The sequence below is a fragment of the Corynebacterium sp. MSK204 genome (assembly GCF_030229885.1).
Lineage (GTDB): Bacteria > Actinomycetota > Actinomycetes > Mycobacteriales > Mycobacteriaceae > Corynebacterium.
Window position 1 is genome coordinate 1 of sequence record NZ_JASPGQ010000010.1, and the last position, 57671, is coordinate 57671.

At 59.4% G+C, this 57671-nt stretch carries 51 protein-coding genes, 4 tRNA genes and 2 pseudogenes (1 of these 57 running past the window's edge); 33 read left to right on the forward strand and 24 right to left on the reverse strand.

Going from position 1 to position 57671, the window contains the following annotated elements; genetic code table 11:
* Positions 1–142: 142 nt before the first annotated feature.
* Positions 143–1624 carry a multicopper oxidase family protein gene (locus QP908_RS07400; RefSeq protein WP_023028062.1) on the reverse strand — a complete coding sequence of 494 codons (1482 nt, stop codon included), beginning with the start codon at positions 1622–1624 and terminating at the stop codon, positions 143–145.
* A 71-nt stretch (positions 1625–1695) separates the two neighbouring features.
* The gene (locus QP908_RS07405; RefSeq protein ID WP_023016447.1) at positions 1696–2271 is read right to left on the reverse strand and encodes a CueP family metal-binding protein; all 576 of its coding nucleotides are present in this window, start codon (positions 2269–2271) and stop codon (positions 1696–1698) included.
* Between the two features lie 404 nt (positions 2272–2675).
* Here QP908_RS07405 and copR point away from each other — a divergent pair, with 404 nt between their 5' ends.
* The 7 genes and pseudogenes from copR (at position 2676) to QP908_RS07440 (ending at position 9063) form a co-directional block, all read left to right on the forward strand.
* Positions 2676–3398, forward strand: coding sequence for a two-component system response regulator CopR (copR, locus tag QP908_RS07410; protein ID WP_239269691.1), 723 nt, complete (start codon positions 2676–2678; stop codon positions 3396–3398).
* Complete coding sequence (copS, locus tag QP908_RS07415; RefSeq protein WP_239269692.1) at positions 3395–4522, forward strand: two-component system sensor histidine kinase CopS; 1128 nt, start codon at positions 3395–3397, stop codon at positions 4520–4522. The genes copR and copS overlap by 4 nt, the downstream gene beginning before the upstream one ends.
* Positions 4523–4636: 114 nt before the next feature.
* Complete coding sequence (locus QP908_RS07420) at positions 4637–4963, forward strand: heavy-metal-associated domain-containing protein (protein ID WP_239269693.1); 327 nt, start codon at positions 4637–4639, stop codon at positions 4961–4963.
* Positions 4964–5014: 51 nt separating this feature from the next.
* Positions 5015–7235: pseudogene (locus QP908_RS07425) on the forward strand (copper-translocating P-type ATPase).
* Positions 7236–7282: 47 nt separating this feature from the next.
* Complete coding sequence (locus tag QP908_RS07430) at positions 7283–7897, forward strand: YdhK family protein (protein WP_239269695.1); 615 nt, start codon at positions 7283–7285, stop codon at positions 7895–7897.
* 267 nt (positions 7898–8164) lie between these two features.
* Positions 8165–8875: pseudogene (locus QP908_RS07435) on the forward strand (IS6 family transposase).
* A 65-nt stretch (positions 8876–8940) separates the two neighbouring features.
* Positions 8941–9063 carry a VOC family protein gene (locus tag QP908_RS07440; RefSeq protein WP_005276107.1) on the forward strand — a complete coding sequence of 41 codons (123 nt, stop codon included), beginning with the start codon at positions 8941–8943 and terminating at the stop codon, positions 9061–9063.
* Between the two features lie 304 nt (positions 9064–9367).
* Here the strand turns inward: QP908_RS07440 and QP908_RS07445 are convergent.
* Positions 9368–9452: transfer RNA gene (locus tag QP908_RS07445), tRNA-Leu, on the reverse strand.
* 208 nt (positions 9453–9660) lie between these two features.
* Between QP908_RS07445 and QP908_RS07450 the strand changes: the two genes are divergently transcribed.
* The 8 genes from QP908_RS07450 to crgA all read left to right on the forward strand — a co-directional run bounded on the left by QP908_RS07450 (position 9661) and on the right by crgA (position 18914).
* The gene (locus tag QP908_RS07450) at positions 9661–10494 is read left to right on the forward strand and encodes an FHA domain-containing protein (RefSeq protein ID WP_005276103.1); all 834 of its coding nucleotides are present in this window, start codon (positions 9661–9663) and stop codon (positions 10492–10494) included.
* Between the two features lie 25 nt (positions 10495–10519).
* Positions 10520–10972 (forward strand): FHA domain-containing protein FhaB/FipA, encoded by a 453-nt coding sequence (locus QP908_RS07455; RefSeq protein ID WP_239269696.1) that lies wholly within the window; start codon positions 10520–10522, stop codon positions 10970–10972.
* Positions 10969–12333: a PP2C family protein-serine/threonine phosphatase gene (locus tag QP908_RS07460; protein ID WP_237801249.1), complete on the forward strand. Its 1365-nt coding sequence runs from the start codon at positions 10969–10971 to the stop codon at positions 12331–12333. The genes QP908_RS07455 and QP908_RS07460 overlap by 4 nt, the downstream gene beginning before the upstream one ends.
* A 3-nt stretch (positions 12334–12336) precedes the next feature.
* Positions 12337–13689: an FtsW/RodA/SpoVE family cell cycle protein gene (locus QP908_RS07465; protein WP_239269698.1), complete on the forward strand. Its 1353-nt coding sequence runs from the start codon at positions 12337–12339 to the stop codon at positions 13687–13689.
* Entirely contained in the window at positions 13686–15116 is a 1431-nt protein-coding gene (locus tag QP908_RS07470) for a peptidoglycan D,D-transpeptidase FtsI family protein (RefSeq protein WP_284772000.1), read from the forward strand. Before QP908_RS07465 ends, QP908_RS07470 begins: the two co-directional genes overlap by 4 nt.
* A complete protein-coding gene (locus tag QP908_RS07475) occupies positions 15116–16615 on the forward strand; it encodes a serine/threonine-protein kinase (RefSeq protein WP_284772001.1) in 1500 nt (499 codons plus the stop codon). Before QP908_RS07470 ends, QP908_RS07475 begins: the two co-directional genes overlap by 1 nt.
* Before the next feature lie 3 nt (positions 16616–16618).
* Complete coding sequence (gene pknB, locus QP908_RS07480) at positions 16619–18577, forward strand: Stk1 family PASTA domain-containing Ser/Thr kinase (RefSeq protein WP_284772002.1); 1959 nt, start codon at positions 16619–16621, stop codon at positions 18575–18577.
* Positions 18578–18641: 64 nt separating this feature from the next.
* Positions 18642–18914, forward strand: coding sequence for a cell division protein CrgA (gene crgA, locus QP908_RS07485; protein ID WP_023024716.1), 273 nt, complete (start codon positions 18642–18644; stop codon positions 18912–18914).
* Between the two features lie 68 nt (positions 18915–18982).
* Here the strand turns inward: crgA and nagE are convergent, their stop codons facing one another.
* The 3 genes from nagE to QP908_RS07500 are packed head-to-tail and all read right to left on the reverse strand — an operon-like array spanning position 18983 to position 23077.
* On the reverse strand, positions 18983–21070 hold the full coding sequence (nagE, locus tag QP908_RS07490; protein ID WP_284772025.1) for an N-acetylglucosamine-specific PTS transporter subunit IIBC: 2088 nt from the start codon (positions 21068–21070) through the stop codon (positions 18983–18985).
* Between the two features lie 56 nt (positions 21071–21126).
* Positions 21127–21891: a glucosamine-6-phosphate deaminase gene (gene nagB, locus QP908_RS07495; protein ID WP_284772003.1), complete on the reverse strand. Its 765-nt coding sequence runs from the start codon at positions 21889–21891 to the stop codon at positions 21127–21129.
* Positions 21892–21901: 10 nt separating this feature from the next.
* Complete coding sequence (locus QP908_RS07500; protein WP_284772004.1) at positions 21902–23077, reverse strand: N-acetylglucosamine-6-phosphate deacetylase; 1176 nt, start codon at positions 23075–23077, stop codon at positions 21902–21904.
* 312 nt (positions 23078–23389) lie between these two features.
* Here QP908_RS07500 and QP908_RS07505 point away from each other — a divergent pair, with 312 nt between their 5' ends.
* Both QP908_RS07505 and QP908_RS07510 read left to right on the forward strand, forming a co-directional pair.
* Positions 23390–23698, forward strand: a complete 309-nt coding sequence (locus QP908_RS07505) for a hypothetical protein (RefSeq protein WP_239270128.1) — start codon at positions 23390–23392, stop codon at positions 23696–23698.
* A 352-nt stretch (positions 23699–24050) separates the two neighbouring features.
* Positions 24051–24653: a hypothetical protein gene (locus tag QP908_RS07510; protein ID WP_284772005.1), complete on the forward strand. Its 603-nt coding sequence runs from the start codon at positions 24051–24053 to the stop codon at positions 24651–24653.
* Here the strand turns inward: QP908_RS07510 and QP908_RS07515 are convergent.
* From QP908_RS07515 to QP908_RS07540, 6 genes are all read right to left on the reverse strand, one after another.
* Positions 24643–26058, reverse strand: coding sequence for a phytoene desaturase family protein (locus tag QP908_RS07515; protein WP_284772006.1), 1416 nt, complete (start codon positions 26056–26058; stop codon positions 24643–24645). The genes QP908_RS07510 and QP908_RS07515 overlap by 11 nt on opposite strands.
* A 306-nt stretch (positions 26059–26364) precedes the next feature.
* Positions 26365–27012 (reverse strand): rhomboid family intramembrane serine protease, encoded by a 648-nt coding sequence (locus QP908_RS07520; RefSeq protein WP_284772007.1) that lies wholly within the window; start codon positions 27010–27012, stop codon positions 26365–26367.
* A 97-nt stretch (positions 27013–27109) separates the two neighbouring features.
* The gene (locus QP908_RS07525; protein WP_005280498.1) at positions 27110–27640 is read right to left on the reverse strand and encodes a peptidylprolyl isomerase; all 531 of its coding nucleotides are present in this window, start codon (positions 27638–27640) and stop codon (positions 27110–27112) included.
* Between the two features lie 69 nt (positions 27641–27709).
* Positions 27710–29347, reverse strand: a complete 1638-nt coding sequence (locus QP908_RS07530) for a dihydroxyacetone kinase family protein (RefSeq protein WP_284772008.1) — start codon at positions 29345–29347, stop codon at positions 27710–27712.
* Positions 29348–29467: 120 nt separating this feature from the next.
* Complete coding sequence (metE, locus tag QP908_RS07535; RefSeq protein ID WP_284772009.1) at positions 29468–31738, reverse strand: 5-methyltetrahydropteroyltriglutamate--homocysteine S-methyltransferase; 2271 nt, start codon at positions 31736–31738, stop codon at positions 29468–29470.
* Positions 31725–32657, reverse strand: coding sequence for a methylenetetrahydrofolate reductase (locus QP908_RS07540; protein ID WP_284772010.1), 933 nt, complete (start codon positions 32655–32657; stop codon positions 31725–31727). The genes metE and QP908_RS07540 overlap by 14 nt, the downstream gene beginning before the upstream one ends.
* A 284-nt stretch (positions 32658–32941) precedes the next feature.
* Between QP908_RS07540 and QP908_RS07545 the strand changes: the two genes are divergently transcribed.
* The 3 genes from QP908_RS07545 to QP908_RS07555 all read left to right on the forward strand — a co-directional run bounded on the left by QP908_RS07545 (position 32942) and on the right by QP908_RS07555 (position 34514).
* Entirely contained in the window at positions 32942–33682 is a 741-nt protein-coding gene (locus QP908_RS07545; RefSeq protein ID WP_284772011.1) for a hypothetical protein, read from the forward strand.
* 119 nt (positions 33683–33801) lie between these two features.
* The gene (locus tag QP908_RS07550; protein WP_005276046.1) at positions 33802–34005 is read left to right on the forward strand and encodes a hypothetical protein; all 204 of its coding nucleotides are present in this window, start codon (positions 33802–33804) and stop codon (positions 34003–34005) included.
* 35 nt (positions 34006–34040) lie between these two features.
* Entirely contained in the window at positions 34041–34514 is a 474-nt protein-coding gene (locus QP908_RS07555) for a GNAT family N-acetyltransferase (RefSeq protein ID WP_284772012.1), read from the forward strand.
* Positions 34515–34567: 53 nt separating this feature from the next.
* Here QP908_RS07555 and QP908_RS07560 read toward each other — a convergent pair.
* A tRNA-Ala gene (locus tag QP908_RS07560) sits at positions 34568–34640 on the reverse strand.
* Positions 34641–34808: 168 nt separating this feature from the next.
* Between QP908_RS07560 and QP908_RS07565 the strand changes: the two genes are divergently transcribed.
* Together QP908_RS07565 and QP908_RS07570 are read left to right on the forward strand one after the other, a co-directional pair.
* Positions 34809–35711, forward strand: coding sequence for a polysaccharide deacetylase family protein (locus QP908_RS07565; RefSeq protein WP_239269551.1), 903 nt, complete (start codon positions 34809–34811; stop codon positions 35709–35711).
* Complete coding sequence (locus QP908_RS07570; protein WP_239269552.1) at positions 35711–36262, forward strand: DNA-3-methyladenine glycosylase; 552 nt, start codon at positions 35711–35713, stop codon at positions 36260–36262. The genes QP908_RS07565 and QP908_RS07570 overlap by 1 nt, the downstream gene beginning before the upstream one ends.
* Here QP908_RS07570 and QP908_RS07575 read toward each other — a convergent pair.
* Both QP908_RS07575 and QP908_RS07580 read right to left on the reverse strand, forming a co-directional pair.
* A complete protein-coding gene (locus QP908_RS07575; RefSeq protein WP_005276035.1) occupies positions 36259–36744 on the reverse strand; it encodes a MarR family winged helix-turn-helix transcriptional regulator in 486 nt (161 codons plus the stop codon). The genes QP908_RS07570 and QP908_RS07575 overlap by 4 nt on opposite strands.
* A gap of 89 nt (positions 36745–36833) precedes the next feature.
* Positions 36834–38813 (reverse strand): copper-translocating P-type ATPase, encoded by a 1980-nt coding sequence (locus QP908_RS07580; protein ID WP_349883441.1) that lies wholly within the window; start codon positions 38811–38813, stop codon positions 36834–36836.
* 6 nt (positions 38814–38819) lie between these two features.
* On the opposite strand from QP908_RS07580, the gene QP908_RS11825 reads away from it, so the two are divergent.
* Together QP908_RS11825 and QP908_RS07585 are read left to right on the forward strand one after the other, a co-directional pair.
* Entirely contained in the window at positions 38820–39035 is a 216-nt protein-coding gene (locus QP908_RS11825) for a hypothetical protein (protein ID WP_349819933.1), read from the forward strand.
* A 984-nt stretch (positions 39036–40019) separates the two neighbouring features.
* Positions 40020–41228, forward strand: a complete 1209-nt coding sequence (locus tag QP908_RS07585; protein WP_239269554.1) for an IS1249 family transposase — start codon at positions 40020–40022, stop codon at positions 41226–41228.
* 255 nt (positions 41229–41483) lie between these two features.
* Here QP908_RS07585 and QP908_RS07590 read toward each other — a convergent pair.
* From QP908_RS07590 to gyrA, 4 genes are all read right to left on the reverse strand, one after another.
* Positions 41484–41556 (reverse strand) — tRNA-Ala (locus QP908_RS07590).
* 9 nt (positions 41557–41565) lie between these two features.
* Positions 41566–41642, reverse strand: a tRNA-Ile gene (locus QP908_RS07595).
* Between the two features lie 174 nt (positions 41643–41816).
* The gene (locus tag QP908_RS07600; protein ID WP_005280482.1) at positions 41817–42155 is read right to left on the reverse strand and encodes a DUF3566 domain-containing protein; all 339 of its coding nucleotides are present in this window, start codon (positions 42153–42155) and stop codon (positions 41817–41819) included.
* Between the two features lie 3 nt (positions 42156–42158).
* Positions 42159–44714, reverse strand: coding sequence for a DNA gyrase subunit A (gene gyrA / locus QP908_RS07605; protein WP_239269555.1), 2556 nt, complete (start codon positions 44712–44714; stop codon positions 42159–42161).
* A 78-nt stretch (positions 44715–44792) separates the two neighbouring features.
* On the opposite strand from gyrA, the gene QP908_RS07610 reads away from it, so the two are divergent.
* Genes QP908_RS07610 through QP908_RS07625 form a run of 4 tightly spaced genes read left to right on the forward strand, consistent with a single transcriptional unit; the run spans position 44793 to position 47277 of the window.
* A complete protein-coding gene (locus QP908_RS07610) occupies positions 44793–45014 on the forward strand; it encodes a hypothetical protein (protein ID WP_005280480.1) in 222 nt (73 codons plus the stop codon).
* Positions 45011–45268 carry a cell filamentation protein Fic gene (locus tag QP908_RS07615; RefSeq protein ID WP_239269556.1) on the forward strand — a complete coding sequence of 86 codons (258 nt, stop codon included), beginning with the start codon at positions 45011–45013 and terminating at the stop codon, positions 45266–45268. The genes QP908_RS07610 and QP908_RS07615 overlap by 4 nt, the downstream gene beginning before the upstream one ends.
* Before the next feature lie 11 nt (positions 45269–45279).
* A complete protein-coding gene (locus QP908_RS07620; protein WP_239269557.1) occupies positions 45280–45717 on the forward strand; it encodes a DUF6918 family protein in 438 nt (145 codons plus the stop codon).
* Positions 45718–45777: 60 nt separating this feature from the next.
* Positions 45778–47277: an MFS transporter gene (locus tag QP908_RS07625; protein WP_284772013.1), complete on the forward strand. Its 1500-nt coding sequence runs from the start codon at positions 45778–45780 to the stop codon at positions 47275–47277.
* A gap of 96 nt (positions 47278–47373) precedes the next feature.
* Here QP908_RS07625 and gyrB read toward each other — a convergent pair whose 3' ends face one another.
* The 5 genes from gyrB to dnaA form a co-directional block, all read right to left on the reverse strand.
* The gene (gene gyrB, locus QP908_RS07630; RefSeq protein WP_239269559.1) at positions 47374–49443 is read right to left on the reverse strand and encodes a DNA topoisomerase (ATP-hydrolyzing) subunit B; all 2070 of its coding nucleotides are present in this window, start codon (positions 49441–49443) and stop codon (positions 47374–47376) included.
* A 168-nt stretch (positions 49444–49611) separates the two neighbouring features.
* Positions 49612–50181: a DciA family protein gene (locus QP908_RS07635; protein ID WP_239269560.1), complete on the reverse strand. Its 570-nt coding sequence runs from the start codon at positions 50179–50181 to the stop codon at positions 49612–49614.
* On the reverse strand, positions 50178–51368 hold the full coding sequence (recF, locus tag QP908_RS07640) for a DNA replication/repair protein RecF (RefSeq protein WP_239269561.1): 1191 nt from the start codon (positions 51366–51368) through the stop codon (positions 50178–50180). The genes QP908_RS07635 and recF overlap by 4 nt, the downstream gene beginning before the upstream one ends.
* A complete protein-coding gene (gene dnaN / locus QP908_RS07645; RefSeq protein WP_239275422.1) occupies positions 51368–52549 on the reverse strand; it encodes a DNA polymerase III subunit beta in 1182 nt (393 codons plus the stop codon). The genes recF and dnaN overlap by 1 nt, the downstream gene beginning before the upstream one ends.
* A 619-nt stretch (positions 52550–53168) precedes the next feature.
* Positions 53169–54866, reverse strand: coding sequence for a chromosomal replication initiator protein DnaA (dnaA, locus tag QP908_RS07650; RefSeq protein WP_284772014.1), 1698 nt, complete (start codon positions 54864–54866; stop codon positions 53169–53171).
* A gap of 672 nt (positions 54867–55538) precedes the next feature.
* Here dnaA and rpmH point away from each other — a divergent pair.
* The 5 genes in view from rpmH to rsmG are tightly spaced (at most 33 nt apart) and all read left to right on the forward strand, a layout consistent with a single transcriptional unit that may run on beyond the window.
* Positions 55539–55682 carry a 50S ribosomal protein L34 gene (rpmH, locus tag QP908_RS07655; protein WP_005275994.1) on the forward strand — a complete coding sequence of 48 codons (144 nt, stop codon included), beginning with the start codon at positions 55539–55541 and terminating at the stop codon, positions 55680–55682.
* A 3-nt stretch (positions 55683–55685) separates the two neighbouring features.
* Complete coding sequence (gene rnpA, locus QP908_RS07660) at positions 55686–56066, forward strand: ribonuclease P protein component (protein ID WP_284772015.1); 381 nt, start codon at positions 55686–55688, stop codon at positions 56064–56066.
* Positions 56054–56335, forward strand: coding sequence for a membrane protein insertion efficiency factor YidD (gene yidD, locus QP908_RS07665; RefSeq protein ID WP_284772016.1), 282 nt, complete (start codon positions 56054–56056; stop codon positions 56333–56335). Before rnpA ends, yidD begins: the two co-directional genes overlap by 13 nt.
* A 13-nt stretch (positions 56336–56348) precedes the next feature.
* Positions 56349–57332: a membrane protein insertase YidC gene (yidC, locus tag QP908_RS07670; protein WP_284772017.1), complete on the forward strand. Its 984-nt coding sequence runs from the start codon at positions 56349–56351 to the stop codon at positions 57330–57332.
* 33 nt (positions 57333–57365) lie between these two features.
* Positions 57366–57671, forward strand: the 5' portion of a protein-coding gene (gene rsmG, locus QP908_RS07675; protein ID WP_239269625.1) for a 16S rRNA (guanine(527)-N(7))-methyltransferase RsmG. The gene runs 294 nt beyond the window's last position; 306 of the gene's 600 nt are visible here — the first part of the coding sequence; its start codon is at positions 57366–57368; its stop codon lies beyond the right edge, outside the window.

Sequence of the window (57671 nt, forward strand, 5' to 3'; positions counted from 1 at the left end):
ATCCTGGTCAAATTTTCTCGGCACGTTCCAGATTTTCCCATCTACTCAAACGGAACAAAACCTGGGACACTTCACACCAACGCCGTGTCCACTACTCGGGGGACACCCCCGCCCACCTCGGCACTCAACCCTGCTGTGGGGGTTACTCGTAGCGAAGCGAGCTGAACATCCCGGTTTCCAGGTGATAGGCGTTATGGCAGTGAAATGCCCACTCACCGGGGTTGTCAGCGATCAGGTCGGCGATCATGGTTTCACCGTGGCGGAGAAGGACGGTGTCCTTGCGTAGCCCGCCGCTGCCGGGCAGCGCCCACGTGTGGCCGTGGATGTGCATGGGATGGGGCATCATGGTTCTGTTGCGCATGACCATCCGCAGGCGCTGGCCCTCCTGCACGGTCGCGGAGGAGGATTGGCCGTCGGTGAGAATGCTCCATTCATACGGCATCATCTGCCCGCCCAGGTCGATACTGACTTCTCGGTCTGGTGTGTCCTCGGGCAGGAGTGCACGGTCTGCTGGCTTCAGGGAGGACAGAAGCAGTCCGGTGGACGACAACTCGGGGAAGTCGACATCGGGGTGGGGGGCCTGGCCGCCGGCGGTGCGGATGACGGCGAAGGCGCGGTCGTCCTTACCCACCGCCAAAGCCGTGAGCGGGAAGATGCCGTCGCCGAGGATGACCTCGACGTCGACACGCTCGCCCATCGACAGGTAGATCGATTCGGTCTCCCGAGGCTGGACGGGGAAGCCGTCGGTGTGGGTGACGGTCATGCGGTGACCACCGAGGGCCACCTTGAAGATGGTGTCACCGCCGGAGTTGATAAACCGCAGGCGGGCCTTGTCGCCCGGGCGAGCCTCGAAGGTCCGGTGAGCACGGGGGATACGTCCGTTGATGAGGTAGTGCGGATACATCACATCGCCAGCATCCCCGCCCAGTACCCGGTCCGGGGTGCCGTGCATCATCTGGCCGTGACCTCCCATTCCCTTCTTCCCGTTATGGTCGCCTGAACCCATTCCGGTGAGCTTGTCGAGCTCATCGTCGGGAGTGCCCTGAATGCCATCGACCCAGTCGTCGAGCACGATGGTCCACTCGACGTCCTGGTCCTCAGCGTCTTGCGGGTCACGGACGATCAGTGGGGCGTGGAGGCCGCGATCAAGCTGCAGGCCGGAGTGGGAATGGTAGAAGTAGGTGCCACTGTGGGGGACTTCAAAAACATAGGAGAAAGACTCGCCAGGTTCAATGGGGTCCTGGGTCATGCCGGGCACACCGTCGGCTGCGTTGTGGAGTGCGATACCATGCCAGTGGATGGAGGTGCTCTCAGGAAGTTCATTGGTGATATCGACCTGGAGGACGTCGCCGGCGGTGGCCTCAATGGCCGCATCCCCGGTGTCAGAGACGTACCCCCACGTCTTGGCTTCGATGCCGCCGATATCCAGAGAGAGGGGCCGGGCGGTCAGTGTCCGGCGCACCGTCGGCTCACCGAGCGCAGTGGGGGTGGGAGTGGGGCGAAGAGAGGAACCTGGTGCCGAGGCAGCGGGTCCAGGGTCGCTGGTGCAGGCGGCCACGGCCCCGGTGCCGGCGAGGACGAGCCCGCCGAGCAGAAACTGTCGTCGGGAAAATCCGTTCATCATGATTTAACCTTCCTTGGTGTTAGATTTCAGTGACACGGGAGACAGGCGCAGGTGAGGACCCTGCTGAGCCATCACGTCAGGTGCAGGTCTGTGACACAGGTGGCACCATCGTCGGCGGTGGAAAACTCCGCGGTGCCGGTACGCCCCTGGTAGCTGACCTCAATCAGGCCGGTGGCATCATCGGGAAGCCAGAAGCCAATAAACCCGTTGTCGAAGGTGGTTGTCGCCTCGTCCACCAGCACCTCACCGGTCGCCTCATCGGTGATCGTGATCTGGATATCCTCATTGTCGAGTTCCCCCAGGCAGGTCGTGAGGCTGTGGTAGAAGCAGTCGTGGGTGGAGGTGAGATAGGGCGCGATCGAGACATACGTCTGATTGTCGGGAAGATCGACCACGACTTCCTGGTCATCGCTCGAGAGCAGCAGTTCATCGGCACGCACTGAAGCGATCAGATCCGTGGGACGCTCAGTGACCTTCTGCCGGTCGAGGTGATCAATGATCTCCACCGCGTCCATGGCGGCCAGGCCATGGGTAGTCAGGAATGTATCCCGGGACACCGTCCCGTCGGCGGTGGGTTCCGGGTCGGCGGCCGAACACCCCGTGAGGGCGAGGGCAAGGGCGGCGGCTGCGATCGCTGCTCGTTTCACGTCAATCTCCTTGGATCGTGGTAAGACCGTGAGAAGACACCGCCTCAAGGTCGATGTCATACCTTTATCTAGCACGGGTGCCTGACGGACTAGAAATCAAAAGCCCTGCTCACAGCCTTATAACAGGGCGAAAAGGGGGTGGATTCGGTGGGCTGGGTCACCACCGGGACACCACCCCACAGCCGTGGGCGATGTCCTTCTACCCGCCCCGGGTATGCGGTGCAGGCAGTGAAATCCCTGGTGGCGCCTGCTGAACCGACCAGGGGAGGCGATGCCGCCGGCCCGGGGTGGGGCACAAGGGTGACGGCAGTCGAAGGGTGATGTTTGAAGATTTGATGAAGATTGCCCCGCCGGGCACTGAGCGAGGGTGGTATTCCCCCCTGACCGGAGCAATACTGGGGCCTATGGCTGACCGCACACCGACCACCGCCACGCCCCCGGGGCGGGTGCTGGTCGTCGATGATGAACAACCCCTGGCTCAGATGGTGGCCTCCTACCTCATCAGGGCCGGCTTCGATACCCGCCAGGCTCACACCGGCACCCAGGCCGTGGACGAGGCTCGTCGCTTTTCCCCTGATGTTGTGGTGCTGGATCTGGGGCTGCCCGAACTCGACGGCCTGGAGGTGTGCCGACGGATCCGCACCTTCTCGGACTGCTACATCCTCATGCTCACCGCGCGTGGCAGCGAGGACGACAAGATCAGCGGTTTGACCTTGGGGGCGGATGACTACATCACCAAACCTTTTAGCATCCGGGAACTGGTGACCCGGGTGCATGCGGTGCTGCGCCGCCCGCGCACCAGCACCACCCCACCGCAGGTGACCACCCCCTTGATCGTTGGTGACCTCATCCTTGACCCCGTCGCCCATCAGGTGCGGGTGGGGGAGACGACCGTGGAGCTCACCCGCACGGAGTTCGAGCTGCTGGTTGCCCTGGCCCTGCGCCCCAGCCAGGTGCTGACCCGCCACGACCTGGTCACCGAGGTCTGGGACACCACCTGGGTCGGTGATGAACGCATCGTCGATGTCCACATCGGCAACTTGCGTCGCAAGCTCGGCACCGACACCCGGGGCCGGGGGTTTATCGACACCGTGCGTGGCGTGGGCTACCGGGTGGGGCAACCATGAATCACGGACCCGGCCTGACCTTCCGCTTCCTGGCCGCCCAGGTGTTGGTCGTGGTGATTAGCCTGCTGGTGGCCGCGGCCGTGGCCACGACGGTGGGTCCGACCCTGTTCCATGATCATATGTTGATGACCGGCCAGGAGGACCCCTCGCTGGAGCTGTTCCATGCCGAGCAGGCCTACCGGGGCGCCAACCTGATCACCCTGGCCGTCGCCCTGCCCACCGCCTTGATCAGCGCCCTGCTGGCCAGCCTGTGGTTATCGCGTCGTCTGCGCACCCCCCTGCAGGATCTCACCCGCGCCGCTACCAGCCTGACGGCCGGCAACTCCCGTATCCGCGTGCCCGCCGGAAAAGCAGGCCCCGAGGTCACCACCCTGGCGCATGCCTTCAACACCATGGCCGATCGGCTGGAACACACCGAACAGGTCCGCCGCCAGATGCTCTCTGATCTGGCCCACGAAATGGGCACCCCCTTATCGGTGCTCACGGTCTACCTCGATGGTCTCCAGGACGGGGTCGTGGACTGGAATAATGCCACCCACACGATCATGGCTGACCAACTCACCCGCCTGACCCGGTTGATGGAAGACATCGACGATGTCTCCCGGGCCCAGGAACACCGGATCGATTTGGACCTGGCGGAGGAAGGGCTCGGGGATCTGCTCCATACCGCCGCTGCTGCCGCGGGGGAAGCTTATGCTGACAAAGGCGTCGATTTACAGATCGAGACCATTACACACACCGCCCGGGCGCTCGTGGACCGGCAACGCTTCGGCCAGGTGATGAGCAATCTCCTGTCGAACGCGCTACGACACACCCCGGCCGGCGGGCAGGTCCGGATCAGCGTCCACCGACAGGGGGCGTCCACCGCACTCATCCACGTCGCCGATGACGGCGAGGGCATCCCGCCTGACCAGCTCAGATACATCTTCGAACGCTTCTACCGGGGGGATGCCGCCCGCAGCCGGGACGACGGCGGGGCCGGTATCGGTCTGACCATCTCCAAGGCATTGATCGAGGCCCACGGCGGCACTCTCACCGCCACCTCCCCCGGACCCGGTCGCGGAGCGGTGTTTGCCCTCCGCCTCCCGCTGTCCCCTCCCGACAGTGAGGAGGCTGCTCGGTGACCACACCCTGCCCCGCATGAGAGCCGCGCCCTCCACCCATTGAAAATATACCCCTGGGGGGTATATGCTAGAGAGTGGCATCGCCGCATCCCACCGACTCGTAGGAGCTTTCCCATGATCACCTCCCCGCCCCGCCTCTTGCCGATGGCCTCCCACGGCTGCAGCTGTTGCGGACCTGCCTCACGTGCCGACACCGCCTCCACCCCTGCCACCAGCGACTCGTCAGCAGGAGGGTCCTCCCCTAGCTACCAGGTCACCGGCCTGACCTGCGGGCACTGCGCGAAAAGCGTGACCCAGGCCCTTCAGGCCCTCCCCCAGGTCGACGACGTCCAGATTGATCTCGCTGCTGGTGGAGTTTCCACCATCACGGTCACCGGTGCCGTACCTCCGGAGATGGTTCGCCGGGCCATCGAGGAGGTCGGCTACACCGTCTTATCCTGATCAGTTTTACCCATCATCTCGACCCCGACCGGGTTGAGCGAAAGGAACGTCATGAGCACTCCCCACCATTCGGGTGATCACCATGGTGATCACCCCGCTCCGGAAACAGACCACACCCACCACCCGGATCATGCCAGCCACGAACACCACGCAGATGCCGACCCCCACGGCCAGGCAATGCCCCACGATCACCCGCATTCCGCCCCGGACGAAGACCACCACGTTCATGGTCACGGCGAACACGCCGGACACAGCACCGCAATGTTTCGGGACCGCTTCTGGTGGTCGCTGATTTTGTCCATTCCCGTCGTTATTTTCAGCCCCATGGTCGCCCACCTGCTTGGCTACCACCTCCCGGCATTCCCCGGATCCACCTGGATCCCCCCGGTGCTGGGCACGATCATCTTCGTCTACGGCGGAACGCCTTTCCTCAAGGGCGCATGGAAAGAACTGAAATCCCGCCAACCCGGGATGATGCTCCTGATCGCCATGGCCATCACCGTGGCGTTTGTCGCCTCCTGGGTCACCACTCTGGGGCTGGGTGGTTTTGACCTGGACTTCTGGTGGGAGCTGGCCCTGCTGGTGACCATCATGCTGCTGGGCCACTGGCTGGAGATGCGCGCTCTCGGGGCCGCGTCCTCCGCGCTTGACGCGCTGGCTGCCCTGCTGCCGGATGAGGCCGAGAAAGTCATCGACGGGACCACCCGCACCGTGGCCATCTCCGAGCTGGTCGTCGACGACGTCGTTCTGGTGAGGGCCGGTGCCCGGGTGCCGGCCGACGGAACCATCCTCGACGGAGCCGCCGAATTCGATGAGGCGATGATCACCGGCGAATCCCGTCCCGTCTTCCGCGACACCGGTGACAAGGTGGTCGCCGGTACTGTGGCCACCGACAACACCGTCCGCATCCGGGTGGGACACCGCCCTGGCTGGGATCCAACGCATGGTTGCCGACGCCCAGGAGTCCTCCTCCCGGGCCCAGGCCCTGGCGGATCGGGCGGCGGCGTTGTTGTTCTGGTTCGCGCTGATCTCCGCTCTGATCACCGCGGTGGTGTGGACCATCATCGGCAGCCCGGACGATGCCGTGGTGCGCACGGTTACGGTGCTGGTCATCGCCTGTCCGCACGCCCTGGGCCTGGCGATTCCGCTGGTCATTGCGATCTCCAGCGAGCGGGCCGCGAAATCCGGGGTGCTCATCAAGGACCGGATGGCGCTCGAGCGGATGCGCACCATCGACGTGGTGCTCTTCGACAAAACCGGCACCCTGACCGAGGGTGCGCACGCGGTCACCGGTGTCGCGGCAGCTGTCGGCGTCACCGAGGACGAGCTACTGGCCCTGGCCGCCGCTGCGGAGGCCGACAGCGAGCACCCCGTGGCCCGCGCCATCGTGGCGGCCGCGGCCGCCCATCCCGAGGCCTCCCGTCGGCAAATCCGTGCAACTGGTTTCAACGCCGCCTCCGGCCGGGGAGTCCGGGCCACTGTCGATGGCGCTGAGATCCTCGTGGGCGGGCCGAACATGCTGCGCGAGTTCAACCTCACCACCCCGGCCGAGCTCACCGACACCACCAGTGCCTGGACCGGGCGTGGGGCCGGTGTGCTCCATATTGTCCGCGACGGTCAGATCATCGGTGCGGTGGCCGTCGAGGACAAGATCCGCCCCGAATCCCGCGCCGCTGTGAAAGCCCTGCAGGAACGCGGGGTGAAGGTCGCGATGATCACCGGCGACGCGCAACAGGTGGCCCAGGCGGTTGGTCAGGACCTAGGCATTGATGAGGTCTTCGCCGAGGTCCTGCCCCAGGACAAAGACACCAAGGTCACGCAGCTGCAGGACCGGGGTTTGAGCGTGGCCATGGTCGGTGACGGTGTCAATGACGCCCCCGCTCTGACCCGCGCGGACGTCGGTATCGCCATTGGTGCCGGCACGGATGTGGCCATGGAATCTGCCGGGGTGGTCCTAGCCAGTGATGACCCGCGGGCAGTGCTGTCGATGATTGAGCTGTCCCAGACCAGCTACCGCAAGATGATCCAGAACCTGATCTGGGCCTCTGGCTACAACATCCTCGCCGTGCCGCTGGCTGCCGGAGTGCTCGCCTCGATCGGGTTCGTGCTGTCCCCGGCCGTGGGCGCGATCTTGATGTCTGCCTCGACCATCGTGGTGGCCCTGAACGCCCAGCTGTTGCGCCGCATTGATCTGGAGCCGGCTCACCTGGCTCCGACCGACGGGAAGGAGGAACACAGTAGGTCGATATCCCCCGTAACCGTTACTGACTGACCTTGTCTCTCGACCCCTAACTCACACCACCTTTGAAAGGAACGCTCATGAAACGCAGCATTACCCTCGCCGCCTTGGTACTGACCTCCACCCTGGCGCTGACCGCCTGCAGCGACGCCACCGACAACTCCGACGATGCCGACACCACCAGCACCACGACGGCAACCGCAGAGACCAACGAGACCCACCAGGAAGACACCACCACTGCCGACGAAGAGCACGGCGGGCACGACCACCCTGCCGACGGCGGGGCACCGCCGGCAGGCATTGAAGAGGCCGAGGATCCCACGTACCCGGTGGGCACCGAGGTCATCCTCACCGCTGACCACACGCCCGGCATGGACGGGGCCACCGCCACCATTTCCGGGGCGTTTGACACCACGACCTATTCGGTCAGCTACACCCCCGCCGAGGGTGGGGCCCCGGTTACCGACCACCGCTGGGTCGTCCATGAGGAGCTCGTCGATCCGGGTCAGGCCCCCCTGCCCGACGGGGCGAGCGTTGTCCTGGATGCCGAGCACATGTCCGGCATGAAGGGTGCTGAGGCCACCATCGATTACTCCACCGAGGAGACGGTCTACATGGTTGATCTCACCGTCGACGGGATGACGATGACCAACCACAAGTGGGTCACCGAGAGCGAGATCCAACCCGCCGAATAGTCCACCCACCCTGAACCGCGAGACCAGACAAGGCACCCGCTCCAGAGTCGGTCATCAATCGCTGCCGACCATGCCGCAGCACACCAGCCACACACGGAACCTGCACGCCCACAGGGCCCACGCTGAGGTAGACCTTCTGTGTCACTGCTTCTCTTAGTCAGGGAAATATGCCCTGGAATGACCCTGGTGACAGGAGTTCATTCCAGGGCTTTGGGTGCTGTTGCAAAGTTGGGGCAGTAGGAAGAGCGACGTGAAATAATCACAGCCATGGGTATCTTCTCCGGTCGTCATTTCCCCCGTGACGTCATTCTGTGGGCAGTGCGGTGGTACTGCCGCTAGGGGTGAGCTACCGAGACTTGGAGGAAATGATGACTTCAGCGGGGTGTGCCGGTTGATCAACCACGATCTACCGCTGGGTCCAGAAATACGCCCCTGAGCTGGACAAGCAAACACGGTGGTACCGGCAGGTACCTGACTGGCAGGCCAGTTCCTGGCGGGTGGTGAGACCTATATCCGGATCGGCGGCAGGTGGTGCTACCTCTATCGGGCGATCCCCGCCGGTGGCCAGACCCTGGACTTTTACCTCTCTCCGAAGCAGAACGTGGCCGCAGCGAAACGTTTTCTGGCCAAGGCTCTCAGATACAATGCGTCAGCCGGGTATCCCAGAGTGATCAACACCGATAAAGCATCCTCCCTAGCCAGGGCAATCGCCGAGTTGAAGTCAGGGGGAACCTGCCCGCCAACAGTGGAACACCGACAGGTGAAATACCTCAACAACATCCTAGAAGGCGACCATGGTCGACTGAAGCGGATCCTCGGGCCGAAAGGTACGTTTAAGAACCGGACATCTGCATATCGGACGTTGAAAGGGATGGAGGCGATGCACTCATTGCGGAAAGGGCAAGGCACTGTGTTTGACCTCACGGGCAACCGAACCCGGACGCGGTGATCGTCAACAGGGTCTTCGAGACGGCCTAACAACGCCCACACGCAGCGGCCATCAGGGAATGAGAAACTGAGTCTTCGCTACTCTCCGCCCAACTTTGCAACAGCACCAATCAAAAGGAGTCCAAATTGTGCAGCCACCCGACGATGACGTCTTCGGCCGCACCTTCGTAGTTGCCGACCCTGATGGAAACCTGTTCCGCGTCAGCCCAGTCGTTTAATTCTTAAATTGGGATTCAACAACTAGGAAATCCTCCAACAGCCCAAGGAAAACATCTCAGTTGGAGGATTCCAATTGCCCCGAAGCGGGAGCTAAAGCCAGAACGTCAGATCAAAATAACAAGCAAAATGACTTGTTGACACCATCGAAAACAAGAGTTCGACAGAAGAGAGCGGGAGTTAGGATGTAAATTCCCACACTTGCAATCCTCAACCGCCAAAGTTCAGAAAAACAAAGAAACCGAAGGTCACGAACCCTTTCGAGTTTGTTACCTCCGGTGTCGCAGTTTGTTCAACTGCTCTTTGTGCCCGGGGCGGGACTTGAACCCGCACGTCCTTATCGAACACTGGCACCTGAAGCCAGCGCGTCTGCCAATTCCGCCACCCGGGCAGGGTGTGGTTGTCAGTGCGACTAGATAAAGATAGCACAGGGAGTGCATACAATTACAAATCAGCAGGAAAAGCGGATTATTTTGCGCATTTAATGGCGAAAAACTAGGAACTTTCGCGCCGCCGTCTACGTTTGAAAGGGGTATACAAACTATAATGGCTACTACTGATCACTACTGATCGCTGTATAGCGGAAAGGAGCAAAATTCGTGGCGTTTTTAGAAAGGCTGGCGAAGCTCGATTCCGCTATGCAACGCGGCCTTGATAACGGCATGGCTTTTGTCTTCGGCGGCAAGGTCGTTCCTGCAGAGATTGATGAGCTTTTGAAGCAAGAAGCCCAGGACAATCTCGGCCACGGGGACGATGACAAACTCTATAGTCCCAATGTCATGACTGTAGGTGTCTCCTCCAAGGATTTGGAGAACTTGTCGCAAGACCCCGATTTGCCTGCCGATTGCGCAGACCAATTATCTCGCTTTATCCGCAATAACGGATGGTCCCTCGCTGGTCCCGTCATTGTGCGGATAGCGGAGGAATCGGGCCTGCGCACGGGCCAGCTTCGTGTGTCCTCGTTTATAGATCACGAGCCCACAGAAGAGACCGGTTTCGAGGCGATTTTCCACGACTTTGATGGTCAGGAGGACCAGATGACCAACCCGCACGAAAATAATGCGGATGACGCAGCTACTACCGCTTTCATTGCGCAAGATGACCAACCCGCGCCGCAAACGCAGGGCCCCGCTGTCAATTTGATGTTGCAGGATGGCTCTTCCCGCGTCTACCACGTGCAGGAAGGGTCAAATATTATTGGCCGCAGCAATGATGCGGATTTGCGCCTGCCGGATACGGGCGTGTCCCGCCAGCATGCGGAAATCACGTGGAACGGTGAAGATGCCGTATTGGTGGATTTGCAGTCCACCAATGGCACCACGGTCAATGACACTCCTATTGATAACTGGCTGCTTGCCGATGGCGATGTGATCACCATGGGCCATTCCCACGTCGAGGTCCGCATTACGGGCCTTGATTCGCATAGTTACTAATTCACACTGAGGAAGGGAGGCCGCCATGGATGCAGTCATCATGCTGGCGCTTCGCATCGGCTTATTGGCTCTTTTGTGGGTATTTGTCCTGGTGGCCTTGAATGCCATGCGGCGGGATACCAATAAATCCGCAGGTGCTATGCCACAGTCGTCAAAAATGGGTGCGTCCCCGCGCAGTCACGCTGCGGTAAAGCAGCTTTCTATTGTGGAGGGCCCCTTGCAGGGATCCCACATGGATTTGGGCACGCTCGAGGAATGTACCTTGGGACGTGCCGCCGACTGTGATTTTGTCACTGGGGATGATTACTCCTCCGGCCATCATGCACGCCTATTTCGCCGCGGCAGCGAGTGGGTAGTGGAGGATTTGGAATCGCGCAACGGAACCCTCGTCAATGGTGTGCGCATCGACCAACCTGAGGTAGTCGGCGCGAACTCCGAAATTAAGCTAGGCCGCACTACCGTGAGGTTGAACGCATGACACTGAAGCTAAACTTTTTTGCCAAGTCGGACCGCGGGCTTATCCGCGGAAATAATGAGGACTCCGGATACGCCGGATCCCACCTGCTGATTTTGGCCGATGGCATGGGCGGGCATGCCGCGGGTGAGGTCGCCTCCCAACTCATGGTCAACCACCTCGAAATCTTGGATCAGGATCCGGGTAAGGAGGACACGGAGGCGCTCCTTGCGGCTGCTGCCGATGACGCCAATGAGGCCATCAGCGAGCACGTCACCGCCCACCCTGAGACCGAAGGCATGGGCACGACGCTGTCCACGATGCTGTTCAATGGCACCACCTTTGGTGTTTGCCATGTGGGCGATTCGCGCGCTTATTTGCTGCGCGATGGCAAGCTCGAGCAAATCACCAAGGACGATACCTATGTGCAGTCCTTGGTGGATAAGGGCGAGCTGGCTGCAGAAGATGTTTCTTCCCACCCACAAAAGTCCCTCATCTTGAAGGCCTATACCGGCCGTGCGGTGGAGCCGACGCTCTTCACGTTCGAAGCCAAGGCGGGAGACCGCATCCTGCTGTGCTCGGATGGGCTTTCGGACCCGGTTACGGCTTCCACGATTGAGACTGCCCTTGGCCAGGGAAGCATCGAACAAGCGGGCTCCACCCTCGTGGATCTCGCCATACGTTCGGGCGGACCGGACAATGTCACGGTCGTCATCGGTGAGGTTACGGAAGAAAAACCCGCCACCCACGAACCATTCCGCGTCGGTGCGTTGGCAGGTTCGGTAGAAGAACCCACGCACCCGGATTCTTCTGCATCACGCGCCGCCAAACTCACCCGTAAACCCCAGGTGATTCCGCCGGCCGTCATGGCCGATGAAGACAATGCGGCTAAGGACTCCGATGAAGAAGAGGCAGAGGACGAGCCTTCTCGACGAAAAGTCGGGTGGAAGGTCCTCATCGCGCTCATCATCATCTTGGCGCTCGTTATCGGCGCGGGGCTGTGGGTCAAGAACTTCTTGTCCAATAATTACTACGCCGAGACCAACGATGCCCAGGAAATCACCATCCTGAAGGGCGCGGATTATTCCGTATTTGGCAAGGATTTAAGCTCCACGCACCAATACGTGTGCATTAATGACAAGAACTCCTTGCTGTTTTCTGCACAGAAGTGCAAGGGAGACTTCACCCCGCTGAAGGTCTCTGACCTGCCCGAGTCTGAGCGCGGCGCGGTCAACCACATTTCCGCCGGTGATCTGAGCGAGGTTCAGGATCAGATTAATGACCTGGGTGAAAAGGCACTCAAGCCATGTATCACTGCGCCGAGCCAAAAAGATAATAAAGACACCAAGGAAAACAAACCTGGGGTCACTTGTAGGGAGGTGTAGCTGATGCAGAAGTTTTTTAGCCGAAGAATCGAACTCGGCCTCCTTATTCTCGCCGCGGCTGTCTTTGCCATTACCTTGGTCAGTTTGGAGCTGTCGCAAGATAATGCGCTCACGACGGACCTGATCTACCTCATCGGTGGATTCATTGGTGTCTTTACCATTGCCCACTTGGCAATGTGCTTCTTGGCGCCCTACGCGGACCAGATCATGTTGCCTATCGTTGCCATCCTTAATGGCATTGGGCTTATCGTTTTGGCCCGCCTGGATTTGGTCAATGATCGGGGTCTCGCGGTCCGCCAGGTCATGTGGACCGTCGTTGGCCTCGTGCTCTTTGTGCTGGTCCTGGCGGTTGTCAAGGACCATCGGTCACTCACCCGCTATTCCTATATCTTGGGCGCGGCTGGCCTCGTACTGTTGGCGCTGCCGTTGGTGTGGCCACAACCTGATGACGTTGAAGCTCGCATTTGGCTGAATTTCGGGCCCTTTTCCATCCAGCCGGGTGAGTTCTCCAAGATCATGCTGATCTTATTCTTTGCCATGCTGCTGACGCAGAAGCGGTCCCTCTTTACTGTGGCTGGGTATCGCTTCCTAGGGATTTCCCTGCCCCGCTTGCGCGACCTCGCCCCCATTCTCATCGTGTGGGCCATCGCCATCATCATCATGGGAATTTCCAATGACTTTGGTCCGGCGCTGCTGCTCTTCAGCACGGTGCTGGGCATGCTATTTATGGCTACCGGCCGGGTCAGTTGGCTATTTATCGGCCTCATCCTCGTCGGTATCGGCGGCTTTGGCATTTACCAAGTTTCTGAAAAGATCCAGCAGCGTTTCTCCAACTTCTTGGATCCGCTAGCAAATTATGATGTCACTGGCTTCCAACTGTCCCAGTCCCTCTTTGGCTTATCATCCGGCGGCATTTCCGGCAGCGGCTTGGGCCAAGGACACCCCGAATTGGTGCCGGTGGCACACTCAGATTTCATCCTCGCCGCCATCGGTGAGGAATTGGGGTTGATTGGTCTAGCTGCCGTTTTGATCCTCTTTGGCATGTTGGTGACCCGCGGATTCAATACCGCGTTGCGTACCCGCGATACGTACGGCAAACTGGTCGCTTCAGGCCTTTCTCTTACTTTGGCGGTACAGGTCTTCGTCGTCACCGGTGGCATTTCCGCCCTGCTGCCGATGACCGGCTTGACCACTCCTTTCATGTCCGCCGGTGGTTCCTCTCTCATGGCTAACTATGTACTGTTGGCGATTTTGCTGCGGATCTCTAACGCAGCTCGCCGACCCATGCAGGAGAACTCGAGCAATGCTCCGAGTGACACCTCCATGTTCCCGTCGGTTCAGGAGGCTTACCGATGAACAAATCCATCCGCCTAGTATCCCTATTTGCCATCATCTTGACCGCGGTTCTGTTGGTGAACCTGACGGTCATTCAGGCATTTTCGGACGATAAATACGCACATAATGCTAAGAACTCGCGCGGGTTCATTGAGCTGCAGAACACCCCGCGCGGCCAGATCTATTCCGGAAATACGGTGCTGGCGCAATCCACGGAAAATCCTGATGAGACCTACTCCCGGTCTTATCCCATCGATTCGCCCGCTTTTGGCAATGTCACTGGCTACTTGTCCAGCCAATTTGGTGCTTCGGAATTGGAATCTTCGCAAAATGAAATTCTCAATGGCACGGATGATTCCCTGTTCAAGCAGCACTGGCTCGATACCATTGCGAATAAGCCCACCAAGGGAGCCAATGTAGAAGTCACCATCGATCCGGCATTGCAGCAGGCCGCGTATGACCAGTTGGCGGGTCCGGGATACGAAGGTTCGGCGGTTGCCATCCAGCCATCGACGGGCAAGATTCTGGCCATGGCCTCCAACCCGGGCTTTAACCCAAATTCACTGGTCGGCGAGTCCGCCGATGAGGCGTGGACGGGCTTGCAGGAGCAGCCGGGCCAGCCGCTGGTCAACCACGCAGCGGCGGATACCTTGCCACCGGGATCTATTTTCAAGATCATTACGACTGCGGCCGGATTGAATAACGGCTTCAATCCCTCGTCGAGCCTGACCGGTGCCAACGTGATTACCCTGCCGGATGCCGTCACGGAGCTGACCAACTACGGCAATGAGAAATGCAACGGCCAGGATTCGGTGACCCTGCAGACCGCCTTTGCGCTGTCGTGCAATACCGCATTTGTGCAGATGTCTGAGCAGATCGGCGCGGATGAGCTGCGCAAGTACGCGGAGGCTTTCGGCATCGGCAAGAAGTACGACTTGGGTGTCTCTTCTTCCGCAGGCACCTTGGGTGACCTTCCGGATGGTGCGGCGACGGCGCAATCGGCCATCGGCCAGCGCGATGTCACCATGAGCGCGTTGCAAGCGGCAGTCATGGCCGGCACCGTGGCCAATAAGGGCACGCGCATGGAGCCTTACCTAGTCAATCGCATTACTGATGCCCAGATGAAGGAAATCCGCACCACGAAGCCCAAGAAGGCCGACGAGGCCGTCACGGAAGAGACTGCATCGACCATTAAGGACCTGATGTTTGCCTCCGAGCGTTCTTCGTGGGGCTACGACGGCAATGGATTCGCATCCAAGACCGGTACCGCCGAGCACGGCGAAGGCTTGGCTCCGCACGTGTGGTACGTCGCGTTTGACCCGGACCGCGATATTGCCGTCGGGGTCGTCGTCAAGAATGGCGGTAACTTGGGCGAATCCGCAACGGGCGGCAGAGTCTCTGGCCCAATTGGTCGTGCCATCCTGAGCGCATACCAGGGGGAACAGTAATGAAGAATACCGAGAACAAAGACCATCTCCAGGAACTCATCGGCAGCGACTACGAACTGCAGTGGATCATTGGCCACGGTGGCATGTCCACGGTGTGGCTTGCCGATGACACTCGTAATGACCGCGAAGTAGCCATTAAGGTGTTGCGGCCGGAGTTTTCCGATAACCAGGAATTCCTCTCCCGCTTCCGCAATGAAGCGGAATCCGCTGAATCTATCCAGTCCGATAACGTGGTGGCCACCTATGACTACCGCGAGCTGGAAGATAATGGCCGCAAATTCTGCTTCATGGCCTTGGAATACGTGCGGGGCGAATCCCTCGCGGATCTGCTTGCGCGCGAGAACACCTTGCAGGAAGAACTCGCGCTGGACGTGCTTGAGCAGGCGGGCCACGGCCTATCCATTATCCACCGGATGGGCTTGGTGCACCGCGATATTAAGCCCGGCAACCTGATGATTACCCAAAATGGGCAGGTAAAGATTACGGACTTTGGCATCGCCAAGGCCGCCGCCGCGGTACCGCTCACGCGCACCGGCATGGTGGTGGGGACCGCTCAGTACGTTTCGCCTGAGCAAGCACAGGGCAAGGAAGTCTCCCCTGCCTCTGATATCTATTCGCTCGGCGTCGTGGGTTACGAGATGCTCGGCGGCAAGCGCCCATTTTCGGGCGATTCCTCCGTATCCATTGCTCTTGCCCACATCAACCAGGAGCCAGAACCGCTGTCGACCACGATTAGCGCCCCGGCGCGCGAGCTCATCCGCATCGCTCTGCGCAAGGATCCCAATACCCGCTATGCCGATGGCAATGAGTTCACGGTCGCGGTATCCGATGTGCGCCTTGGCAAACGCCCGCCGCGCCCGAAGTCCATTCCGCCCCACCAGCAGGCCCCAGAGCCTTCGCCTTCGGCGTCGACCGAGATGCTTGCCGATGTCGCCCAGCCCACCACCATTCATCCGGCGGCGGGGACGGCGGCGAGTGCTCCCGCGCCGCAACGCAAGGCAGCACCAGCTCCGGGCAATGATTCGAAGGGTGGGAAGTCTTTCCTCAAGGGCTTGGGTATCGTCGCGGCCATCGCCGTGCTTGCCGCGGGCGGCTACGCCATTATGAACCTCATGAGTAGCGAGGGTGACGACAGCGAGCCTTCGTCTACCCAGGAAACTTCCGTGGTCACCGAGTACCGGGATCCCACGACCACGCAGGTAGAAACCCTGGAGGAGGACGAAGGTACGAATGAGACGCCGCAGGAAGTGACGGTAACGGAGACGGAGCCTACTGATCAGGAGGGCAATCAGGCGCCGCGTGATAATCGCCGGCAGCAGCAGACCCCGAACCAGCAGGCTCCGACGCGAAACCAGCAGCGTCCGAATACTCCGACGCAGCAACGCCAACCCCAGCAGACGCACGTCGAAAATACACCTGAGCAAAACAACACAGTAAACTCACAGCCCGATGAACTTCCTGGGGATTTATCTGATTTATTAAGACAGGATGGTGACTAAGCCATGGTCAATGACCGGTACCGGCTCGGTGAGATCATCGGCTCCGGCGGCATGTCCGAGGTATTTGCCGCAGAAGACACCACTTTAGGCCGGCAAGTAGCGGTAAAAATGCTGCGCACGGAGATGGCTCGCGATATCAACTTCCGCGAGCGCTTCTACCGCGAGGCGCAGAACTCCGGCAAGCTAAACCATCCCAATATCGTGGCGGTCTATGACACCGGCGAGACCGAGGTGGATGGCATGACCATCCCGTATATCGTCATGGAGCGGGTCAATGGGGCTACGCTGCGCGATATTATTCGCGAAGATGGCCCGCTGCCTGCCCAAGAGGCGGCGGAGATCCTCAAGCCGGTCGCTGAGGCCTTGCAGGCATCCCATGAGGCGGGAATCATTCACCGCGATATCAAGCCGGCGAATATCATGCTCACCAATACCGGCCAGGTGAAGGTGATGGACTTTGGCATCGCCCGTGCATTGGATGATTCGACCTCGGCGATGACCCAAACTTCTGCCGTTATCGGTACCGCCCAGTACCTTTCCCCGGAGCAGGCGCGCGGCAAGAACGCCGATGCGCGTTCTGATGTCTATGCGCTGGGCTGCGTCATGTACGAGGTACTCACCGGCCGCACCCCATTCGAAGGCGAAACCCCCTTTGCCGTGGCTTACCAGCATGTGCAGGAAGAACCGACCCCGCCTTCGGAGCTTATCGATGACCCCTCGTTGACCCCCACCCAGCGGGTCAATATCGATGCGGTGGTACTGACAGCGATGGCCAAGCACCCCGCGGACCGCTACCAGTCCGCCTGGGAGATGGCCGGCGATTTGGATCGCCTGCGCACGGGCCAGGTCACCGAAGCTGCCCGCATGCACGTCAACGAGGATGAAGCCACAACGGCGATGCCCGCACCGGCCACTTCTACTGCCCCTGCGGCTGCGTCCCACCGGGCACCGATCGAATCGACGCGTCCTACCGAAGAGGACGAAAGCGGCGGCTGGATGAAGTGGCTCGCGCTGCTTCTCGTCGCGCTGTTGATCGCCATCTTGGGCTATTTTGCCTGGGATTTCTGGAGTAGCGACGATGACGATAACCGGAACGGTCGAAACCAAACCGAGGTGGCGGAGCACAATAGCGTCATCGTGCCGGAGGTAGAAAACCGCCCGCGCAATGAAGTGGTCAAGGAGCTCGAGGACTTGGGACTTCTCGTCACCGTGAACGAGGAAGCTAACCCCGATATCGATCGCAATAATGCGATTCGCATTAATCCGGCCCCTGGTTCGGAATTGCAGAAGAATGCCTCGGTGACCTTGACCGTTTCTTCCGGCAAGGAAATCATCGATGTCCCAGATATCACCGGCATGAACTTGGATCAGGCCGCGCAGGTTTTGGGAGAGGCAGGCTTGGAGCTGAACTCGGATATTTCTGAGCGCAATGATGAGGCCCCCGCCGGCGAGGTAATTCAGCAGAACCCCGCGGGTGGTACCCAATTGTCCAAGGGATCAAAGGTCCGGGTGACGGTGTCTAAGGGCATCGAAAAGAAGCGCGTTCCTGATGTCGCTGGCTTGAACGAGGAGGATGCGCGCAGCCGCCTCGAAGCCAATGACTTCGACGTCAATGTCCGGGAAGTCGATTCCTTAGAGCCGGAAGGCACCGTGCTTAACGTCTCCAACCAGGGCGCTCAGCTGGAAAAGGGCCAGACTGTCACCATTGAGGTATCCAATGGGATGCTCATGAAGGCACCAGAGATCATGCACAAGAACCAAGGACAAGCCGAGAATGCCCTGCGTCAGGCGGGCTGGGATGGCGAGCTGCGCGTGGGCGAGCCAATTCCCACCGGCGCGTTGGTCGATAGCAATAAGATCGGTTGGGCGTCCACTAATCCCGGCGATACCATCCGCAAGGATCAGGACGTGGAGGTTCGCATCTGGAAATTCGAAGCCTCGGCGCTCCTGCCGCAGCCATAGCTGCTGGTATCGTAATTCATCAGTAAGCACTGAGATAAGAACTGAAATCTAGAGAAGGTCTCTTATGCCAAAGTCAAAGATCACCCAGAGCTCTGCCACCCAGGTATCGAGCTCTTCTGGGGCAAACCGCACCCCGGTCAAAATCAACTCTGAAGGCACCCCGAAATGGTACGTGGCCATCATGCTTGGCCTGATGGTCATTGGCCTGCTGTGGCTCGTGGTCAATTACCTCGCCGGTGAATCCATCCCCTTCATGGCGGAGCTCAGCGGTTGGAACTACGGGATTGGCTTCGGCCTCGCCCTCATTGGCCTGCTCATGACCATGGGCTGGCGTTAGACCGCCGCCAAAGAGAAACCCTCGCCGCCACCGCAAGGTGACCGCGAGGGTTTTCTCGTGCTTAAGCCTTAGTGTTCAGCCGGCCGCACGCGGGCGACGGCAACGCTCTGGTCAGCGCGGCCCTCGTGCTCGATATCTACTCCAGCGATCTGCTTTGCCGTGGGGCAGACCACCGGGGTAATCAGGTTGATGCCGCGTTCGCGCAGCTTCTCGGACTCCACCGCGATGATGGGGGTCCCGGCGCGGACGACATCGCCCTTGGCCGCGAGCTTGGTAAAGCCCTCCCCCTTCAGTTCCACGGTATCGATGCCGATGTGAATAAGCAGGTCGAGGCCCTCTTCGGTCCGCATGCCGAAGGCATGGCCGGTCTTGAAGACCATGGTGATGGTGCCATCTACTGGGGCACAGACATCGAAGGCATCGATCACGGTAGGAATAACGGCAAAACCTTCGCCCACCATGCCCTGGGCAAAGGACTCATCGGGGACCTCAGAAAGCGGCACGACGGTTCCCTCAAAGGGGGCGTGGAGCTGAATATCGGTGCCGATCTTCTCCGCAGGGCGAGCGTCTTCGCTGGGCTTCGCGGTGGCCGTAGCTACCGATGCGGAGCCGGTGCGCAGCTGATGGTTGACCTCATCAAATATGAACTGCACGGAAGGCCCCACGATGACCTGCACGTTCTTTTCGGAGGGGTGGATGACGCCGGAGATGCCGGCGCGCTTGATAGTGGGGTCATCGACAAGCGCGCGATCCTTCACGCCCACGCGCAGGCGGGTGGTGCAGTAATCTAGGGAATCGATATTGTCCTTGCCGCCGAGGCCCTCGATGATGCGGGCGGCGGACGCGGCGGTCTTATCATCGCCCGTGGCGGAATCATCATCTTCTGCGGCATCCTCGTCATCGCCGCGGCCTGGGGTCTTCAGGTTAAACCAGCCGATGAGGTAGTAGAAGAGGACAAAGTAAAGGGCGAAGAAAACAGCGCCCATGATAAGCAGCATGTACCACTTATTGGCCAACGGGTTTTGCGAGGACAACAGCATGTCCACGAAACCTGCGGAGAAGCCGAAGCCCGCGGTCCATTCCATCGCGGCGGCGATAAAGACGGAGAGACCGGTCAGCAGCGCGTGCACCACGTAGAGCAGCGGGGCGACGAACATGAAGGAGAATTCCAGCGGCTCGGTCACGCCAGTGAAGAAGGAAGCCAGGGCGCCGGCTGCCATGAGGGAGCCGATGACCTTGCGGCGGCCCTTATCCGCGCGCAGGTACATGGCCAGGGCGGCACCTGGCAGGCCGAACATCATGACCGGGAAGAATCCGGCCTGGTAGCGCCCGACCACGCCGTCCACGGTGCACTGTCCGTTCTCCCAGATGCCGGGGCACTCCGCCGCGGAGGTGGCCGCGGCGGCCGCGTCGATGGTGGACTGGCCGGATTGGAAGTTACCGATGTCATTGATACCAATGACATCAAACCAGAAGACGGAGTTCAGCGCGTGGTGCAGGCCCGTCGGGATGAGCAGGCGGTTGGCCACGCCGTAGATGCCCGCGCCCGCGGCGCCAAGGCCCTGGATGGAGGTACCGAAGTTGAAGAGCGCGTGGTAGATGAAGGGCCATACAACGTAGAGGATGGCGGATACCACGATGGCAAAAAGCGCGGTGAGGATGGGCACGAGGCGGCGGCCGGAGAAGAAGGCCAGGAAGTCCGGCAGTTTGGTGCCGTGGAAGCGGTTATAGACCATCGCGGCCATGATGCCGGCGAGGATGCCGAAAAGGACGTTGCCGTCACCGACGGCATTCCAGCCCTCGGCGGCCCATTCCACGGCGTCATCGCCAGTAAGCGTTTCGGGATCTTCGATGCCGCGGTAACCAGCGACGGCATCGGGGCCCAAGAGCTTCATGAAGGTGGCATAGGCGAGGAAGCCGGACAGAGCGGAGGCGCCATTGGAGTCCTTGGCCAGGCCAAAGGCGATGGCGACGGCGAAGATCCAACCCAGGTTATCCAGCACGGCACCGCCGGAGCTGATGAGTAGCTGCGCGACCACGTTATCTTGGCCGGCCACGCTGGCTATCCAGTAGCCAACGCCGCCGAGGATCGCCGCGACAGGCAGCACTGCCACGGCGCCCATCAGCGCCTTTCCGAGCCGCTGCAGCGGCCCCATAATATTGACTTTCACGGGAGGAGTCCTTTCAACGGTGTAAAGAAGTAGAGAGGGATTTAGTGCGGACGATGCTCATCCACGAAGCGGTAGTACTCGAGATCCTCCAGTTGGGAGGCCGCATCTTCATCGAGAATCACCGTGGCCCGCGGGTGCAGCTGGAGGATTGAGGCCGGGCAGTGCGCGGATAGCGGGCCTTCCACCATGTTGCGGACGGCAGTGGATTTTTCGGTCCCGGTGGCCAGCAGCAATAAGTGGCGGGCCTCGCTGATGGTGCCGAGCCCCTGGGTCAGCGCGTAGCGAGGGACGCTGTCCGTGTTCTCGAAAAAGCGGGCATTATCCTGCACCGTCCGCGGGTGCAGCGTTTCCAGGCGGGTGCGCGATTGCAAGGAGCTGGAGGGCTCATTAAAGCCGATGTGCCCATTGCCACCGATGCCAAGCAGCTGGATGTCGATGCCGCCGGCATGGCGAATAGCCTGGTCATAGGCGGCTGCGGCGCGATCCGGATCCGCGGCATCGCCCTCTGGGCTCTGCACCAACTCATCAATGAAGTCAACGTGGGAAGTAAATATGCGCCGGATGGTGGAGTAATACGACTGCTCATGGGAGCGAGCTAGCCCCACATATTCATCCAGGAGGAAGGCGCGGCTGCGAGCGAAACTCACCTCCCCGCGCTCGCAGCGGGAGGTGAGTTCTTGATACAGCGCTACCGGGGTAGAACCCGTGGCCAGGCCCAAGGTGGCACCGGCGTTGGCATAGCGGACGAAGATATCGGCGGCGGCGGTAGCCACCTCTGCTGGTGTGGAACGGATGAGGATGTCCATGCAGTATTTCCTAACGTGAATCAGTATCTGGCGCAGTGGTGATGTCAATGCCATCAGCGATGACGCGCATGGGCTCGAACTGCGCATTCAGGCCCACGAGGTTGGCGCGCTTGCCGGGAGCCAAACGGCCTATGTCCTTATCCCCCAGCACGTCCGCGGCCGTGGTAGAGGTAAACCGAACCGCTTCCTCTACGCCGTGGCGAGCGGCGAAGCGCGCGAACTGCTGCGCCAAGGTGGAGGTTCCACCCGCGATGGCGCCACTGTCCACCCGCGCCACGCCGCCGGTCACGGTAACGGGCAGGGAGCCCAGCTCATAGGAGCCATCGGCCATGCCGGCGGCGGCCATCGCGTCGGTAACAGCAAAGGCGCGGCGGTTATAGACCATGTCGACGGTGCCATCGGCAAGATGCACGCCATCGGCAATGAGCTCTACTCCCACATCGCCGGCCTTCGAGCCGGTGAGCAGGGCGGCCACCGTGCCGGGGGCGCGGTGGTGGATGGGCGGCATGGCGTTAAAGAGGTGGGTGCCGGTCACGGTGACGCCCAAGTCTTGTGCCTGCTCCATGACCTGCAGCGTGGTCTCGTAATCGGCCTCGGTATGACCCAGGCTGGCGATGATATCGTGCTCGGCACAGACCGCGAGGAGCTCCGCCGCGGCTTGTGTTTCTGGGGCAAAGGTAATGGAGCGCAGGTGGCCGCGGGCGGCATCGATCACCGCGCGGAAAAAGTCTGGGTCTCCCGGCACGATGCGCGATGGATCTTGTGCGCCACACTTGGCCGCGGCGATGAATGGGCCTTCCATGTGGATGCCGGCGATATCCCCCTCATCTGCCAGCGTGGCAAGCAACTCCGCCCGCGCGCACAGCTCCGCTTGCGTCCCAGAAACCATGCTGGCTATCAGCGTGGTGGTGCCGTGGGCGCGATGAAATCGCGCGGCGGCGCGGCACTGGTCATAATCACCATTGGGAAAGCTTCCGCCATTGCCGCCGTGATTGTGCAGGTCCACAAAACCTGGAACCCACAGCAAAACGTTTGGGTCACCGGCTTGCCAGGCCGCGTGCGCTGCGGGGACATCGCCAAGCGAGATGTCTTCAATGCGCCCGCCAAAGTTCAGCGCACCAGCGCGCAGCTCGACGTTCTCGTCGATGTACAGGCCTTCTACGCGGCCCTTCGTCTGTGTCTGCATATTTCGTTCACTTTTCTGTTGTGTGGGCAGGCACCATCCCATAAACGCGCCGATATCCCAGCGCAGCACTATGTTATAACCTATTGGTACCATACCCCAGTGTCAATGATGTCACTTTCACTTTTTTATGTGAGATTTTCGAGGACTATCGACTGTGATGCTCAACTTCGTTTAGGCATAGACCCGCACCAGCCACTGGACTACATTGATCTTTAGGAAGTATCGCTTGCCGATGCCACCTCTACCCTCGGCTTCTCTCTAGCAAGCGCGCTACCTACGCCAACCACCGCGTCACGTCAGGAGAACGTAAATATGGATTTAAAACCAGAAACTATTGTTTCTAATATTTTAAGCGATATTGCGGAAGTAAATGATTGGGCCAGCATTGCTGATGCCACCGGCGCTAATGACATAAACTCTTCCCACGCCACCCCTGACGAGGTTTTCACCATCCTCACTGCTGTTAAAAATAGTCCCGATTTGGCCCTCGGAACTGTCACAAATGAGTTCAAGGATTTCCCTGATAGCTGGTCGCCGCGTGATATAACAGACCGGATCTTTGCCTCGTCAGATCCCACCCTCTCGATGATGGATATCTTTATGCGCCCGACCAATGAATGACCTACGGAAGAATAGAGATGAAAACTGACCACGTATCTCCTTTAAGTTACGTAGCCCTTAGCACTGTGGTTGTTGCTTCATGACTAGCCCTATATGTGCATTTTGAGACATATCCATGCTCATTGCCTTGATAATCAGTCTGCTCAACTGGGCCCTCCGGTCTTGTCATCAAGCAGCTACCCTGCAAAAGCGCAGGGATAAATTGGGTGCGATCTACTGTCTAAATGACCACTAAGAGTGCTCTTCCGCGATATCGCGCATGCAATTATTATTATTGAAATTATAACCGTTTCATGTCCTTCACAAGTACTCGCCTCGGACATGGCGGGATCCTCATCTCAAGGAGCACACCATGACCAGTCGTTCGCCCGCACCGCCGCGGCACCGGTCCCAGTACGTTCTCTTGGCCGGCTTAGCCGTCTCGGTGGCCTATGCCGTCGTCCATATCGCGTTTTCTGATCCCGCCCTGATCGAAGGCACCGCACCCGCGCGCCTTTCCTTACGCAATTACCTTGGCCCAGTGCTGGGCTCTGGCATGGTGTGGGCATTATTTGCCTACCTCATGGGCAAGGCGTGCTCCCACCGGTGGACCACGGCCTTTTTCGCAGGAGCCGGCATACTCTTGTTCATGTTGGCGGTGCACTACGGGCTGCTTTTCGCCTTTGGCATCTACGACTGGCAGACGGCCTTTTCCTCCAATGCCGCGTGGTTCCTCTTTGCCCTTATCGCCGGGCCACTTTTCGGCGTGGCGGGGGCTTTGTCCCACAGGTTCGGCTGGCTAGATTACGTTGCCGTGCTCGGCTTCGTGCTGGAGCCACTGATTACTGGGCTTATCCCAGGCAATAGTATCGAGCCGCAGACCACGACCACCCCCGGATATCTTGCCGCGGTAACGCTGTGGGTGATCGGTGCGGTATTCCTCTACTGCGAACGCCGTGCGCCCATTAAGGCGTAGCCGCACTTTCAGCGGCCCACCATCCGGGCATGCCATGGACCCCGGCCCCGGGCGCAGTGGAACTCGATGCCATGAATATTCCCGGCGCGAGCCGGTGCGGGTGCGCGGAGAGGCGCGGGCGCAGCACGGATTGCAGCCCACTCATGGAACCGCCGGCAATATCGCCGCCCACCAGGTTAGGGTTCCAGCGTTCCAGATCGGCCGGACTCGTGGTGTGGATGGCCAGAATAGTATCGCGAAAACCGGGTGCGAAACGCTCTATCTGCTGGGCAATAAGTTCACTAACCTCACCCGGGTAGCGCTCCTGGTAGCCGTGCGGCACGTGGGCATAGGTCCACAGCGCCAGCCCGCGCGACGGGTCAGCCACATATTGCTGACACACCATGACCAGGGGATTTACGGGCATGCGGCGCTTGCCGATGTCCCTTTCCGCCCCACCTATCTCCTCCACGCTGCCACCCACATGGACGGTGCCAGCTTGGCCCACGCGGGGATCGGTCCACGGCACAGGTTCGCTGAGGTGAAAGTCCACCTTGTACACCGCGCTGCCATAGCGCCACCGCCGCAGGTTTCGTCGAGTCCGTGCAGGAGGGTCGAGCCCGCCCAGCCTAAGGATCTGGCGCGGGGTGAGATTGAGGATGAGGGCATCGGCGCGAGGCAAGCTGCGCACATCGGTGATCTCGGCACCGGTATGGATGCGCGCGCCGTGGGAGCGGAGGAGGGAAACGAGGGCATCGGCAAGCGCCTGCGTACCGCCTTCCACCACTGGCCAGCCGCGGGTCATGCCGAGCGCGCCAAAGAGCAGGCCGAAAGCAGAGGTAAAAGCCCTGGTAGGCGAGGTAATGGCGTGCACCGCGCTACCGGCGAATAAGGCGCGGGCCTGCGGGGAAGTAAATGCCGCCCGCGCGAGCTCGCTCGCCGGGAGCAGGCCCGGCGCGCCGAATTGCGCCAAGCGCACCGGGTGCTCGGGCCAGCGCACCAGTGGGGTTAGCGCATTAGTGAGATGCGCATCGATATTGCGCACCATGTGGCCGTGCAGGCGGGTCCATGCTTGGGCATCGGCGCCGAGCCCCGTAGCGGTCTCCGCAAGAGAGCGGTGGAGGATGGCGGCCGGCGCACCCTCCAGTGGATGGGCCATGGGATAAGGCGCATGGCGCCAGCGCAGGCCGTGCGATTCCAGATCGAGCGCGCGAAAGGCCGGGCTCGCCACGCCGAAGGGATGGCCGGCCGCGCCGAGATCCACGATAGTGCCCGGAAAAATCTCCGTGGACGAGGCGGCCGCTCCGCCTGGGTGCGCGGAGCGCTCATAGACATCCACGCGCCACCCGGCCGTGGCGAGGCGGGCCGCGGCGGTAAGCCCGTTGGGGCCGGCGCCGACGATCACAGCGTGCGGTTGTTTATCCACAGTCCTCCTTGTGCAGGTCAGTGGCACCAATCTACCTATTCGCCCACACGATGGGTACAAAGTTATCCACAGGCTGTGGAAGAAACCTGTGGAATACTTATTTCACAGACTTATCCCCACCCTGTGGATAACTGTTTTCACGGGCTTCCACAGGTGATTTTTCGGCCGCCGATACCGCTATAACCTGTGCGATCAGGGAAAACTCCGGAAAAGCATTCGGTAAATTACAAGAATGTGTTTATCCACAATGTGGATAACTATTGTGGATTTCTTTCGCACACCCATTCCGGTGAACAAATTCCACAGTTATCCCCAAACCCCAGCTCGCAAGGCTAATAACACAATGATGACCGCACCAGTGATTGCAACACCCGCCCACCGCACGGTTTTATTTCGATGAAAGAGGAAGAAGCTCAAGATGATGCCGGTGCACAATCCGCCAAGGTGGCCCCAGAGGGAGACCCCCTCCGCGACGAAGGTATAGCCCACATTGACCAACAAGAGCACGATGGGCGCGCGCAGATCCATCCCGCGTTGCCGGAAGACGCCCACCAGCATGCCCATCAGCGCAAAGATCGCCCCGGAGGCACCTACCGTGGGCGTGCCAAAATCGAACCACAGCACCATGGCGGAAGCGCCCAAGCAGGAGACCAAGTACGCGGCGATGTATAGCCCGGTATCGAGGGCGCACTCTACTTCCCTACCGATGAGCAGGAGCATCACCATATTGACCGCGAGGTGCCCGCCGTCCAAGTGCATGAATTCCGAAGACAGCGCCGTTAGCGGCGCATCGGCGTACTGCGGGCCCCACAGGGCCCAGTCTTGGCTCAGCGTGGAGAGAAAGAAGGTCTCGCCCAAAGTTCGAGCTTGTACCGCGGTAATTGACCACGCGATGATGCAGATCGCGGCAATGGCCGAGGTAACGGGGGCGGTTCGCAAATAATTTTTCACCATGGCGTAGAAGCTGACCCTTTGTTAGCATTCGGATAAAACTAAACGAACCCGGCACCACAGCAAGGTGTGTGGTGCCGGGCGCGGTGCGAGAAAACGCTTAGGCGATATCGATGGACTCGATGACAACGTCCTCGTGCGGACGGTCCATGCGGTCAGTGTCGACCTTGCCAATCTTGGAAACGACTTCCTGGGAAGCTGGGTCCGTAACCTCACCGAAGATGGTGTGGTGGTTGTTCAGGTGCGGGGTCGGCGCCACGGTGATGAAGAACTGGGAGCCGTTGGTGCCTGGGCCGGCATTGGCCATGGCCAGCAGGAATGGGCGGTCGAACTGCAGCTCTGGGTGGAACTCATCCTGGAACTGGTAGCCCGGGCCACCGCGGCCGGTGCCGGTGGGGTCGCCGCCCTGGATCATGAAGTTATCGATGATGCGGTGGAAGATGGCGCCATCGTAGAACGGGCCGGACTGCTCGCCCTTTGCGTTCTGGGTGGAGTAGTCCTTTTCACCCTTGGCCAAACCGATGAAGTTTTCAACGGTTACCGGTGCGTGGTTACCGAAGAGATCGATAACAATATCGCCGTAGTTGGTATGCATCGTTGCAGTTGCGGTCTTCTGAGTCATGCCAGCCATTGTAAAGAATTTACTTCCTCTCCGCTGTGCAAGACATAACGCTCTCAGCGATCGCGCTATCGTTCTCCCTTAGTCAGCTGACAGAGCTTGTCCCCCAAATAGCCAGCTAACCACGAGAGCACCGGGATCGATGACTCCCTTGCTGCGATCGCCCAGGTAGGACGCGCGCCCCTTCTTGGCGGCGATCTTTCCGGTTTCCTCCACACCCTCGCGCGCGGCCTCGTACAGGGCCTGGAGCGTTTGCTCGTCTGGGCGCTCCGCGCCGATTTCTTGCGCCTTCTCCGCGGCCGGAATGAGCGCATCGAGCATGGTGCAATCCCCGCGCTGCGCGCCGCCCAGTTCTTGAATGAACTCCGCCGCGCTACTTAATCCTTCCGCTAAGGTCTCCGCGCGGGCCATGTCGTTGAAGAAGCTGCCGAAGACCGCGCCCGAGGTTCCGCCCGCTAGGACGAGGAAGCGCTTGGCCAGGCCGGTGAAGATCTCATCATCCGCGCCGCGCAGCGGCAGTTTAATGCTTTCCAGCGCCGCCTCCATATTGGCACCGAAGTCCCCATCCCCGGCCTTGCGGTCGAGCTCGGTCAACTCCTCGATGGAAGATTGCACGCGATCGACGAAGTCACTCAACCACTGGTTCTCTTCGCCCTCGGTAGGCAGTTCATCCTCGAAGGTAATCCGCGCCGATTCCACCTGCTTTGTACCGCCCAAGGTATGGGGCCAGGCGGGGGCTGAAGTTGGGGCATCGATAAGCTCAAGCAGCTCGTCGTCCGCCTTGAGCAGCGTGATGGATACGCCGTGCATATTGACCGCGGTAACGAAGTTGCCCACCATGGAGCGCACTACCGTAATCCCCTTCTCCGCCAGCTGTGCAGACGCCTCGCCGAAGACCAGGCTCAGCTCCAAAGGCGTGGTGCCGCCCAGGCCATTGACCAGGCAGACCACCTCGTCGCCGCTGTTGATATCAAGGGCAGCACCCAGCTTTTCCAGCACGGTGGCGACGATGGCATGGGCATTATCGACCTTTTCCGTGTGCGTGCCGGGCTCGCCGTGGATGCCCACGCCGACTTCCATGTGCCCGTCGTCCAAATCAAAGGTCTCGCGCCCCGTGGTGGGCAAGAAGCCGGATCCCAGTGCCACGGACATGCTGCGGGACTTATCTGCGGTACGCTCCGCTAGCTCAGTTACTTGATCCAGGTCATCGCCGCGATACGCCGCGGCACCGGCCACCTTTTCCACCAGGATCGTGGCACCCGTACCGCGCCGTCCTGGGCCCTCGCCGGTGCCTTCGGTAGCAATATCATCGGCGACTAAGACTGAACGCGTATCTACGGCCTCTGCCGCATTGCGGGCCACGGTGAAGTTCATGACATCGCCGGTGTAGTTCTTCACAATGTGCAGCACTCCCCTGCCCTGATCGGCCCACTGCGTGGCTTCGCTGACCTGGACCGCGTTCGGGGAGGTAAAGAGCAGGCCCGGGCAGGCAGCGGCGAGCATGCCTTGCCCAATGAAGCCGGCGTGCATGGGCTCGTGGCCGGATCCGCCACCGGAGATGACCGCGACCGCCGGTTTATCATCGACCGTGCGCAGCGGGGTGCTGCGCCCGATGAAGCCCGCGTCGTGCCAGGTGGCATCGGGATGCTGGGCGATGAACCCAGCCAGGGAATCAGACAGGAAGGATTCTTGGCTATTGCGAAATGCTGAGTGCTTCATAGCGCCCACGGTAATCCGGATCCGGCCATAGCGTCGCGGGTGGGTACAAGATCACGAAAACGCTATGCAGACCGGCTGCATAGCGTTTTCTTTAAGAACCTAGAATTTCGCAGATTCTATTTAGAGGGCGTTGCGCACCACATCGCGGGCTTCCACCATGTTGCGCAGGGAGGTTTCGGTCTCCTCGTAACCGCGGGTCTTCAGGCCGCAGTCCGGGTTAACCCACAGGCGATCCAGCGGCACGTTCTTGAGCGCGGCACGGATAAGCTCTGCCATTTCCTCCACGGAAGGCACGCGCGGGGAGTGGATATCGTAGATACCAGGTCCAATCTCAGAGTGGAAGGTCTCATCGATATCTTCCAGCAGCTCCATGCGGGAGCGCGCAGCCTCGATGGAGGTGACGTCTGCGTCCAGGCCGGCGACGGCGTCGATGATCTGGCCGAACTCCGAGTAGCACAGGTGGGTGTGGATCTGGGTGGTGGGCTTGGCCTCGAGGGCTACCAGGCGGAAGGAGCGCACCGCCCAGTCCAGGTAGGCCTTGCGGTCCTGCTCGCGCAGCGGCAGCAGCTCGCGCAGGGCTGGCTCATCGATCTGGATGATGTCGATGCCGGCTTCCTCCAGGTCGCGGACCTCGTCTGCCAATGCCACGCCCAGCTGGTCCGCGGATACGGACTGGTGCACGTCATCGCGGACGAAGGACCACGCCAGGATGGTGACCGGGCCGGTCAGCATGCCCTTGACGTGCTTTTCCGAAAGCGACTGTGCAAACTTCGACCACTCGGTGGTCATGGCAGCCGGGCGGGAGATGTCACCCACAACGATTGGCGGACGGGTGCAGCGGGAACCGTAGGACTGTACCCAGCCGTTCTCGGTGGTAACGAAGCCATCGAGCAGCTCCGCGAAGTACTGCACCATGTCATTGCGCTCTGGCTCGCCGTGGACCAAGACGTCCAAGCCGAGGCGTTCCTGCAGCTCGATGACGGACTTAACCTCGTCCTTGAGGGCGGAGTTGTAGTCAGCATCAGAAAGCTCGCCCTTGCGGTGCGCGGCACGCGCCTGGCGGATTTCCTTGGTCTGCGGGAAGGAACCGATGGTGGTGGTCGGCAGCTCGGACAGGCCGAGCTCCTTCTGTGCTTCCTTGCGCTCGTTGAAGGCCGGCTCGCGCTTGACCTCGCCTTCCGGCAGCTGAGAGATGCGCTCTTGCACGGCGGCGTTGTTGATGCGCTCGGACTCGGCGCGGGTGCGAACGGCGCGGTCGCTGACGCTGTAGGCCTCTTCGGCCGCCTCTGGGCCCTGTACTAGGGCGACGACTTCCTTGACCTTTTCATTGGCGAAGGAGAACCACGGGGCGACATCGGCAGGCAGCTTGGATTCTGCCTCGACGGAGTGCGGCACGTGCTGCAAGGACACGGAGGTGGATACGGACAGCTCATCGATGCTGCCGGCCAGGTCCTCGTACTTGGAGCGCAGGTCGCGCAGGTTGGCGGCCCAGACATTGCGGCCATCGACAAGGCCGGCAACTACGTGGGTGTTCAGGTTCTTGACGCGCTCGAGGTAGCCCTCATCCAGGGCCAGGGTGCCGACGGAAAGGTCAACCTGAACGGCCTCTGGCTTGAGCTCTGCGATGACATCGAGGCCCTTGCGTGCAGAGCCATACGGGGTGGTCAGGTAGACCTGTGGGCGCTCTTCTGCACCCAGGATGGCGGAGTATGCCTGCTTGGTATATGCAGCCAAGTCCTCATCGCTAGCGTTGGTCAGGTCTGCCACGAGGGCAGGCTCTGCCAACTGGATCCACTCCACGCCAGCCTTGTGCAGCTCCACCAGGACCTCCTGGTAGGCGGCAACGGCATCATCTAGGCGCTCGAGCGGGGCCTTGGCTGCACCCTCGGCCTGCTTGGACAGGGCCAGCAGGGTGACCGGGCCAACGAGGTACGGGCGCACGGTGTGGCCTGCTTCGCGGGCTTCTTCTACCAGCTTGATGATGCGCTGTGGGTGCGCCTTAAAAGCGTGGTCATCAGCAATTTCCGGCACGATGTAGTGGTAGTTGGTATCGAACCACTTGGTCATCTCCAGCGGCGCGGTGTCCTTATTACCGCGGGCCAGGGTGAACTCATCATCCAGGGTTTCACCGGCAACGGCACCGACGGTCAGTGCGGTTTCGAGCACCTGGTCGTAGTAAGCTACGTCCGCCGGGATGGCGTAGTCCTCGGTCAGGCCGAGGTCGCGCAGGCGGTTGTAGGTATCGAGGCGCAGCGAGTGCGCGGCGGATTCGAAGGTCTCCGCATCGATGCGGCCGGCCCAGTAGGACTCGAGCGCGCGCTTCAACTCGCGGTTGGCGCCAATGCGGGGATAGCCCTCAATTGTCGCCTTGGGGAAATTAGCGTTGGTCATTGTCTACTCCGATTCGGGTTAGTAGGTCGTGAGTATTGTCGGGGTTGTTGTGGGTATATATATGGAGCCCGCTCGCCCCACCAGCCACGATGTCGCGGGCTAGTTCGGCGGTCAGTTCCATGCCGGTTTCGTATTCTTCTTCTGGGGTTGTCGCTGCCGCGAGCACCGACCGCACCCTTTCGGGTACGGCGAGCCCGGACAGCTCTCCCATTCGCTCTACCCGGCGCAGGCTGGTCATGGGCATGATTCCCGGAATAAGGGGAATATGCACCCCGGCCAGTTGGGCCTTTTTGGTAAAGCGCAGGTAATCCTGGGCATCGAAGAATAGCTGGGTAATGGCGAAGTCCGCGCCGAGGCGCTGCTTTTTGAGCAAGACGTCAAAATCTTCATCTTCGTTTTTAGATTCAACGTGCCCGCTGGGATAGCACGCGACTCCGACGGCCAGGCGGCCAGCGGCGAACCGCGCGGCTTGTTGCTTTTCCAATTGCCGGATGAGGCTTATCAATTCATCGGCATGCTGCGGATAGTGCTCCGGCAAGCCTTCCTCTGGCAGGTCCCCGCGCAGGGCCAGCAGGCCGCGGACACCGGCATCGACCAATCGGTTAGTCCAGCCGATAAGTTCCGTGCGCGAACCAGCCGTGCAGGCCAGGTGCGCAAGCGGGCGCATCGAGGTGGTGCGCGAAATCCGCTCGATAAAGGCCGTAGTCCCTTCGAGCCAACCGGACCGTTTGGAACTTGTCACCGCAATATAATCCGGGTGGTAACTTTCCAAGGTTTGCAGCAAACGGTCGATCTTGGCTTCATCGGCGTCGTGGCGCGGCGGAATTACCTCGAAAGATAGCGCCAAACGCTCCGGCACCATTAGCTCTTCTTCACTCATGGAATCCAATGGTGCTGACGCCGAAAATCGCGGGCTCATAGTCACCTCCTTTTCCCGATCTCAATTGCTGTCTGGAGGAAAACGTACCAAGCTGTTCAGTTTGCGGGGTAGCGCGACGCTAATGGTATTACCTTTGCAGGCCCATAAACAGCGCGGTTAGCCAAAATCGGCGTGAATATTAATACTCCATTCTGAACCAAGCGGTCTATTTTATGGTTGACTCCACCTCTGAATCCCCCGCCAAAACAGTGGTGGGGTGTCAAGTTGGCCACTATGCTGGATGAAAAGGACAAATAAATCTCATCTAAGGAGCACCTGCACCAATGAACCCCACCGCAGTGAAAATGGCGTTCAAGACCGGTTCCAATGTGTGGAAGCAATTGCGCGATTACCGGCAAGAAAAATCCCGCGAAACTTATACCGCCCTCGAAGAGGCTGCCCAACAGATGCAAAAGGAAGACAACAGCACCTTTGATGAGGCCCGCAAGCAGGCCGGCGCCGTCACCCAGGCCGCGCACTCCCGCCTCGAGCGCGCCCTAGAGGACCTCAATAATTACCGCGAGGATGCCGTCGAGCGTTTCGATGAGGCCAAAAAGGAAGCCACCAAGAAGGCAAAGAAGGCCCGCAAGCAAACCAAGAAGAAGGCCACCAAGGCGGCAAAGAAGCAGACCAAGAAGGACAAGAAGTCTTCCAAGTTCTGGACCGTTGCCGGAATCGTTGCCCTGCTCGCCGCGGCAACCGGTGCGATTTACGCTTGGCTGCGTTCCAATGACAAGCCTTCCCAGACCCCACCGCGCGTGGATGACTACCGCGGTGGTACCCAGAACACCGCCCCAGAATCCACCTTGGTCTACACCTCCACCAGCGAAGCTAAGCCCGAAGCCGATTCGGACCTTGCTGAAGAGGGTGCCGTGCGCGATGAGGAGCTTTTGGGTTCCATCGATGAGCAGCTGGCCAAGCACCGCGAGGAAGAAGAGGCCGCTGCAGAGGACGCAGACACCAGCCGCATCACCGATGACCACCAAAATGAGGGCAAGCACCGCCTGCAAACTGACGAGCAGTAGTTTCTTTCGCACCCCCGCGGTGGGGGTGCGTTAGGCGTTGCCTAGATCTCATTGCTTTGCCTAATCAAAAATCTCCTGCTTGAATTCTCTTTTTAAGGCTTTCTACAAGGAGATGAACAATGAGCTTTGAGTCTCTCACCGTCAAGCTCAAAGACGGTTCAACGTACTATTTCCCCGCTGGCCCAGTAACCGATGATCCTTCCCCGCGCGTGGATAACCTCCGCTTTGCCATCGATAACGGCGCTACTTTCCGCTCCGTCGACGAATCCGGTGAAATGCGCGAATTCAACGGCGCGGACGTGCATAACTATCACTTGGCTTAACTAGCTCGCCGGATTCTTCATATATCCTGGGGATTATGGAAATTCGCGCGACACAAGAATCCGATCGCACTTATATAGCTCGCCTCAACTTTCTGACCGATACGTTCGGTGATGAACGAGGCGAGCTTTCTTCCGATTTTACCGATGATTTTTCTTTTTACGTGGAAAATTGGGAGCCCAACCAGGGAGGTTTCATCGCTTGGGAGGACCTCGTGCCCGCCGGCGGGGTGTGGCTCAATTGGGGCACCGAGGACAATCACGGTTACGGGTTCGTGGAACCGGCCATCCCAGAATTTGCCATCGCGGTAGAACGCCGCTTTGCAGGCCAGGGCATCGCCACCGCGCTTATCGATGCCGCCATTTCCCTCGCCCAGACCCTCAAAGCGCCCGGCATTTCCTTAGCCGTCCACCCCGATAATCCGCGTGCGCAGGGACTTTATGAACGCTTGGGATTCGAGCATGTAGGTGTGTACGCCGAGCATTACATCATGGTCAAGCGCTTTTTATAGCCCTATGCATGACTAAAGTCCGGATTCTTTAACCAGAATCCGGACTTTTCCTGTGGAGCATAGGAGAATCGAACTCCTGACCTTCTGCTTGCAAAGCAGATGCTCTACCAATTGAGCTAATGCCCCAGTGGCTTGTACTCTACTACTGCAGCCGCTCATTCCAAAAATGCCGAAGACACCGCGGCACAGTGATGTACTTCTATCACATTTATCACACGCGTTTAATCCATAATTCCCTTCGCAGTGGAGTAGGCTGGCTAATCGTGCCCATCTGTCCTCGTTCCTAGGAAAAGTATGCGTCGTCTTCTTACCTCCGCGCTCACCGTGCTTGCCACCGCTGCCCTTCCCGCCTGCGCCAATGCGCAATTCCTCGAAGGCACCCCAAAAGTAGCCGGGTCCTCAGAACCAAATATCCAGTCCGCGGTTTCTGAGATTCAGACCGATATTCAAAGCCGCATCGACAGCACCCGCGCGCAGGCACAAGATCTTGTTTCCTCGGTAGCACCACAAGACGAGCCGCAGAATGAGGCTGCACCCGCACCGGATCCCCAGGCTGGGGCCGCACCGCAACCAGCCCCGCAGCCACAGGCTAACGGCGTCGATTGCCCGAATTGCGTGGCCCTGACCTTTGACGATGGCCCAAGCCCTTATACCAACCAGCTCTTGGATACCTTTAAGGCGAAAAACGCCCACGCCAGCTTCATGGTGCTAGCGGATCACGCCTACCAGTACCCCCAAGCGCTCCAGCGCATGCAGGCAGAAGGTCATACCATTGGCAATCACACCAAGACCCATCGCCAGCTCAACCAGTTAGCTTACGGCGATATTGCCCAAGAAATCGACGCCGGCAATGCGGCGATCCGCAATGCCACCGGGCAGAATCCAAAGTGGCTGCGCCCGCCCTACGGTGCCACCAATGAAACGGTTGACCAGGTAGCCAGGGATAAGGGCTTGTCGCAGGCCCTATGGAACGTGGATACCTTGGACTGGAAGATCCGCGACTCGCAGCACGTCTGCAATGCCGCCGTCCAGGATGCTAACCCAGGCTCCATCGTCTTGATGCACGATATTCACCCGACCACCGTCAATGCGGCCGAGTGCATTATCGATGGCCTGCGCGCCAAGGGCTTGGAGCCGGTCAGCCTCGATGAGTTGCTGCGCACCCCGGTAGACGGAAAGCGCTACTACTCCCGTTAATGATTGATTTCTCCCACACTGCTGATGTCGTAGCCCCGCAGCTCCTTGGCTGCGTCATTACGCACGCCGGGGTGAGCATTCGCCTTACGGAAGTCGAGGCCTATTTGGGCACGGACGATGCCGCCGCCCATACCTTTCGTGGGAAAACCCCGCGCAATGCCGCCATGTTCGGCCCACCGGGCCGACTGTACGTGTATGCCTCTTACGGCATCCACCGCAATGTCAATATCGTGTGCGCGCCCGAAGGCGTGGGCCAAGGGTGCCTACTGCGCGGCGGTGAGGTGCTATCCGGGATCGATACCGCCTTTGCACGCCGCGGCACCAGCGATTTTCATAATCTAGCCCGCGGCCCTGGGAACCTCGGTAAAGCTCTTGGAGCAACGCTGGAGGATAACCACCTACCAGTGCAGCTTTCTGAGCGCGAGTCTGCACCGGAATGGGTGCGCGGCCCGCGCATTGGTATTTCCAAAAACCAGGAAGCGGCCCTGCGGTTTTGGATTCCCTTTGATAAGACCGTCTCCGGCCGCCGCGGCTATCCCAAAAATAATTAATAGCGCCCGCCGTAGCGCTCATCGGCTTCGATGGCTTTGATGATGCGCTCATTAATTTGGGTCATTTGATGGATCTGCGCGCGGGTCAGGTTATCGATAACGGATCGGCGGGCCTGCTTAGCGTGGCCCGGGGCGGTTTCTACTACCTTGTCCCAGCCGCTATCGGTAAGGTGCGCCATCGTCGTCCGCCCATCATTGGGACAAGGACGCCGCACGACCCAGCCCTGGCGCTCCAAACGGGTAACAACCTGGCTCAGACGGGACAAGGAGCCGTTTGCGGTGATGGCGAGGTCTCGCATGCGCATCTCATGGTTCTCGGCCTCTGATAGCCGTGAGAGCACCGTATATTCAAAGAAGCTTAGCTTGGCATCATCGCGCAGCTGCGCGTCTAGAATATTGGTGAGCCGGACATTCACGCTCATCAGGGACATGAATGCTGCTAGTTCATCCTCTTCCAGCCAAAAGTCGTCCCGCTCGGTCATGAGGATTATTTTAGCAACTGGACTTCAATTCTAAAATAATCCCAAGTAGCCGGAGCCCGTCCCACTTATTCGAACTTGGTCTCCTCCACCTAGTGGCTGGTGGGTGCCAAGCGAGCTGGGTCCAATTCAATCCGGCGCAGCAACTGCGCGTTGAATGCCACCACGATGGTCGATAGCGACATCAATACCGCGCCGGCCGCCGGGGAGAGCACGACACCGATGGGTGCGAGTACGCCTGCCGCCAAGGGCACGGCAATGATGTTGTAGCCAGATGCCCAAATAAGGTTCTGGATCATCTTGCGGTAGCTAGCGCGCGACAAGGTGATCATCGAAAGCACCGACCGCGGGTCGTCGCTGGCGAGCACCACCTCGGCGGATTCCATGGCGACATCGGTGCCGGCGCCAATGGCGATGCCGACTTCCGCGCGGGCCAAGGCTGGGGCGTCGTTGACGCCATCGCCAACCATGGCCACGGCTAGACCGCGCTCCTGTAATTCGGTGACCTTGGAGTCCTTGTCCTGCGGCAGGACTTCGGCAAAGACCTCGTCAATACCCAATTCTTCGCCAACGGCCTCGGCGACCTGCGTGGCATCGCCAGTGATCATCGCAACCTTGACGCCCTGCTCTTGGAGGGCCTGTACGGCCGCGCGGGATTCGGGACGAACCTTGTCTTCAACCGCGAGAGCGCCGATTATCTGACCATCGCGCACGACGTGCAGGACACCCGCGCCGCGTTGGGACCACTCTTCAACCTGCGCATCAAACACCCCAGGGGTGGCAAGCTCTAGCTCGCGCAGCATATTCGGTCCACCGACGAGGACCTCTGCCCCATCGACGGTGGCCTTGATTCCCCGGCCGGCGGCCGCACTGAAATCGGTGCTGTGCAGCTGCTCCTGAGATGCTTCCGCGTGGTCTTCGGCTGCCTTGACGATGGCGCGGGCCAATGGGTGTTCACTATCGGCCTCGGCCGCGGCGGCCACTGCTAGCAGCTGCCCCTCGCTGATGTCCTCAACGGTTGCAACACCGGTAACGGCATGAGCGCCTTCGGTCAGGGTACCGGTCTTATCGAAGAGGACGGCGTCGATGGTGCGCATGCGCTCCAACGCCAAACGTTCCTTGATGAGTACCCCAGACTGTGCGGCCTGCTCGGTAGAGATCGCAATGACCAGTGGGATAGCCAAACCGAGGGCGTGGGGGCAAGCGATGACGAGCACGGTAACGGTGCGCACCACGGCGTCGCTTGGGCTCCCGATAATGGCCCAGACCACCGCAGTAATGAGGGCTGCGATTAGCGCAAACCAGAAGAGCAACGCTGCGGCGCGATCGGCAAGGGCTTGGGCGCGGGAGGAGGATTCCTGCGCCTCGGCGACCATGCTTTGGATACCGCCCAGGGCCGTATCTCCTCCGATGGCTTCTACCTGGACGCGGACGGTGTTGTCGGTGGCCACCGTACCGGCGACCACGCGCTCACCTTTATCGCGGAAGACTGGGCGGGATTCACCGGTGATCATGGATTCATCGAATTCGGCTGAGCCTTTAACAATGGTGCCATCGGCAGGCGCCCGCGCTCCAGCGCGGACCAGTACTATGTCATCCACCGCCAGCTCAGAGACTGGCACGGTGTGGGCCTGCCCATCGATGATCTTCTCGGCTTCGTCAGGCAAAAGTTCTGCTAAGGCGTCCAAAGCGGAGGAGGCCGCGCCGAGTGCACGCATCTCCAACCAGTGGCCCAGCAGCATAATGACGACCAGGAGGGCCAGCTCCCACCAGAAATCTAGGTCGAATCCTCCAATCCCCAAGGTGGTGACCCATGAGGCGACGAACGCCACGGTAATAGCCATGGCGATAAGCAGCATCATCCCGGGCTGGCGGGATTTCAGTTCCGACCAGCCGCCTTGCAGGAACGGCGTGCCGCCATAAATGAAGATGATGGTGCCAAGCACCGGGGGAATCCAGGATGAACCATTGAATTCGGGTACGCCGTAGCCGAGCAATTCTGCGACCATAGGGCTGAAGATGACGACCGGTACCGATAGCAGCAGCGACCACCAGAAGCGGCTGCGGAACATCGCCGCGTGATCGCCGTGTCCGTGCCCATGGCCGTGGCCATGCCCGTGCTCGTGGCCATGACCTTGATGGTCACCGTGAGAGTGCCCTTCGTGGCCGCCATGATCTGTGTGTTGCGTATGATCCGCTCCCGCGGCCTGGTGAGCACCGGAATGCTCACTGTGTTGGTGGGAAGTACTCATGAAGTTCCTTTCTTCTCCTCCCTGCACCAAGAGGAGTTCTAGCGTCGGTGGAACACAGTGATGGTTACTCTCCCCACCATATACTCCGGGGAGGTATATTTACAGAACGGAAGGAGCCATTCTCGTATAAGAGGCGAAGTGGAGCTGCCGAGATGGCCACCCAGCTTAAACGGGCCTAGCCCCCGGAAAGTGGACACGGCGCGGTCAGCCCGACCCCATCAGCTCGGTTATTCTTCAACGTCATTGCAGATGAACTCGACAGAGAAACGGTCCCGGCATTTAGCGATGAACCGGATCATAACGGAGGCTTTGGGCCCAGTTCTGGGAAGTTTCCTGCACGATGGGCCTCCTGCGCCCATTGCCAGGCTGTGTGCCATGAAACGCCGAGCTTCGGGGCTTACTGCCTAACATGCTCTTCCAGCAAGATGCGATCTTCCACAAGTGGGACACTTCAGGTTTCACCTACCGTTTTCGCCTACTCAAAGTGGAAGAAAGAGGCAAAGAAACGACATATGGGGCACTCCATTTTAGTTGGAGTGCCCCATGTTGGCTTTAAAGAGGAACTTTAGTCCTCATCACCCGAAAACTTCTTTCTCATTGTCCAATCTATCCAGAACCAAATGCAGAACAAGATGAGACCGATCACCGTTCTAGGGACGACATCTAAGTCAAAAACGATTCCGAGAAATAGTCCCAGAAGGACCAATGAAGCAAAAAATACAGCCCACGATACTCGTGAATTATATTTTTTGGATTTTAGCTTCTGCATTCATGCCCTCCAACTGGATGCGGACGATCTCCCATGTATGGTGCAATCTTAAGCTGATAGCAGGTGTTGTGGTCGTATTCAGCGAATGCGGGTTAAGGGACAGAATGTGTGTCCGGATGTGCGTCGGTAGCTAGGTTGACCAGTCGCAACGAGGATTCCGCTCTAGGCGGTGAGGCGCAGCGCGGGGTCTGGGCGCGAAATCCACGTATCTGGCTGAGAATGTGGTACCCGACGGGGTAGGCAGCAAACTAACCCGCGTGGTTAATCAACACATCACGTGCCCCGTGTGCCTGGGGCCAGTAAAGAAAAATGGCACAACGTCCGCAGGCAAGACTCGTTGGCGCTGCAAAGACCGTTCATGCGGCCACAGCTTCACCAATACCAACGATGACCCCATCCAGACTGCCAGGTTCCGGATGTTCTACGAGTGGTTCTTGTCTTCATCAACCCTGTCGTCAATCGCCGCAGAGCACGGCTATAGCCGTCGGCAACTCACCCGGTGGTTCGAAAACTTCTGGCTCGTCCACGTTCCCGACAACACCGACTCCAATCGCATCTATGACCAGCTATTTGTCGACGGAACCTACTTCGGCCACCAGAACTGCCTACTGGTGGCATCAACGAAAGCCCACGTCGTGGCCTGGCATTGGTGCCGCCAAGAAGACACGTTCAACTACAACCGTCTCTTCGACAAGGTCGGGCATGCCCCACTGGTGGTCACCACCGATGGACACCAAGGCTCGCTAGAAGCCATCAAAACAACCTGGTCACAAGCACACATCCAACGCTGCCTCGTCCACGTCAAACGCAACATTCAACGCTACGTCGGCTTGTACCCCGTGCTGCCATCTGGCAAAGCACTGCGCGGCCTATCGTTGTCACTGCTGCGGGTAAGCAACCTGGATGAGGCCGCGGAATGGACCGCGAAGCTGCAGCAATTCCACGACGTGTACGGCAAGTGGCTCAGTGAGAAGACCTACATCAAAGACCTCAAACCGGAAGAGATTCCAAAGAAATTCCGTCGAAACAAGAAGTTCTTTTACATGCATTCCCGACACCGCAGTGCCTACGAACTGCTCGCCAAACTGGAACGGAACAAGCACCTATTTACGTTCCTGACCAGTCAGGAAGACGCAGTCGAAGGACAACTCGCTCGCGATACCAACAGCCTGGAAGGCGGCATAAACGCCGGAGTAAAAGCCCTTGCCAGGTACCACCGAGGAATGCCAGAGGAGCACCAGCGCACTGCCGTGGACTGGTGGCTGCATCTGCACACGCAATATCCCGGTGACCCTATTGAGATTGCCCGAAGTCAAAAATGGGGACGCAGCGCACTCGCCAAAGTACAAGCTGCGTCCACCAACAACACGGCTAACGACCTCGACGGCGCACCAGCACGGTACGACACCGGAATCGAAAGCACGCACACCAACGATATCGGTATCCGCAAAGGCTCCATGCGCTAACCCCTAAACCCCCAGCCCAAACCCCTAAACCGCGGGGCGGCAGACACACAAAATGTCCCACCCCGCGACACGCCGGCCTAGACACTCATTTTGTCCCTTAACCCGCGAATGCCTTTGCTGTTTTAACAATATCAAGCGCGTTGATGCCTGCTATCGGACAAACACCCCCAAAACCAGTTTGATAGGTGTGGGGAGCTTCGAGAGGGTACAAAAAGCAAAAAGTCCGACTCCCTTAAGGAAGCCGGACTGATGCTGTGGAGCATAGGAGAATCGAACTCCTGACCTTCTGCTTGCAAAGCAGATGCTCTACCAATTGAGCTAATGCCCCATTGTTCCGTGGTGGGCCTAGCTGGAATCGAACCAGCGACCTCATCGTTATCAGCGATGCGCTCTAACCGACTGAGCTATAGGCCCTTTAGCGGAACGAGATGTAACTTTACATACTACCCCGGAAAGAACACAAATCGGCAGCTCAAAGAGGTTTTCAGAGGCGCACTTCGTGGGTCTAATGAGGACGCTACTTCGCGCTTAAAACTAGAAAAATGCCGGCAACCGTAGCTGCCGGCATAGTCTCCCACTCACAGTGGTCTAGATGTCATCCAAGCTGACCTTTAGCCCACCGAAGACATCCACGATGGCGTTATAGATTACGGCCATCAGCGGTGCGAGCAAGGTGAACAGGACGGCGAAAATAACGCCAATCAGCGCGCTGGCTGCGATCACCACTCCAAAGGTGACCTCAAAGCCGCCGCCGACGCCACCAACGAGGCTATTGACTGACTCCCATATGCCCACCTGGTGCAAACCGATGTACAACAGGCACACGGCCAGCAACCACGCGATGAGTCCGACGAGTGACAGGGCCAGACCAACGCGAAACGCCGAGGTGGGCGAGATGTGGTGGATGGTTACGTCTCGTCGTTCCATGTCCTACTCCTCGTCCTTGGAGGCATCGCTTACCTTGTGGTGCTCTTGCTGGACCTCATCGACGGTCTTTTCGCCCTTGGCCACAGCCTGCGCGTCTTCCTCACCATCTTCTTCAACATTGCGGTCGATGGCAAGCAATTCGACGTCATCGGCAAGGTCAACCAGGCGCACGCCCATCGTGGCGCGCGAGGACGGACGAATCTGGTTTACTTCGGTGCGAATAACCCCACCGGCGGAGGTAATGGCGAAGATTTCATCGTCCTTGTCAATGGAAATGGCACCAATGAGCTTGCCGCGCTTCGGAGTGTACTTGAAGGTCATGACACCCAAGCCACCGCGGCCCTGCGGGGTGTATTCCTCAATGGCGGTGCGCTTGCCGTAACCACCCGAGGTAGCAACGAGTAGGAACTCGCCGTCGTGGACGACGGACATCGCCAGCAGCTGGTCATCGCCGCGGAAGCGCATGCCCTTCACGCCGGCGGTAGCGCGGCCCATGGGGCGCAGCTGGTCGTCATCGGCAGTAAAGCGAATGGCTTGGCCCTGCTCAGAGGTCAGCAGGATGTCATCGCCCTCAGAAACGAGCTGGGCGCCAATGAGCGCATCGCCCTCGTTCAGATTGATGGCGATAAGGCCTGCGGAACGAGCGGACTCGTAATCGGTCAGGCGCGATTTCTTCACGCGGCCCTGCTGGGTGGCCAGGACCAGGTATGGCGCATCCTCGTAGGACTGGATCTGAATGACCTGGGCAATCTTTTCCTCCGGCTGGAATTCCAGCAGGTTGGCCACGTGCTGGCCGCGGGCGGCGCGGCCGCTCTCTGGCAGCTCGTAGGCCTTCAGGCGGTAGACGCGGCCAAAGTTGGTAAAGAACAGGATCCAGTCGTGCGTGGAGCAGACGAAGAAGTTCTTCACAATGTCATCTTGCTTGAGCTCCGCACCGCGCACGCCCTTGCCGCCGCGCTTTTGTGACTTATAGGTATCGACCTTGGTGCGCTTGGCATAACCCGTGGCGGTAATGGTGACCACGACGTTTTCGCGGGCAATGAGGTCTTCATCGGTGACCTCGCCGGAGGCAGGCAGGATCTCGGTGCGGCGCTCATCGCCGTACTTTTCGACGATCGCCTCCAGCTCATCGTGGACGATCTGGCGCTGGCGTTCCTCGTGGGCGAGGATGTGCTTGAGGTCGGCGATCTCCTCTTCGATTTCTGCCAATTCATCGACGATCTTTTGGCGCTCCAGGGCAGCCAGGCGGCGCAGCTGCATCGCCAGGATGGCATCGGCCTGGATATCGTCGACATCGAGAAGTTCCTTCAATCCCTCGCGCGCCTCATCAACGGTGGGCGAACGACGGATCAGGGCGATGACCTCATCCAACATATCCAGCGCCTTGACCAAGCCACGCAAGATGTGCGCGCGCTTTTCCGCCTCATCCAGGCGGTACTGGGTACGGCGAACGATGACCTCGATCTGGTGCGCAACATAATTGCTCAGCATCTGATCCAGGCGCAGGGTGCGCGGCACGCCATCGACGATGGAGAGCATATTCGCACCGAAGGAGGTCTGCAGCTGGGAGTGCTTGTACAGGTTATTGAGCACCACGCGGGCGACGGCGTCGCGCTTCAGGGTCACAACAATGCGCATGCCCACGCGGTCAGAGGACTCATCTTCGATCTTGGAAATACCGGCGATCTTGCCGTTGGCTACGGACTCCGCGATATTGGAGATGAGGTTATCGGGGTTGACCTGGAACGGCAGCTCCGTAATCACGATGGTCTGCCGGGAACCGGATTCCTCGATGGAGGTCACACCGCGCATGCGGATGGAGCCGCGGCCGGTGGTATATGCATCCTTGATGCCCTGATCGCCCACGATGAGGCCGGCGGTGGGAAAATCCGGGCCCTTCACGCGTTCCATGCAGGCCGCGAGCGCGGCATCCTCGTCTGCGTCCGGGTTCTCCAGCAGCCAGTAAATGGCCGAGGCCAACTCATTGAGGTTATGCGGCGGGATATTGGTGGCCATGCCCACGGCAATGCCGCCGGAACCATTCATCAAAAGGTTAGGCACGCGGGACGGCAGGACGTCCGGCTCGCTGGTCTTGCCATCATAGTTGGGCGAGAAATCCACGGTATTTTCGCGGATATCGCGGACCATTTCCATGGCCAACGGGGTGAGCTTGCACTCGGTATAACGCATTGCGGCGGGGCCGTCGTTACCGCGGGAACCGAAGTTACCCTGGCCATCGACAAGCGGGTAGCGCATATTCCAAGACTGCGCCAAGCGCACCAAGGTGTCATAGATGGCCGAGTCACCGTGCGGGTGGAATTGACCCATGGTGTCAGAGACCGGGCGCGCGGACTTCACATATCCGCGCTCGGGGCGGTAACCCGAATCGAACATGGCGTAGAGAATGCGGCGGTGCACTGGTTTTAGGCCATCGCGCACCTCAGGCAGCGCGCGGCCCACAATGACGGACATGGCGTAGTCGATATAGCTCGACTCCATCTCCTCATTAATGTCAATGGGAAAAATCCGATCAAAAAGATCGTCGTTACTGTCACTCATAAGGCCAAATTCTACCTTCTCCGGGCTTTATCGGCCTTATTTGCCGCACCGGTGGTATCACTGTGGTATCACTGGGGCATGGCAATGACATTGCGGCTTACCGCAGAACAAGATCACGCCCTTACCCTCTTGGCCTCCGCGCAGGGAACCTCCAAGCACGAGGCGGTGGTGCGTGCCATCGTGGCGGCGGCCTCGCGCACGCTTGCCGATGCCCACGTGCAAGCCACCGCCCGCGAGCTCCTCCCCGGCCGCGCGGATCTAGAGGCCGAAATTCGCAGGGCGCGAAAGACACACGCATGAGCCCCGAACAGCTGTACCTATTGGCCCAAGAATTTTGCGCCCGCTTTAATCTCCGCATCATCAACTATTCCGCCTTAGTGTCTGCCGCCGCTGCCAGCACCGCGCGCCTAGAGGGCATCGCCATCCACGGCGATGAGCGGCAGGCCGCTCGAGCTATGGCGGAGGTTTTGGAAAAGGTGCCAGCGTTAAACGCTGGAAATCAGACCTTCGCGCAGTACTGTGCCCGCGTCTATATGGCCACTAAATTCGCGTAAAGTATGGCACCATGTCTCACCTTTCTACCTTGATGCACGGATCCACCCGCACCGAGTTCATCGCCGAATGCGGGGATCTCGTTGAAAAAGTCGCCTCCGCCAAATCCGGCATTTCCGGCATAGCCATTAAAGGCGGATTGGCGGCCGCCAAAAAAGCCGATGCCAATGTCGTCCCCAAGGCGCTGGAACGGATCCTGCCGGATGTCCTCGATGCCCTGGATCCACGGTGGCAAGACTTTGCGGAAAGCGGGAAGGATGATTTCGGCGCCTTCCTTGAACCGCACCAGGAAGAGGTCAGCGATGAGATTATGAACATCGCAGATAAGCACGTGGAAAAGGTAAACTCCGCCGCACTGCGCAAACCCTATAATTCCCTGCGCGGCAAGGCCACCAAGATCTTAAGCCCGGAAGTTCCTGCATTCGGCCGCGTCGTGCAAAAGCACATGTAAATAATTAATTTCCACCGGTTTTCCTGCGGTTGAAGGTTATCTGGACTGCGGAGTATAAGTGTGGAAGTGACTTTTTCCCCACATCATAAATCGTCGACATCAGAAGCAAACCGTACCGATTACCCCGCCGGCCAAGACCCCGCCCGCTGGCGGGTTCTTATTATTGTGCTGGTCACGGTGTTCATGTCACTGATTAGTGTGTCCATCGTGAACGTGGCACTGCCGTCGATCCAGTCTGGGCTTGGTGCCACGGATTCGGATGTGCAATGGGTGCTGTCTGGTTATGCGCTTACCTTCGGCGTGGTCCTCGTCGCCGCTGGGCGCGCCGGCGATCTCGTGGGGCGCGGGGGCATCTTCCTGCTCGGCATCGCCGTCTACACCATCAGCGCCGCCGTGGCGGGTTTCGCGCCGAATGCGCATTCTCTGAACATCGCGCGCTTTGTCCAGGGTGTTGGTGCCGGATTACTGAACCCCCAAGGCGTGGGAATGATTCAGCAATACTTCCGCGGGGAAGAACGCGGCCGCGCCTTCGGATACTTTGGCGCCACCGTGGGAATCGCCGTGGCCATCGGCCCGGTATTGGGCGGCTTCCTCATTAAGCTCGGTGGTCCTGACCACGGGTGGCGGCTGACCATGCTGGTCAACGCGCCTATCGGCCTGCTAGCCATCATCTTGGGCCTCATGTGGTTCCCACGCCCGCTGTTTTCCCGCGTCCGCGATGCCGCGGGCAATAAGCTGGGCATCTTCAAGGCACTGGCCACCCTGGATCCCATCGGCGCGCTCATCCTCGGCGCCGCGGTATGGTGCATCCTCTTCCCCTTCATGGACTCAACCGGCTCCCCGGCCGTGTGGTGGCTGCTTCTGGCGGGTGCCGTCCTCATTGGCGTGTGGGTGCTGTGGGAGCGCCACCACAAGGCCACCGGCCACCCGCCGATGGTGGATCTCAATATCTTTGCCACCTCGAGCTTCCGCAACGGCACCATCATCGCCACGTTGTGGTTTATGGGTATTACCAGCATCTGGGTGCTCGTTGCGTTGTATTTCCAAAATGGCCTGGGCTACTCCGCCCTAGCGGCCGGCTCGGTGGGCATTCCGTCCGCTCTCCTCAACTCCATTACCGCTACCATCGCGGGCCGCAAGATCTCGCGCTACGGGCGCATGGTGGTCATCATCGGCATGCTGACCACAATCTTTGGCCTCATCGCCACGGTGGCATTCGTCTGGGGAACCACGCACTGGGGAATGAGCGAATGGTGGCTCATCCTCTCCTTGGCATTCATCGGGCTTGGCCAAGGTGCCGTGGTCTCCCCTAACCAAACCCTGACCTTGGCGCAGGTACCAGACAACTACGCCGGTTCCTCCGGCGCAGTCCTACAAACCGGACAGCGCATCGGCACCGCCATCGGCCTGGCGGTCATTACCGCCATCGTCTTTGCCGTGCTCCAAAGCACCTCCGGAGATTGGCCCGTATCCATCATGACCGGCTTTGGCGTCATCATCGCCGTCTGCCTAGTGTCCTTGAGCTTTGGTTTTGCGGATCAGCGCGCTTCCCGCAGCTAATACCTCGCCCCATAGTTAAAGCCCACCGTGGAATTATCCACGGTGGGCTCTAGCTTTTTGCCTAGCCCCTGCACGCAGAAGGGCTAAGCCAACGGTTTAGATATCCAGGAAGCGGACATCCTTCGCGCGGCGGGTAATAAAGGAGCGGCGGGCGGCCACGTCATCACCCATGAGGATGGAAAACAGCTCATCGGCGCGCTGTGCGTCTTCCAGGTCCACGCGGCGCAACAGGCGCGTGGAGGGATCCAGGGTGGTCTCCCAGAGCTCGGAGGCGTTCATCTCGCCCAAGCCCTTGTAGCGCTGGATGCCGTCATCCTTGTTGATCTTACGGTTGTGCTCCAGGCCTTCCGCCAGCAGCTTATCGCGCTCGTCATCAGAGAAGGCGTAGCCCGGCGTGCCCTTGGACCACTTCAGCTTGTAGAGCGGCGGGTTAGCTAGGTACACGTGGCCATCCTCAACCAACTGCGGCATAAAGCGGAAGAGCAGGGTCAACAGCAGCGTGGCGATGTGCTGGCCGTCCACGTCGGCATCGGCCATCAGCACGATCTTGTCGTACCGCAGCTTCTTGATATCGAATTCCTCGTGGATGCCAGTACCCAACGCGGTGATGATGGCTTGGACCTCGGCATTTTTTAAGACCTTATCCATGCGGGCCTTTTCCACGTTCAGGATCTTGCCGCGCAAGGGCAAGATGGCCTGGAACATAGAGTCACGGCCGGCCTTCGCGGAACCGCCCGCGGAGTCACCCTCCACGATATAAAGCTCCGAACTCCGCGGATCCTTAGAACGGCAATCCGCAAGCTTGCCGGGCAGTCCACCCAGATCGGTGGCGGACTTGCGGCGCACCATCTCGCGCGCCTTACGCGCTGCCATGCGGGCATGCGCCGAGGAGACGGCCTTATTGATAATGGCCTTTGCCTCTGCCGGGTTGGCATCAAACCAGTCATTGACGTACTCGTTGACCGAGCGCTGCACAAAGCCTTTGATCTCGGAGTTGCCCAGCTTGGTCTTGGTCTGACCCTCGAACTGCGGGTCGCCCACCTTGACCGAAATAACGGCGGCCAAGCCTTCGCGGCAGTCATCGCCGGAAAGGTTGCCGTCCTTGTCCTTGATGAGCTTGTGCTCCTTGGCATAGCGGTTCATCAAGGAGGTCAGGGCTGCGCGGAAGCCCTCTTCGTGCGTGCCGCCCTCGTGGGTATTGATGGTATTGGCAAAGGTGTGCACGGACTGCTTATAGCCCTGGTTCCACTGCAAGGCCACCTCAACCTCGTGGTCCTCGCCTTTTGCCTCGAAGGACACGATGGTGGGGTGAATGGCGCTCTTGGACTTATTGAGGAATTTTACGTAGTCCGTCAGGCCCTCCGGATAGTGAAAGGTGATCTTCTTGCGGCGCTTCTTATCGGCCTTGGTGACGTTCTTGGAATCGGCTTCCTCGTTAAAGGTATCGCCGGCATCGGGGACATCATCAAAGGAGGTCTCATCCGCGCTCGCCTCACCGGATTCCGCATCCGCGATTTCCTCGAGCTCGATCTGCTCTTGAGTCACGCGTTCATCAATCAGCTCGATGGTCAGGCCCTTGTTCAGGAAGGCCATCTCCTGCAGGCGGCGCGCAATGGTGTCGTAGTCGAACTCGGTGGTTTCAAAGATCTCCGGGTCCGCCCAGAAGCGAATCTTGGTACCCGTGCCACGGGCGTTGCCGCCTTCTACAAGGTCATCCGGGATGGCGTTCTGGAAGTTTTGGTACCAGTGCTTGCCCTCACGCTTGATCTCCGCCTCCACGCGGGTGGACAGGGCGTTGACCACGGAAATGCCGACGCCGTGCAAGCCGCCGGAAACGGCATAGGAATCGGAGTCGAATTTACCGCCGGCGTGCAGCTGCGTCATGACCACCTGGACGGTCGGCGCACCGGAGGCGTGCATCTCCACCGGGATGCCGCGGCCATTATCGATGACCTCGACGCCGCCGTCTTCCAAGAGCTTGACGGTAACCTTGTCCGCGAAGCCTGCCATGGCCTCATCGACGGAGTTATCGACGATCTCCCAGATAAGGTGGTGCAAACCGCGCGATCCGGTAGAACCGATGTACATACCGGGGCGCTTGCGGACGGCCTCTAGACCTTCCAGGATCGTAATTGATCCAGCATCATATGCGTGTTCTTCAGCCACGGATTCGTGCTCTCCTTTTGGCTATAGCTAATTCTAAGACTTTCACTATTCTACACGCATACCCCCTACTGAATGACACCCCACACCGGCCAGAGGTAGCTATGTGGCGCGCTCTGTGGTTATTTATCTTTTAAAGGGCAGAGCTAACCTGCGCCTATCAGCCACTTATCAGCCGTAGGTATCTTGCGATCCCTGAGGTTTCACCCACTGCCGCCCCTCGTAATTGCGCTGCTGCCGCGGGCCGTGGATCCGCAGCTCAGCGATGACATCGGGGCCGAGCCGGTCCGCAATTTTGCGCAGGATTTCCCGCTGCAGGTAGCGCAGTTCCGTCGCCCAAGTGGAGTTATCGCAGGAAATATAGACGATCTTGTCCTTGATTTTTTGCGGCTGCGTATGGGCGGCAATGCGCTCACCCACCAGGTTTTCCCAATTTCCCATGACCCAGCCGTGCGCTAATTCATGCTCCCAGCCGCGGTGAGAAATCTCCTTTTTAATCTGTGCGCCCAGGCTCGGCACGTCGATCTGTCGCCGCGGCCTCCTGCCATCGGCGCCGGTAGGCCTACCCACCTGGTAGCCGCGATAGTTCTGCTGTTGGGCATCCGCCAAGGAGGGAACCGGCATCTTCGGCACCGGGCGCGTAAGTTTTGGCGGGTTCTTCGAGGTAGAGCGCACCAAGCGGAAGTATTGGGTGACGGGATCCGTGCGCTGCGTGCCGGTTTCCCCTTCTTCCTCACTCATGCTTCTTCCTCGCTATCCTCTCCTGCGGTGGCTTCCGTGTGCAGGGTGGAAATGCGCCCCTGGTCCGTATCTTCCACTCCTACCCGGTAACGCACGATGGGCTCTAGGTTATCCGGTAAGTCCTCATCCACCGCGGCGGTAATTAGCACCTGTTCTGCCGTGGCGGCGAGGTAAACCAGCTGAGTGCGGCGCTTGGCATCGAGCTCGGCAAAGACATCATCCAAGATGAGGACCGGATCGGATCCCCCATCCTCTCGCAGGAGCTCAAACTCCGCCAGGCGCAGGGCGATGGCATAAGACCAGGTTTCGCCGTGGCTGGCAAAACCCTTGGCCGGCTGATCCCCCAGGTGGAGCACGAGATCATCGCGGTGCGGGCCCACCAGAGAGATGCCGCGCTCGATCTCGCGCTGCCGGGCAGTGGCCAGCTCGGTCAGCATGACGGCCTCCAGCACCTCGCGGTCAGAGGTATCAATGGTGGATTTATACTCCACGTGCGCAGGCCGCGACTCCGGTGCGAGGCCGGCATAGGCGGCGGGAATGTGGTCCAAGAGGGCATCGACAAGCGCAAGGCGCGCCGCAATGACCTGTGCGCCTAAGCGCGCGAGCTGGGCATCCCACGTATCCAGCGTGGACAGGGCCGATGCGCCGTCGCTATCGCCGTAGCCGCGCCGCAAGCTTGCCGATGCCGACTTCAACAATGCATTGCGCTGCTTTAATACCTTGTCATAATCCGCCTTAACCCCAGCTAAGCGCGGGGTGCGCGAGGCGATGATGCTATCGAGATACGCGCGGCGCCCCGCGGGCTCACCGCGCACCAAGGCCAAATCTTCAGGGGAAAACAGCACCGTTTTCACCACGCCGAGCAGCTCGCGCGGGCTGCGCAACCTCGTGCGGTTAATCTGCGCCTGGTTGGCGGCATGGGGTTTTATCAGCAGGTGGGTGGTTAATTCGCGCCCCTGGTTCACGGCAGTAAGGGACACCCGCGCGCTCTGCGCGCCCTGGCGCACCAGCGGCGAATCATGGGAGACGCGGTGGGAAGACAGGTGGGCGGTATAGCCCACGGCTTCCACGATATTGGTCTTGCCAAAGCCATTGCGGCCCACAAACAGAGTGATCCCCGGGCCCAGCTCAAGCTTTAGTTCGGGCCATGAGCGAAAATCCCGAACATCGAGATCCCGTATAAACATTAACCTGGCAGGCGAACCGGCATTAAGAGGTAGGTGAAATTGGTCTGCGGCGTAGGGAAATTGCCATCCTCATCGGCTTCCGGCAGCTCTTCTGGCTCCGGGATCATGATGGCGGGGCGGGAAGGCTCCGTGAATCCGAAGACCACGCGGTCGGTGTTGATGACCGCTAGGCCGTCCTTCAGATAGCCCGGGTTGAAGGCGATGAGGAATTCATCGCGGCCGTGGAATGCGCATGGCAGGGTCTCGGTGGCATTACCGGCATCGGCGCCGGCGGACAGGGTGACCTGGCCATCGGCAAATTCCATGCGGATCTGCGCATTGCGGTCCGTCAGCAGGGAAACGCGACGAATGGCTTCTTGCAGCGGTGCCACCTCAACCGAGGCAATATTCGTGTGCGACTTGGGAAGCAAGGGCTGGACGTTTGGGAAGTCCGCATCCAGCATGCGCGTGGTGGTTTCGCGGTTATCCGCGTGCAGGCCAAAGAGGCCATCGGCGCCGATATTATCGCCGGAGCCCACCGCGATCTCGATGGGAATATTCAAATGCGGATCCAGGCTGCGCCCGGTATCTTGCAGGGTCTTTGCCGGGACTAGGAGCTTAGCCTCAACGTCCTCAGCCGCTGGCTCCCACTCCAGGGTGCGCATGGCCAAGCGGAAGCGGTCCGTAGCCGTCATCTCAATATCCTTGCCGTGGATATCCATGTGCACGCCAGTGAGCATGGGCAAGGTGTCATCCTTGCCGGCTGCGGATGCTACCTGCTGGATGGCCTCTGCGAAGAGCTGCGGCTGGATCGTGCCGGTGACCTCAGGCAATACCGGCAATTGCGGGTAATCATCGAGCGGGATAAGCGGTAGCTCGAAGCGGGAGGAACCACAGGCAACCAAAGCCTTGGAATCTACCTGGGAGATCTCCACTTCCTTATTGGGCAAGGTAGCCACGATATCGGAAAGCAACTTACCGGCAACAGCGATCTGGCCGGGCTCATCCACCATGCCGGCGATGCGCACCTTGGTAGAAACCTCGTAATCAAAGCCGGTGAACTCTAAGCCGTTGTCATCAGCGGTGATGAGCATCGCGCGCAGCACCGGCTGGGTGACCTTGGAAGGCAGGCTGCGGGCAACCCACGCTACGGCGTTGGCAAGGTCATCTTTGGCAACGCGAAATGACACGGCTTCATCCATGGTGCGAAGAGCTCCTCTTTGGCGGGGTAGGAATGTGTAACTTTCAAAAGCTGGCTTCCAACTTACCGCATCCGGTGAGCCTTGTAATTTTCCCTCCGCCCGTCCGAGCCAGCGCCGCGTGCTCGGCGCCGGGCACAATTCCACACATCCCCTTTCTACTTACAAGATCAGAGAAATAATTTAGTAGTAGTAATAAGCGTTGTGGGATCTGTGATCAACGGGGTAAATGACAAGTTCAGCGCGGCGATCCGGGGTGTGCCAATTCTTGTGATCTTGCTGTGATCAACCGGCCCGGAGTGTGGATAAATTGGCGGGTCATCGTTTTATCCACAGCCTGTACTAGTTTTCCACGGATCTGCACACAGTGCTGATCACAGGGGCGTCTGTGCTGGATAGGGCCTGTGGAATTTAAAACTGTGAGCAAAATCTACAAATTACATCCGTGAAATTACACAGGTGTGGATAACTCTGTGGATAGCTGTTCATACGGTCTTTACAGGGACATAACCGCAGGTAGGCGGTGGTGGAAGGTGGAGGGCACCGGGAAGCGCGGCGCCTGCTTACAAAAATGGCGCCTTCCTGTTATTTAAGGAAGACGCCACCGAGTGGTTCGTTTGATCTAGGCGCGACCGCGATTCTTGATGCGCTGGGTCAGGGACTGAATCTCGTCGTAGGTATTGCGCTTTTCCGTCATCTCTTTGCGGATCTTGCGATCGGCATAGATCACCGTGGTGTGGTCCTTGCCGCCGAATTGCTCGCCAATCTTGGGCAGCGATAGCTCGGTCAATTCGCGGCAGAGGTACATCGCCAGCTGGCGGGCATGAGCCACCGCGCGCTTCTTACCAGCACCGCGCAGGGTTTCTACATCAATATCGAAGTATTCCGCGGTGACCTCCATGATGGAGGCCGCGGTAATTTGCCTGTCAGCAGAATCCGGCGCGAGATCGCGCAATGCAATTTCTGCCATTTCCACGTTGATCGGCTCATTGACCAGGGAGGAGTAGGCGGAGACGCGAATGAGCGCGCCCTCGAGCTCGCGAATGGAAGACTCGAAGCGCGAGGCGATGAGCTCTAGGACGGAGCGATCCACCTCAGTGCCATCGGCGGCGGCCTTCTTCATCAAAATGGCAATGCGGGTTTCCAGATCAGGCGGTTGAATATCCGTAATCAGCCCGCCCTCAAAGCGCGTGCGCAGGCGGTCTTCCAGCGTGGTGAGCTGTTTTGGCGGGCGGTCCGAGGACAAAATGATCTGTTTATTGGCCTGGTGCAGCGCATTGAAAGTGTGGAAGAACTCCTCCTGCGTGGATTCCTTGCCCTCTAAGAACTGGATGTCATCCACCATCAAAATATCGAGGTTGCGGTAGCGCCGCTTGAAGGATTCCTGGCGGTCATCGCGCAAGGAATTAATATAATCATTCGTAAATTCTTCCGAGGACACGTACTTCACGCGCAGTCCCGGGTGTAGCACCTGTGCGTAGTTGCCGGCGGCATGCAAAAGGTGCGTTTTGCCCAGTCCAGAACCACCCCAAATAAATAGCGGGTTATAGGCGCGGGCGGGATTTTCCGCCACCGCCACCGCCGCACCATTGGCAAAACGATTCGATGAACCGATGACGAAGCTTTCAAAAGTGTGCTTCGGGTTCAGCGAGGTCTCCCGGTTGGGATCGTGCGCCGGGGCCTCGCGCGGAATGCGCGCGGCATTCGCAGATCCGCCAAAATCCGGTTGCTGGCGGTTATAGTCCTGCTGGCTGTAGTGCTCCGCCAATTCATCCAGGCTTGCCGGGGCATGGCTGGACCGCCAATTAGGCGGGGTCTGACCTGCGGTGGGGTTGTTATTTCCGCGGGCTGCCGCCGCATCCGTTTGCTGGGGGCGGGAGACGTAATTGTGCGCGGAGGAAGAATCGGTCTGCGCCGGTGGCATGTGCTGTGCCGGCGGGTTGGGTTGGGAGGAAGGAGCCTGCGTGCTTGCCGATGCCCCTCCTGGTGCCGGCTGCGAATTCGATGGGTCAGCCGGCGGTTGTGGTTCTTGCGGGGTAGCCAAAGTGACGGCGAAGGAACACGGGCGGCCGAGGTGGCGGGTAAGAGCCTTGGAAATATATCCGCCGAGCTCATTTTCTACGACTTCTTTGGCGTTGACATTTTCCGCTGCGACCAGCGTGTAGCCTTCCACCATCATGATCGGGCGAACCAGCTGCAGGTAGAGCCGTTGCGTATGCGAAAAGCTCGGGACCTCAGAGTTGGGCTGCTCGGATTGCGCGAGCAGATCATCGACGATCGCGCGCCAGACAGCTTCTAGGTTCGCTTGTGGTTCAGTCACAACGGGCTACCTTCAATAATTCTCTCGGGGACGGGTGGACAGTAAATAACAAATTCCACGGTGGATTCCACCGCGGTTTTCACAGTGGTTTTTATCGAGTCACCTCGATCTCCACAGAGTTATCCACAGGTGTGGAAGAAATAGTTATTCACAGCTTAGTGCATGGCTGTGGATAACTTGTGATAGGCCACTTTATGGTCTTGTACTGCGGAAACGCTAAAACTCTCAAGTGGTTATTTAGAGTTATCCACAACGGTGCACGTGCTGTGGAATTCGATTCCTTAGTTCTACCGCCGCAAAGGTGGGTGTGTCTAACGGAAGATTTATACTTAAAATGCAGGCGGCTATAGACCATTGCGGCGCGAAGGATTAGCCGCAGCATGAGCGCCAAAACTGGCCTTCTAGCTGCAGGAAAAAACACTTATGTAATTTCGGGTGTACCCGAGTGTCGATTTGTTTCCAGCGGTTTAAATCACGTAATCTGGCATGGTCTATTGCAACAGAGAGTTGCGCGTGAACAGGACAGCGTCACTTCGCATTGGCTGGGCTACCAAAGCTCGCCGAGCATTTGGATAACAGTGACGCGTCAGGTTCATGGAATCCATTCATCAGTGGATATGCTCCCGTTTTGTGGCGGCAGTATGTCCACGTACAACTTCAAGGAGAATTGACGTGGCAAAGGGTAAGCGCACGTTCCAGCCGAACAACCGTCGCCGTGCACGTAAGCACGGTTTCCGCACTCGCATGAGCACCCGCTCCGGTCGTGCAATTGTGGCCGCTCGCCGCAAGAAGGGCCGCGCAAAGCTGTCCGCATAAGTTATGCTGCCAGCCCACCACAAGCTCACATCGCCGCCGCAATTTCGGCGGACGATGAAGGGCAGTCGCCGGCAGGGCACTCGCACCGTCGTCGTGCATGCGCGCGATACCATGAGTGCGAATTCCACTGGCACCATGGGCAATCCGGCCGAGATCGCGGCCACCGGGCCGCGATTCGGCCTCATTGTTTCTAAAGCCGTCGGGAATGCAGTGGTACGCCACCGCACCTCCCGGCGGCTTCGCCATGTGTGCATGACACTTATCCCCAAGCTCCCAGCGGGCGTGGATGTCGTGGTTCGTGCGCTACCTGCAAGCGCGACTGCTACCAGTGAGCAATTAGAAAAAGATATTACTAAGGCGCTGCGCAAGCAATGGGATATTTAAATACCCGTGGGGAAGAAATTCCTGCAGCCTCTGGACTGGCCACACCGTTGGTTAAAGCGGTTCGTTTCTACCAAAAACATGTCTCGGGCCTTAAGATGGTATCAACCTGTCGGTTCGAACCGACATGCAGTGCTTATGCTTTAGAGGCGTTGTCCAGACATGGCGCGCTTAAAGGTACGGCGATGGCAATGGCTAGGGTGTGCAAATGTGGGCCCTGGCATCCGGGCGGATTCGATCCAGTCCCGGTACCGGTCACCAACAACAACTGAGGATTAAACACTCGTGCTTAATTTCATTTACTGGCCAATTTCGGCCGTTTTATGGTTCTGGCACTGGCTGCTATCCCTCGTAATGGATCCCGCATGGGGCATTACGTGGATTTTGGCCATCGTGCTGCTGACCTGGACGCTGAAGGCGCTCATGGTCAAGCCCACCGTGAGCCAGATTCGATCTTCACGCAAGATGCAGGAAATCCAGCCCAAAGTGCAGGAAATCCGCGCGAAGTACGGCAACGATCAGGCTCGCGCCGCGCAGGAAATGCAGAAGGTCTATAAGGAATCTGGCGTTCGCCCGATGGCCGGCTGCCTTCCGGTCTTGGTGCAGATTCCAATGTTCATTGGTCTTTTCCACGTGCTGCGCTCTTTCGACCGCACGGTGTCTGTAGCCGGCGGCTTTGGACACCCCAGCGGCGAGCCGATGTCCATTGAGGACAATGCCAATACTGCGAACTACATCTTTAAACCGGAGCTCGTCCAGCAATTCTTGGATGCCAAGATCTTTGGCGTTCCGCTGGTGACGAACCTGCGCCTGAACTCGCCCTTGGTGGAAGGCGTTACCACCACCACCCAAGCGGCGTTCATTATTGTGCCGATGATTGCCGTCATTGTGGTGCTGATGCACTTCAACGCGCGCATGAGCCTGAACCGCCAAGAAAAGCGCCGCGCCCAGGGTAAGACCTCGGCTCCGCAGGGTCAGAATGCGGAAATGATGCAGCAGCAGATGGCCATGATGTCCAAGATGATGCTGTGGGTCATGCCCGCAATGCTGATCTTCTCCGGCTTCATCTGGCCCATCGGTTTGCTGTTCTACATGCTGTCCAACACCGTGTGGACCTTCTTCCAGACCCGCATCATCTACGGCAAGATGGACCGCGAAGAAGAAGAGGAAGAGGCCGCTAAGATTGAGGCCAAGCGCACCACCGCTCCAAAGCCAGGCGCTCGCAAGAAAGATAACCGCACCAAGAAACAGCGGAAGAACGACAATTAAACAGCTACTGAGGAGATTCTCATAGTGTCCGAGATGGACCCGTCTGCAGTATTTGGCTCTCGCCTGCCGCTCGCGCAGGAATACCACGATTCGCTCGCTACAGACGGGTCCACTCGTGGTTTTATCGGCCCGCGCGAGGTACCGCGGCTGTGGGAGCGCCACATCTTAAACTGCGCCGTCATTGAACAAGTCATTCCGGAAGGCACCACGGTTATCGATGTCGGCTCTGGTGCCGGGCTGCCCGGCATCCCGCTGGCCATCGCCCGCCCCGATCTGCATATCACGCTCATTGAGCCGCTTTTAAAGCGCTATAACTACCTCAACGAGGTGACCGAAAAG

Coding starts and splice junctions, on each gene's coding strand:
- copR (WP_239269691.1), top strand. CDS start 2,676: ATGGCTGACCGCACACCGACCACCGCCACGCCCCCGGGGCGGGTGCTG.
- QP908_RS07540 (WP_284772010.1), bottom strand. CDS start 32,657: ATGAGCCCGCGATTTTCGGCGTCAGCACCATTGGATTCCATGAGTGAA.
- QP908_RS07510 (WP_284772005.1), top strand. CDS start 24,051: ATGACCAGTCGTTCGCCCGCACCGCCGCGGCACCGGTCCCAGTACGTT.
- QP908_RS07635 (WP_239269560.1), bottom strand. CDS start 50,181: ATGAGTGAGGAAGAAGGGGAAACCGGCACGCAGCGCACGGATCCCGTC.
- rnpA (WP_284772015.1), top strand. CDS start 55,686: ATGCTGCCAGCCCACCACAAGCTCACATCGCCGCCGCAATTTCGGCGG.
- gyrA (WP_239269555.1), bottom strand. CDS start 44,714: ATGAGTGACAGTAACGACGATCTTTTTGATCGGATTTTTCCCATTGAC.
- crgA (WP_023024716.1), top strand. CDS start 18,642: ATGCCAAAGTCAAAGATCACCCAGAGCTCTGCCACCCAGGTATCGAGC.
- recF (WP_239269561.1), bottom strand. CDS start 51,368: ATGTTTATACGGGATCTCGATGTTCGGGATTTTCGCTCATGGCCCGAA.
- QP908_RS07570 (WP_239269552.1), top strand. CDS start 35,711: ATGATTGATTTCTCCCACACTGCTGATGTCGTAGCCCCGCAGCTCCTT.
- metE (WP_284772009.1), bottom strand. CDS start 31,738: ATGACCAACGCTAATTTCCCCAAGGCGACAATTGAGGGCTATCCCCGC.
- yidD (WP_284772016.1), top strand. CDS start 56,054: ATGGGATATTTAAATACCCGTGGGGAAGAAATTCCTGCAGCCTCTGGA.
- QP908_RS07580 (WP_349883441.1), bottom strand. CDS start 38,813: ATGTTCCGCAGCCGCTTCTGGTGGTCGCTGCTGCTATCGGTACCGGTC.
- QP908_RS07470 (WP_284772000.1), top strand. CDS start 13,686: ATGAACAAATCCATCCGCCTAGTATCCCTATTTGCCATCATCTTGACC.
- pknB (WP_284772002.1), top strand. CDS start 16,619: ATGGTCAATGACCGGTACCGGCTCGGTGAGATCATCGGCTCCGGCGGC.
- QP908_RS07465 (WP_239269698.1), top strand. CDS start 12,337: ATGCAGAAGTTTTTTAGCCGAAGAATCGAACTCGGCCTCCTTATTCTC.
- QP908_RS07530 (WP_284772008.1), bottom strand. CDS start 29,347: ATGAAGCACTCAGCATTTCGCAATAGCCAAGAATCCTTCCTGTCTGAT.
- QP908_RS07550 (WP_005276046.1), top strand. CDS start 33,802: ATGAGCTTTGAGTCTCTCACCGTCAAGCTCAAAGACGGTTCAACGTAC.
- QP908_RS07420 (WP_239269693.1), top strand. CDS start 4,637: ATGATCACCTCCCCGCCCCGCCTCTTGCCGATGGCCTCCCACGGCTGC.
- QP908_RS07545 (WP_284772011.1), top strand. CDS start 32,942: ATGAACCCCACCGCAGTGAAAATGGCGTTCAAGACCGGTTCCAATGTG.
- QP908_RS07500 (WP_284772004.1), bottom strand. CDS start 23,077: ATGCAGACACAGACGAAGGGCCGCGTAGAAGGCCTGTACATCGACGAG.
- QP908_RS07565 (WP_239269551.1), top strand. CDS start 34,809: ATGCGTCGTCTTCTTACCTCCGCGCTCACCGTGCTTGCCACCGCTGCC.
- QP908_RS07615 (WP_239269556.1), top strand. CDS start 45,011: ATGAGCCCCGAACAGCTGTACCTATTGGCCCAAGAATTTTGCGCCCGC.
- QP908_RS07400 (WP_023028062.1), bottom strand. CDS start 1,624: ATGATGAACGGATTTTCCCGACGACAGTTTCTGCTCGGCGGGCTCGTC.
- QP908_RS07460 (WP_237801249.1), top strand. CDS start 10,969: ATGACACTGAAGCTAAACTTTTTTGCCAAGTCGGACCGCGGGCTTATC.
- QP908_RS07610 (WP_005280480.1), top strand. CDS start 44,793: ATGGCAATGACATTGCGGCTTACCGCAGAACAAGATCACGCCCTTACC.
- nagB (WP_284772003.1), bottom strand. CDS start 21,891: ATGGACATCCTCATCCGTTCCACACCAGCAGAGGTGGCTACCGCCGCC.
- QP908_RS07555 (WP_284772012.1), top strand. CDS start 34,041: ATGGAAATTCGCGCGACACAAGAATCCGATCGCACTTATATAGCTCGC.
- QP908_RS07505 (WP_239270128.1), top strand. CDS start 23,390: ATGGATTTAAAACCAGAAACTATTGTTTCTAATATTTTAAGCGATATT.
- QP908_RS07620 (WP_239269557.1), top strand. CDS start 45,280: ATGTCTCACCTTTCTACCTTGATGCACGGATCCACCCGCACCGAGTTC.
- QP908_RS07475 (WP_284772001.1), top strand. CDS start 15,116: ATGAAGAATACCGAGAACAAAGACCATCTCCAGGAACTCATCGGCAGC.
- QP908_RS07430 (WP_239269695.1), top strand. CDS start 7,283: ATGAAACGCAGCATTACCCTCGCCGCCTTGGTACTGACCTCCACCCTG.
- QP908_RS07575 (WP_005276035.1), bottom strand. CDS start 36,744: ATGACCGAGCGGGACGACTTTTGGCTGGAAGAGGATGAACTAGCAGCA.
- dnaN (WP_239275422.1), bottom strand. CDS start 52,549: ATGGATGAAGCCGTGTCATTTCGCGTTGCCAAAGATGACCTTGCCAAC.
- nagE (WP_284772025.1), bottom strand. CDS start 21,070: ATGGGGCCGCTGCAGCGGCTCGGAAAGGCGCTGATGGGCGCCGTGGCA.
- QP908_RS07600 (WP_005280482.1), bottom strand. CDS start 42,155: ATGGAACGACGAGACGTAACCATCCACCACATCTCGCCCACCTCGGCG.
- copS (WP_239269692.1), top strand. CDS start 3,395: ATGAATCACGGACCCGGCCTGACCTTCCGCTTCCTGGCCGCCCAGGTG.
- QP908_RS07525 (WP_005280498.1), bottom strand. CDS start 27,640: ATGGCTGGCATGACTCAGAAGACCGCAACTGCAACGATGCATACCAAC.
- QP908_RS07520 (WP_284772007.1), bottom strand. CDS start 27,012: ATGGTGAAAAATTATTTGCGAACCGCCCCCGTTACCTCGGCCATTGCC.
- QP908_RS07455 (WP_239269696.1), top strand. CDS start 10,520: ATGGATGCAGTCATCATGCTGGCGCTTCGCATCGGCTTATTGGCTCTT.